Annotated in this window: 52 protein-coding genes and 1 pseudogene (1 of these 53 running past the window's edge); 44 read left to right on the top strand and 9 right to left on the bottom strand. The window is 66.9% G+C overall.

Annotated elements, in window-relative coordinates; all coding sequences use genetic code 11:
• Together PHR85_RS08730 and PHR85_RS08725 are read left to right on the top strand one after the other, a co-directional pair.
• On the top strand, positions 1-205 hold the final stretch of the coding sequence (locus PHR85_RS08730; RefSeq protein WP_300053127.1) for an HlyD family type I secretion periplasmic adaptor subunit. 1,133 nt of this gene lie to the left of the window's left edge; only the last 205 of its 1,338 coding nucleotides appear in the window; the start codon falls outside the window, past its left edge; the stop codon is at positions 203-205.
• Position 206: 1 nt separating this feature from the next.
• Complete coding sequence (locus PHR85_RS08725) at positions 207-1,586, top strand: TolC family outer membrane protein (protein WP_300053124.1); 1,380 nt, start codon at positions 207-209, stop codon at positions 1,584-1,586.
• A gap of 34 nt (positions 1,587-1,620) precedes the next feature.
• On the opposite strand, the gene metK is transcribed toward PHR85_RS08725, so the two are convergent.
• On the bottom strand, positions 1,621-2,811 hold the full coding sequence (gene metK / locus PHR85_RS08720; RefSeq protein WP_300053121.1) for a methionine adenosyltransferase: 1,191 nt from the start codon (positions 2,809-2,811) through the stop codon (positions 1,621-1,623).
• A gap of 157 nt (positions 2,812-2,968) precedes the next feature.
• Here metK and PHR85_RS08715 point away from each other — a divergent pair, with 157 nt between their 5' ends.
• Positions 2,969-3,817 (top strand): lysophospholipid acyltransferase family protein, encoded by an 849-nt coding sequence (locus tag PHR85_RS08715; protein ID WP_300053118.1) that lies wholly within the window; start codon positions 2,969-2,971, stop codon positions 3,815-3,817.
• A gap of 36 nt (positions 3,818-3,853) precedes the next feature.
• Here PHR85_RS08715 and yihA read toward each other — a convergent pair whose 3' ends face one another.
• Positions 3,854-4,579 carry a ribosome biogenesis GTP-binding protein YihA/YsxC gene (yihA, locus tag PHR85_RS08710; protein ID WP_300053115.1) on the bottom strand — a complete coding sequence of 242 codons (726 nt, stop codon included), beginning with the start codon at positions 4,577-4,579 and terminating at the stop codon, positions 3,854-3,856.
• Positions 4,580-4,687: 108 nt separating this feature from the next.
• On the opposite strand from yihA, the gene PHR85_RS08705 reads away from it, so the two are divergent.
• From PHR85_RS08705 to PHR85_RS08665, 9 genes are all read left to right on the top strand, one after another.
• Complete coding sequence (locus tag PHR85_RS08705; RefSeq protein WP_300053112.1) at positions 4,688-5,302, top strand: c-type cytochrome; 615 nt, start codon at positions 4,688-4,690, stop codon at positions 5,300-5,302.
• A gap of 171 nt (positions 5,303-5,473) precedes the next feature.
• A complete protein-coding gene (locus tag PHR85_RS08700; protein WP_300053109.1) occupies positions 5,474-7,609 on the top strand; it encodes a cytochrome c biogenesis protein ResB in 2,136 nt (711 codons plus the stop codon).
• A complete protein-coding gene (gene ccsB / locus PHR85_RS08695; RefSeq protein ID WP_300053106.1) occupies positions 7,606-8,943 on the top strand; it encodes a c-type cytochrome biogenesis protein CcsB in 1,338 nt (445 codons plus the stop codon). Before PHR85_RS08700 ends, ccsB begins: the two co-directional genes overlap by 4 nt.
• 111 nt (positions 8,944-9,054) lie before the next feature.
• The gene (gene msrP / locus PHR85_RS08690; RefSeq protein WP_300053103.1) at positions 9,055-10,044 is read left to right on the top strand and encodes a protein-methionine-sulfoxide reductase catalytic subunit MsrP; all 990 of its coding nucleotides are present in this window, start codon (positions 9,055-9,057) and stop codon (positions 10,042-10,044) included.
• Positions 10,045-10,307: 263 nt separating this feature from the next.
• Entirely contained in the window at positions 10,308-10,862 is a 555-nt protein-coding gene (locus PHR85_RS08685) for a GspH/FimT family protein (protein WP_300053100.1), read from the top strand.
• A 56-nt stretch (positions 10,863-10,918) separates the two neighbouring features.
• Complete coding sequence (gene pilV, locus PHR85_RS08680) at positions 10,919-11,443, top strand: type IV pilus modification protein PilV (protein ID WP_300053096.1); 525 nt, start codon at positions 10,919-10,921, stop codon at positions 11,441-11,443.
• Positions 11,440-12,297, top strand: coding sequence for a PilW family protein (locus PHR85_RS08675; protein WP_300053093.1), 858 nt, complete (start codon positions 11,440-11,442; stop codon positions 12,295-12,297). The genes pilV and PHR85_RS08675 overlap by 4 nt, the downstream gene beginning before the upstream one ends.
• 27 nt (positions 12,298-12,324) lie before the next feature.
• On the top strand, positions 12,325-13,050 hold the full coding sequence (locus PHR85_RS08670) for a hypothetical protein (RefSeq protein WP_300053091.1): 726 nt from the start codon (positions 12,325-12,327) through the stop codon (positions 13,048-13,050).
• 9 nt (positions 13,051-13,059) lie between these two features.
• Entirely contained in the window at positions 13,060-13,482 is a 423-nt protein-coding gene (locus PHR85_RS08665; protein ID WP_300053089.1) for a type IV pilin protein, read from the top strand.
• A gap of 43 nt (positions 13,483-13,525) precedes the next feature.
• Here PHR85_RS08665 and lysA read toward each other — a convergent pair whose 3' ends face one another.
• Together lysA and PHR85_RS08655 are read right to left on the bottom strand one after the other, a co-directional pair.
• Positions 13,526-14,812, bottom strand: a complete 1,287-nt coding sequence (lysA, locus tag PHR85_RS08660; protein WP_300053087.1) for a diaminopimelate decarboxylase — start codon at positions 14,810-14,812, stop codon at positions 13,526-13,528.
• 9 nt (positions 14,813-14,821) lie between these two features.
• On the bottom strand, positions 14,822-14,959 hold the full coding sequence (locus PHR85_RS08655; RefSeq protein WP_300053085.1) for a lipoprotein: 138 nt from the start codon (positions 14,957-14,959) through the stop codon (positions 14,822-14,824).
• A gap of 80 nt (positions 14,960-15,039) precedes the next feature.
• On the opposite strand from PHR85_RS08655, the gene cyaY reads away from it, so the two are divergent.
• Positions 15,040-15,369 carry an iron donor protein CyaY gene (cyaY, locus tag PHR85_RS08650; protein ID WP_300053082.1) on the top strand — a complete coding sequence of 110 codons (330 nt, stop codon included), beginning with the start codon at positions 15,040-15,042 and terminating at the stop codon, positions 15,367-15,369.
• On the opposite strand, the gene PHR85_RS08645 is transcribed toward cyaY, so the two are convergent.
• The gene (locus tag PHR85_RS08645; protein WP_300053079.1) at positions 15,359-17,746 is read right to left on the bottom strand and encodes a penicillin-binding protein 1A; all 2,388 of its coding nucleotides are present in this window, start codon (positions 17,744-17,746) and stop codon (positions 15,359-15,361) included. The two genes, cyaY and PHR85_RS08645, sit on opposite strands and share 11 nt — an antisense overlap.
• A gap of 225 nt (positions 17,747-17,971) precedes the next feature.
• Here PHR85_RS08645 and PHR85_RS08640 point away from each other — a divergent pair, with 225 nt between their 5' ends.
• The 25 genes from PHR85_RS08640 to PHR85_RS08520 all read left to right on the top strand — a co-directional run bounded on the left by PHR85_RS08640 (position 17,972) and on the right by PHR85_RS08520 (position 46,495).
• Positions 17,972-19,030: a pilus assembly protein PilM gene (locus PHR85_RS08640; RefSeq protein ID WP_300053077.1), complete on the top strand. Its 1,059-nt coding sequence runs from the start codon at positions 17,972-17,974 to the stop codon at positions 19,028-19,030.
• The gene (locus PHR85_RS08635; protein ID WP_300053074.1) at positions 19,027-19,659 is read left to right on the top strand and encodes a PilN domain-containing protein; all 633 of its coding nucleotides are present in this window, start codon (positions 19,027-19,029) and stop codon (positions 19,657-19,659) included. The genes PHR85_RS08640 and PHR85_RS08635 overlap by 4 nt, the downstream gene beginning before the upstream one ends.
• A 13-nt stretch (positions 19,660-19,672) precedes the next feature.
• The gene (locus PHR85_RS08630) at positions 19,673-20,374 is read left to right on the top strand and encodes a type 4a pilus biogenesis protein PilO (RefSeq protein ID WP_300053071.1); all 702 of its coding nucleotides are present in this window, start codon (positions 19,673-19,675) and stop codon (positions 20,372-20,374) included.
• A complete protein-coding gene (locus PHR85_RS08625) occupies positions 20,371-20,922 on the top strand; it encodes a pilus assembly protein PilP (RefSeq protein ID WP_300053068.1) in 552 nt (183 codons plus the stop codon). Before PHR85_RS08630 ends, PHR85_RS08625 begins: the two co-directional genes overlap by 4 nt.
• On the top strand, positions 20,919-23,132 hold the full coding sequence (gene pilQ, locus PHR85_RS08620) for a type IV pilus secretin PilQ (protein WP_300053066.1): 2,214 nt from the start codon (positions 20,919-20,921) through the stop codon (positions 23,130-23,132). The genes PHR85_RS08625 and pilQ overlap by 4 nt, the downstream gene beginning before the upstream one ends.
• Positions 23,133-23,165: 33 nt before the next feature.
• Positions 23,166-25,223 carry an Ig-like domain-containing protein gene (locus tag PHR85_RS08615; protein WP_300053064.1) on the top strand — a complete coding sequence of 686 codons (2,058 nt, stop codon included), beginning with the start codon at positions 23,166-23,168 and terminating at the stop codon, positions 25,221-25,223.
• A gap of 8 nt (positions 25,224-25,231) precedes the next feature.
• The gene (locus PHR85_RS08610) at positions 25,232-25,762 is read left to right on the top strand and encodes a shikimate kinase (protein WP_300053061.1); all 531 of its coding nucleotides are present in this window, start codon (positions 25,232-25,234) and stop codon (positions 25,760-25,762) included.
• A 9-nt stretch (positions 25,763-25,771) separates the two neighbouring features.
• The gene (gene aroB / locus PHR85_RS08605; RefSeq protein WP_300053058.1) at positions 25,772-26,929 is read left to right on the top strand and encodes a 3-dehydroquinate synthase; all 1,158 of its coding nucleotides are present in this window, start codon (positions 25,772-25,774) and stop codon (positions 26,927-26,929) included.
• A complete protein-coding gene (locus PHR85_RS08600) occupies positions 26,913-28,106 on the top strand; it encodes a CynX/NimT family MFS transporter (protein ID WP_300053055.1) in 1,194 nt (397 codons plus the stop codon). The genes aroB and PHR85_RS08600 overlap by 17 nt, the downstream gene beginning before the upstream one ends.
• Positions 28,107-28,116: 10 nt before the next feature.
• Positions 28,117-28,827, top strand: coding sequence for a transposase (locus tag PHR85_RS08595; RefSeq protein ID WP_300053052.1), 711 nt, complete (start codon positions 28,117-28,119; stop codon positions 28,825-28,827).
• Between the two features lie 175 nt (positions 28,828-29,002).
• Positions 29,003-33,751, top strand: coding sequence for a glutamate synthase-related protein (locus tag PHR85_RS08590; protein WP_300053049.1), 4,749 nt, complete (start codon positions 29,003-29,005; stop codon positions 33,749-33,751).
• A 57-nt stretch (positions 33,752-33,808) separates the two neighbouring features.
• Positions 33,809-35,290 (top strand): glutamate synthase subunit beta, encoded by a 1,482-nt coding sequence (locus PHR85_RS08585; RefSeq protein WP_300053046.1) that lies wholly within the window; start codon positions 33,809-33,811, stop codon positions 35,288-35,290.
• Between the two features lie 105 nt (positions 35,291-35,395).
• Positions 35,396-36,214, top strand: coding sequence for an ABC transporter ATP-binding protein (locus PHR85_RS08580; RefSeq protein ID WP_300053044.1), 819 nt, complete (start codon positions 35,396-35,398; stop codon positions 36,212-36,214).
• The gene (gene mlaE, locus PHR85_RS08575) at positions 36,211-36,993 is read left to right on the top strand and encodes a lipid asymmetry maintenance ABC transporter permease subunit MlaE (protein WP_300053041.1); all 783 of its coding nucleotides are present in this window, start codon (positions 36,211-36,213) and stop codon (positions 36,991-36,993) included. The genes PHR85_RS08580 and mlaE overlap by 4 nt, the downstream gene beginning before the upstream one ends.
• A gap of 16 nt (positions 36,994-37,009) precedes the next feature.
• Positions 37,010-37,492 (top strand): outer membrane lipid asymmetry maintenance protein MlaD, encoded by a 483-nt coding sequence (gene mlaD, locus PHR85_RS08570; protein ID WP_300053038.1) that lies wholly within the window; start codon positions 37,010-37,012, stop codon positions 37,490-37,492.
• Positions 37,493-37,518: 26 nt separating this feature from the next.
• Entirely contained in the window at positions 37,519-38,241 is a 723-nt protein-coding gene (locus tag PHR85_RS08565) for a VacJ family lipoprotein (RefSeq protein WP_300053035.1), read from the top strand.
• 35 nt (positions 38,242-38,276) lie between these two features.
• Entirely contained in the window at positions 38,277-38,945 is a 669-nt protein-coding gene (locus tag PHR85_RS08560) for a phospholipid-binding protein MlaC (protein WP_300053033.1), read from the top strand.
• A gap of 4 nt (positions 38,946-38,949) precedes the next feature.
• Entirely contained in the window at positions 38,950-39,228 is a 279-nt protein-coding gene (locus PHR85_RS08555) for an STAS domain-containing protein (RefSeq protein ID WP_300053031.1), read from the top strand.
• Between the two features lie 12 nt (positions 39,229-39,240).
• Positions 39,241-40,158 (top strand): ABC transporter ATP-binding protein, encoded by a 918-nt coding sequence (locus tag PHR85_RS08550; RefSeq protein WP_300053028.1) that lies wholly within the window; start codon positions 39,241-39,243, stop codon positions 40,156-40,158.
• Positions 40,155-40,910, top strand: a complete 756-nt coding sequence (locus PHR85_RS08545) for an ABC transporter permease (protein ID WP_300053025.1) — start codon at positions 40,155-40,157, stop codon at positions 40,908-40,910. The genes PHR85_RS08550 and PHR85_RS08545 overlap by 4 nt, the downstream gene beginning before the upstream one ends.
• Position 40,911: 1 nt before the next feature.
• Positions 40,912-41,154 (top strand): BolA family protein, encoded by a 243-nt coding sequence (locus PHR85_RS08540; protein WP_300053023.1) that lies wholly within the window; start codon positions 40,912-40,914, stop codon positions 41,152-41,154.
• Positions 41,155-41,159: 5 nt separating this feature from the next.
• Positions 41,160-42,446 (top strand): UDP-N-acetylglucosamine 1-carboxyvinyltransferase, encoded by a 1,287-nt coding sequence (gene murA / locus PHR85_RS08535; protein ID WP_300053021.1) that lies wholly within the window; start codon positions 41,160-41,162, stop codon positions 42,444-42,446.
• Positions 42,443-43,111: an ATP phosphoribosyltransferase gene (gene hisG, locus PHR85_RS08530; RefSeq protein WP_300053018.1), complete on the top strand. Its 669-nt coding sequence runs from the start codon at positions 42,443-42,445 to the stop codon at positions 43,109-43,111. Before murA ends, hisG begins: the two co-directional genes overlap by 4 nt.
• 19 nt (positions 43,112-43,130) lie before the next feature.
• A complete protein-coding gene (hisD, locus tag PHR85_RS08525; RefSeq protein WP_300053015.1) occupies positions 43,131-44,444 on the top strand; it encodes a histidinol dehydrogenase in 1,314 nt (437 codons plus the stop codon).
• A 35-nt stretch (positions 44,445-44,479) separates the two neighbouring features.
• Positions 44,480-46,495: a PAS domain-containing hybrid sensor histidine kinase/response regulator gene (locus PHR85_RS08520; RefSeq protein ID WP_300053012.1), complete on the top strand. Its 2,016-nt coding sequence runs from the start codon at positions 44,480-44,482 to the stop codon at positions 46,493-46,495.
• Between the two features lie 220 nt (positions 46,496-46,715).
• On the opposite strand, the pseudogene PHR85_RS08515 reads toward PHR85_RS08520, so the two are convergent.
• Positions 46,716-47,078 (bottom strand): annotated as a pseudogene (locus PHR85_RS08515) (response regulator); the annotation flags it as partial.
• A 191-nt stretch (positions 47,079-47,269) separates the two neighbouring features.
• Here PHR85_RS08515 and PHR85_RS08510 point away from each other — a divergent pair.
• On the top strand, positions 47,270-48,766 hold the full coding sequence (locus PHR85_RS08510) for a PAS domain-containing methyl-accepting chemotaxis protein (protein WP_300053009.1): 1,497 nt from the start codon (positions 47,270-47,272) through the stop codon (positions 48,764-48,766).
• Between the two features lie 7 nt (positions 48,767-48,773).
• On the opposite strand, the gene PHR85_RS08505 is transcribed toward PHR85_RS08510, so the two are convergent.
• Together PHR85_RS08505 and PHR85_RS08500 are read right to left on the bottom strand one after the other, a co-directional pair.
• Positions 48,774-49,502 carry an SDR family NAD(P)-dependent oxidoreductase gene (locus PHR85_RS08505; RefSeq protein WP_300053006.1) on the bottom strand — a complete coding sequence of 243 codons (729 nt, stop codon included), beginning with the start codon at positions 49,500-49,502 and terminating at the stop codon, positions 48,774-48,776.
• Between the two features lie 19 nt (positions 49,503-49,521).
• Positions 49,522-50,460, bottom strand: a complete 939-nt coding sequence (locus PHR85_RS08500; protein WP_300053003.1) for a MerR family transcriptional regulator — start codon at positions 50,458-50,460, stop codon at positions 49,522-49,524.
• 117 nt (positions 50,461-50,577) lie between these two features.
• On the opposite strand from PHR85_RS08500, the gene PHR85_RS08495 reads away from it, so the two are divergent.
• From PHR85_RS08495 to PHR85_RS08475, 5 genes are read left to right on the top strand one after another with little or no spacing between them, the layout of a single operon-like run.
• A complete protein-coding gene (locus tag PHR85_RS08495; protein WP_300053000.1) occupies positions 50,578-51,162 on the top strand; it encodes a glutathione peroxidase in 585 nt (194 codons plus the stop codon).
• Between the two features lie 12 nt (positions 51,163-51,174).
• Positions 51,175-51,333 carry a DUF2256 domain-containing protein gene (locus tag PHR85_RS08490; protein ID WP_300052997.1) on the top strand — a complete coding sequence of 53 codons (159 nt, stop codon included), beginning with the start codon at positions 51,175-51,177 and terminating at the stop codon, positions 51,331-51,333.
• On the top strand, positions 51,333-51,608 hold the full coding sequence (locus PHR85_RS08485) for a hypothetical protein (RefSeq protein ID WP_300052995.1): 276 nt from the start codon (positions 51,333-51,335) through the stop codon (positions 51,606-51,608). Before PHR85_RS08490 ends, PHR85_RS08485 begins: the two co-directional genes overlap by 1 nt.
• Entirely contained in the window at positions 51,605-52,702 is a 1,098-nt protein-coding gene (locus PHR85_RS08480) for a DASH family cryptochrome (protein ID WP_300052992.1), read from the top strand. Before PHR85_RS08485 ends, PHR85_RS08480 begins: the two co-directional genes overlap by 4 nt.
• Positions 52,702-54,240, top strand: coding sequence for a cryptochrome/photolyase family protein (locus PHR85_RS08475; protein ID WP_300052989.1), 1,539 nt, complete (start codon positions 52,702-52,704; stop codon positions 54,238-54,240). The genes PHR85_RS08480 and PHR85_RS08475 overlap by 1 nt, the downstream gene beginning before the upstream one ends.
• Here the strand turns inward: PHR85_RS08475 and PHR85_RS08470 are convergent, their stop codons facing one another.
• Positions 54,241-55,932 (bottom strand): methyl-accepting chemotaxis protein, encoded by a 1,692-nt coding sequence (locus tag PHR85_RS08470; RefSeq protein WP_300052986.1) that lies wholly within the window; start codon positions 55,930-55,932, stop codon positions 54,241-54,243.
• Positions 55,933-56,357 lie beyond the last annotated feature (425 nt).

Raw genomic sequence — 56,357 nt, 5'->3', positions numbered from 1 at the left:
CACCGAGCAGCAGGGCGGCATGATGGTGTCCTATTACCTGGCACGAGTCAGGGTCACGCCCGAGGGCATGAAGGCGCTCGGCAAGCACCAGTTGCAGCCCGGCATGCCGGCCGAGGTCATCATCCGCACCGGCGAGCGCTCGCTGCTGACCTATCTGCTCCATCCGCTGACCAAGCGCCTGGCCGCGTCGATGAAGGAGGAATGAAATGGCGCCATCGATGCAAGGACAAGCTGCTGCTGCCCACCGTGGCAGGGCGCTGACCCTGCGCGCGCTGGCGGCTGCCGCCGCGCTGTTCGCCGGGTCGGCCTGGAGCATGGACCTGCTGCAGGCCTACCAGGCGGCGCTGCGGGAGGACGCCACCGTGCGGGCGGCGCGCGCCGCCGCCGACGCCGCGCGCGAGCGCCTGCCGCAGGCGCGGGCCCAGTTGCTGCCCAACCTCGTCTTCAGCGCCGGGCGCAACCGCAACGACCTGAGCCGCACGCAGGAAGACCTGCGGCGGCAGCCAGTCACGACCGACGAGCAGTACTACAGCTTCAACCAGACCTTGCAGCTGCGCCAGCCCCTGTTCCGCAAGCCGCTGTGGGCCGGTCTGGAGCAGGCCGGCCACCTCGTGCAGGATGCCGACGCCACCTTCGAGCGCGAACTGCAGAATCTGGGCGTGCGCGTGACGGGGGCCTACCTTGAGGCCTTGCTCGCGCAGGACCAGCTCGATCTCGTGTTGAGCCAGCAGACCTTTACCCTGACCCAGCTCGATGCGGCGCGCAAGGCGTTTGTCGCGGGTTCGGGGACCCGGACCGACATCGACGAGGCACAGGCCCGGCTGGATCTGAATCGGGCGCAGGAGCTCGAAGCGCGCCAGAACCTGGAGTACACGCGCCGCCAGCTCGAGGTGCTGACGCGCCATCCGGTCGGTGAACTCGCCAGGCTCGACGCCGGCAAGCTGCCGCTGCAGCAGCCCGAGCCGCAAGGCCTCGATGCCTGGCTGGCCATGGCCGAAGCCAGCAGCCCCGAGCTGCAGGCGCTCAAGGCCAGGCTGGAGGCGGCCAGCTCCGAAGTGGCCAAGGCCCAGGGCGGGCATTACCCCACGCTCGATGCCGTGGCGCAGGTCACGCGCAGCGCGAGCGAAAACGTCACCACGCCGAGTTCTAGCTACCTCAACCGGACCATCGGCCTGCAGCTGAACGTGCCGCTCTACGCCGGCGGCCATGCCAGTTCGGTGGTGCGCCAGGCGCTGGCCGAGCAGACGCGCGCCGAGGAGACGCTGGAGGCCACCCGGCGCGATCTGGGGCTGCGCCTGCACCGCGAATACCGCGGTGTCACCGAGGGCGTGGCCAAGGTCGGCGCGCTGGAGCAGGCCGTGCGCTCGGCCGAGCAGCTCGTCAAGTCGACCCGGCGCTCCTTCGAGGCCGGCAGCCGGACCCTGGTCGACATCCTGAACGCCGAGCAGCAACTGCAATCGACGCGGCGCGATCTGGCACAGGCCCGCTATCTGTACCTGGTCTCGCGCGTGCGCCTGCAGGCGCTGGCGGGCGGCGACAAGGAGGCCGCGATCGCCGAGCTCAATGGCTGGCTCAACGGCGGTTGAGCCATGAAGAAGGGGTCGTGATCCCCTTCGGTTTTCAGGCCACCGACAGGCCGGCCAGCTCGCGCAGCAGCTGCACCTTGTCGGTCTTCTCCCAGGTGAACTCGGGCTCGTCGCGGCCGAAGTGGCCGTAGGCGGCGGTCTTGCCGTAGATCGGGCGCAGCAGGTCCAGCATCTGGATGATGCCGCGCGGGCGCAGGTCGAACACCTCGCGCACGATCTCTGCGATGCGCTCGTCGGCGACCACGCCGGTGCCCTCGGTGTAGACCGTGATGTTCATCGGCTGCGCCACGCCGATCGCGTACGCGACCTGGATCTGGCACTGCTTGGCCAGACCGGCGGCGACGATGTTCTTGGCCACGTAGCGGGCGGCGTAGGCGGCCGAGCGGTCGACCTTGGTCGGGTCCTTGCCGCTGAACGCACCGCCGCCGTGCGGGCAGGCGCCGCCGTAGGTGTCGACGATGATCTTGCGTCCGGTCAGGCCGCAGTCACCCTGCGGGCCGCCGATGACGAAACGGCCGGTCGGGTTGATCAGGTACTTGGTGTCCTGCAGCCACTCCTTGGGCAGCACCGGCTTGATGATCTCCTCGATGATCGCCTCGGTGAAGGACGCCTTCATCTTGTGCTGGGTCTCGGACTGGTCCGGGCTGTGCTGGGTCGACAGCACCACGGTGTCGATGCTGTGCGGCTTGCCGTCGACATAGCGCATCGTGACCTGGCTCTTGGCGTCCGGGCGCAGGAAGGGCAGGCGGCCGTCCTTGCGCAGCTGGGCCTGGCGCTCGACCAGGCGGTGCGCGTAGTAGATCGGTGCCGGCATCAGGTCCGGCGTCTCGTCGCAGGCATAGCCGAACATCAGGCCTTGGTCACCGGCACCGATGTTGAGGTAGTCGTCGCTCGCGTGGTCCACGCCCTGGGCGATGTCGTTGCTCTGCTTGTCGTAGGCCACCAGCACCGCGCAGCCCTTGTAGTCGATGCCGTACTCGGTGTTGTCGTAGCCGATGCGCTTGATCGTGTCGCGCGCGACCTGGATGTAGTCGACATGCGCGTTGGTGGTGATCTCGCCGGCCAGCACCACGAGGCCGGTGTTGGTCAGGGTCTCGGCGGCGACGCGGCTGCGCGGGTCCTGTTCGAAGATCGCGTCGAGGATGGCATCCGAGATCTGGTCCGCCACCTTGTCGGGGTGGCCTTCGGAAACCGATTCGGAGGTGAAGAGGTAGTCGCTGGACATTGAATTAGCTCCGTTGGGGTTGGCGCGTTGCCAACCCCTCGCGGAGCCTGGCGAACGCTTTAGCAGGATTTGTGAATCGCCCTGCAAGTAGTTCAAGTAACTCGGCGATGCGGTAATTCTACGCTTCGGCGGCCCACGCGTCGATAATCTCCCCGTGATGCCTACTGTTTTTCGATCGCTGGCGGCCTGGCCGCTGCCCCTGCTGCACGCGCTGGGCTGGCTGGGCGGCTGGCTGGCCTGGCTGGCCTCGCCGTCCTACCGGCGCCGCTGGGCGCACAACACCCGCCTGGCCGGCCTGCGCGGCGCGGCGCGCTGGGCCTCGGTCGGCGAGGCCGGCAAGCTCAGCGCCGAGCTGCCCCGGCTCTGGCTGGGCCGGCCGCTGCCCTGGCGCTGGGACGGCATCGAACATATAGAGGCCGCGCGCGCGGCCGGGCAGGGCATGCTGTTCCTGACGCCGCACCTGGGCTGCTTCGAGATCGCGGCCCAGGCCTATGCCGCGCGGTTCGGCACCGGCGCGGATCCGAAGCCGATGACGGTGCTCTACCGGCCGCCGCGCCAGGCCTGGCTGCGCGCGCTGGTCGAAGCCAGCCGCGCCCGGCCGGGTCTCGCGACGGCGCCGACCACGCTGGCCGGCGTGCGCCAGCTGATCCAGGCGCTCAGAAGCGGCGAGGCCGTCGGCCTGCTGCCCGACCAGGTCCCGCCCGAGGGGCAGGGCGTGTGGGCCCCCTTCTTCGGCCAGCCGGCCTATACCATGACGCTGTCGGCGCGCTTCGCCCGCCTGGCCAACACCCGCGTGCTGCTGGCCTGGGGCGAGCGCCTGTCCTGGGGCCGTGGCTATGTCGTCCATGTGCTGCCGCTTGAGGAGTTGCTGGCCGAGCCGCTGGCCGACGACGCGGCCGCCATCGCAGCCCAGTTCAATCGCGCCATGGAGCGGGTGATCCTGCGCTGTCCGCAGCAATACCTCTGGGGCTATGCGCGCTACAAGCAGCCGCGCGCGCCTGCCTGACGCGCTCGGCCGAAAGGCTACTCCGGTCGCGTGATTTCAGGCGTCGGATTCAGGCGCCGCCGCTGCGTCCGGCGGGCCTGCCACGTCCACCGGATGGGTCCAGTCCCAGAGCAGGGTCGCGACATCGTCGAGTCCCTGCTTCTTGAGCGCCGAGAACAGCCTGACCTCGCCGCCGCCAGCCTGCAGTCGGGTGATCTGCAGCACCTTGGACGCCTCGCTGCGGGTCAGCTTGTCGGCCTTGGTCAGCAGCACCAGGAACTTGAGGCCCTGCTCGACGCGCGGCCGGATGATCTCCAGCAGCGCCTCGTCGAGCTCGGTCAGGCCCAGGCGCGGGTCGCACAGCAGCACGATGCCGCGCAGATTGGGCCGGCTGACCAGGTAGTTGGCCATCACCTGCTGCCAGCGCCGCTTGGCTTCCTGTGGCACGGCGGCGTAGCCATAGCCCGGCAGGTCGGCCAGCACCGCGTCGGTCACGCCCTGCTTGCCGAGCGCGAACAGGTTGATGCTCTGCGTGCGGCCCGGCGTCTTGGAGGCGAAGGCCAGGCGCTTCTGTTGCGTCAGCGTATTGATGCTGGTCGACTTGCCGGCGTTGGAGCGGCCGACGAAGGCGATCTCGGGCACGTCGAGTGCCGGCAGGTGGTGCAACTGGGGCGCTTCGGTCAGGAAGCGCGCCGTGTGCAGCCAGCCGTGGGCCGTCTTGACGTCGGGCGCGGGGCGGTCGGCGGGCCGGATTTTGCGGTCGGATGCGGGTTCTGGGCTCATGTGCGGTTCTGCGGTCATCGTCCATTGTAAAATCATCTCGTTTTGCGTCTTGCGTGCCCCTGGTTGCGCAGGTCGCTCCCTTGCAACCCGACGCCATCTGCCCTCTACATGAAACTGATCGCATCCCTCATCGGCGCCGCTGCGCTCGCAGCCCTGTCGTTGTCCGCCCACGCGCAGGCCGCCAAGCCCGATCTGGGTAAGGGCGCTGCATCCTTTGGCCAGGTGTGCGCGGCCTGCCACGCAGCCGACGGCAACTCGGTCATCGCCGCCAACCCCAAGCTGGCCGGCCAGCACCCCGAGTACCTGGTCAAGCAGCTGACCGAATTCAAGTCCGGCAAGCGTGCCAACGCCGTGATGTCCGGCATGGCCGCCGTGCTGTCCGACGACGACATGCGCAATGTCGGTTTCTGGCTCGCGAGCCAGAAACCGACCCCCGGCGCCGCCAAGGACAAGGATCTGGTGGCCCTGGGCGAGCGCATCTACCGCGGTGGCATCGCCGACCGTCAGATCGCCGCCTGCGCGGGCTGCCATTCGCCCAATGGCGCTGGCATGCCGGCACAGTACCCGCGCCTGTCGGGTCAGCACGCCGAGTACACCGCCACCCAGCTCAAGTCCTTCCGCAGCGGCGAGCGCAAGAACAGCGCGCAGATGACCGGCGTCGCCGTCTACCTGACCGACAAGGAAATCACGGCGGTTTCCGATTACATCGCCGGTCTGCGCTGAGCGGCCGCGCACGGTCGGGTCAGACCCTGAGTCCATCAGGGTCAATTGGCTGCGCTAAACTTGTCGGACAATTTCCTGTTTTTTGGCAGGCGATCTCCGGCAGTTCCCACCATTCCCAACAAGGCAGCGCTGGTCTTCCCGCTCTGCCTTGCTTGCTTTTCAGCCTGACAGATGAGCGCTTCCACCACCGGTCTTGAACTCGAACGCGGCTCGCGCCGCCTGCGCGACGCGGTGGAATTGCTCTCGTCGATGCGCTTCGCGATCGCGCTGCTGACCGTCATCTGCATCGCCTCGGTCATCGGTACCGTGCTCAAGCAGCACGAGCCCGTCAACAACTACATCAACCAGTTCGGCCCCTTCTGGTCCGAGCTGTTCGGCGCCTTCCAGCTCTACTCGGTCTACAGTGCCTGGTGGTTCCTGCTGATCCTGGCCTTCCTGGTCGCCAGCACCAGCCTGTGCATCGCGCGCAACACGCCCAAGATCTTCAAGGACCTCAAGTCCTACAAGGAAAACCTGCGCGAGCAGAGCCTGAAAGCCTTCGGCCATCGCGCCGAGGCCGATCTCGCGCAGCTCCCCGAGGTAGCGGCTCGAAACATGGGCCAGGCCCTGGCCGGGGCTGGCTGGAAGGTCAAGCTGCAGCGCCGTGAAACCGAAGCCGGACCCGGCTTCATGGTGGCGGCCAAGGCCGGCGCCGCCAACAAGCTCGGCTACCTGGCCGCGCACAGCGCGATCGTGCTGATCTGCCTGGGTGGCCTGTTCGACGGCGACCTGGTCGTCAAGGCCCAGACCTGGTTCCAGGGCAAGAGCTCTTTCACCGGCGGCGGCATGATCGCCGACGTGCCCGAGCGTCACCGCCTGTCCGACCGCAACCCGACCTTCCGTGGCAGCCTGCTGGTGGGCGAAGGGCAGCGCGCCGGTGTCGCGATCCTGACCCAGCCCGACGGCGTGCTGCTGCAGGACCTGCCCTTCGAGATCGAGCTCAAGAAGTTCAGCGTCGATTACTACTCGACCGGTATGCCCAAGCTGTTCGCCAGCGACATCGTGATCCACGACCGCTATACCGGCGAGACGAAAGAGGCGAGGGTCGAGGTCAACCATCCGGTCAACTACCGTGGTGTCGAGATCTACCAGTCCAGCTTCGATGACGGCGGCTCCAGGCTCAAGCTCAAGGGCATCGCGATCGACGGCCGGCCCAGGTCGCTGGAACTCGATGCCCGTATCGGCGACTCGGCCCGCCTCGACATCGGCGGCCAGCCCATGACGGTCGAGTTCACCGGCCTGCGCGTGATCAACGTCGAGAACCTCGGCGACACGGCCGCCAGCGGCGCCGATGTGCGCAAGGTCGATCTGCGCCAGGCCATCGAGGGCCGCCTCGGTGCCGGCCACAAGACCATGAACCATCAGGTGCGGCGCAACGTCGGCCCGAGCGTGAGCTACAAGCTGCGCGATGCCTCCGGCCAGGCGCGCGAGTTCAACAACTACATGCTGCCGTTCGATATCGACGGTCGCCGCGTCTTCCTGCTCGGCGTGCGCGACACGCCGGCCGAGCCCTTCCGCTACCTGCGCCTGCCGGCCGACGACCAGGACAGCATGGATGGCTTCCTGAACCTGCGCGCCGCGCTGGCCGATCCCGCCTTGCGGCGTGCCGCAGTGCGCCGCTACGCCGCCGGCGCCACCGAGGGCCAGCGCCGCGATCTGACCCAGGCGCTCGAAGCCTCGGCGGGCCGCGCGCTCGACCTGTTCGCGGGCGTGCAGCAGTCCGCGCCTGCCGGCACCGAACCCCTGCCAGGCGGTCTGCCCGCGCTGTCCCGGTTCATCGAGTCCAACGTCCCGCAAGCCGAACGCGAACGCGCCAGCGAGATGCTGCTGCGCATCCTCAACGGCACGCTGTTCGAGCTGGCGCAGCTCGCGCGTGAGCGTGCCGGTCTGGCGGCGTTGCCACGCGACGAACGCAGCGTGTCCTTCATGACGCTGGCGCTGATGGCGCTGAGCGACGCCTTCTATTACCCGGTGCCGATGGCGCTGCGCCTTGAGAGCTTCGAGCAGGTCCAGGCCAGCGTGTTCCAGGTCGCGCGGGCGCCGGGCAAGACCGTGGTCTACCTCGGCTGCCTGTTCCTGATCCTGGGCGTGTTCGCGATGCTCTACGTGCGCGAGCGCCGGCTCTGGGTCTGGCTCGCGCCGCGCGCCGAGGGCGGCCTGCGCGCCACGCTGGCGCTGTCGAGCAACCGCAAGACCATGGACGCCGACCGTGAATTCGAGACCCTCAAGACCCTGCTGCTGCAGACCCCCACCGAGGTGAAAGCATGAATACCGCTACCCAGACCGTCGCCCTGCAATTGCCCCCCGGCTACTTCGGCCGCAGAAACCTGGGGGACTGGCTGTTCGCCGCCCTCGTCACGGCGGGTGCCGGCATCGCCTTCGCGCTCTACGGCGCCTACATGAACGGCTACGAGCAGGCCATCCTGGTCGGCACGGTGCCCTCGCTGGTCGCGCTGGCCTGGTTCTGGCGTCCGGTGCGCCAGCTGACGCTGGCGGTGGCCGCGCTGGCCTTGCTGGCGATCTGGCTCTACCAGACCGGCAGCGGACCCGATCTCGCGCGCGCCGAGCAGGCTTTCCTGCTCAAGTATTTCCTCTCCAGTCAGTCGGCCATCCTCTGGATGTGCATGCTGTTCTTCATCGCGACCTCCTTCTACTGGGTCGGCCTGCTGTCGCGCGCGGGTGATGCCTTCGAGAAGCTGGGCTCGCGCCTGACCTGGGTCGCGGTCGTGCTCGCGCTGGTCGGCACCCTGGTGCGCTGGTACGAGAGCTACCTGATCGGCGCCGACGTCGGCCATATCCCGGTCAGCAACCTCTACGAGGTCTTCGTGCTGTTCTCCTGGCTGACCGCGGCCTACTACCTCTACTACGAGGACATCTACCAGACCCGCCGCATGGGTGCCTTCGTGATGCTGGTGGTCAGCGCAGCCGTCGGCTTCCTGCTCTGGTACACCGTGGTGCGCGAGGCGCACCAGATCCAACCCCTGGTACCGGCGCTGCAGAGCTGGTGGATGAAGCTGCATGTGCCGGCCAACTTCATCGGCTACGGCACCTTCGCGCTCTCGGCCATGCTGGCCTTTGCCTACCTGATCAAGCATGGCGCCGGTGAGACCCGCTGGTTCAAGCTGGCGCCGCTGTGGCTGCTCGGCATCGTGCTGTGCTTCGAGCCGCTGGTGTTCCGCCGTGGCGCCGCGCAGGCCGGCAGTGGCTACTGGTTCGTCTACTTCGGCCTTTCGGCCTTGATCGTGGGCGGCATCCTGTTCGCGCGCCGGCGCATCGCCGAGCGGCTGCCCGCGCTCGAGGTGCTCGATGACGTGATGTACAAGGCGATCGCGGTGGGCTTTGCCTTCTTCACCATCGCGACCGTGCTCGGCGCGCTGTGGGCGGCCGAAGCCTGGGGTGGCTACTGGAGCTGGGACCCCAAGGAAACCTGGGCCCTGATCGTCTGGCTCAACTACGCGGCCTGGCTGCACATGCGCCTGATGAAGGGCCTGCGCGGCACGGTGGCGGCCTGGTGGGCGCTGACCGGCCTGGTCGTGACCACCTTCGCCTTCATCGGCGTCAACATGTTCCTCAGCGGCCTGCACAGCTACGGCGAACTCTGATCGCCGCTGGACCGCGAAACCCGGAAAGTCCCGACCCAGGGGCGTTCCGGGTTTTTCGTTTCTGTTACCTTGCACGAACGCCATTGCTGCTGTCGTGAAAGTGCCGTCACCATGCTGATTCGCTCCCAAGATACTGATTGCCTGTCGCCTTCCGCGAGCGAGATCACGCCCCGCGCGGTCTGGCAGCAGCGGCGCCAGCTGCTGCGACTGGCGGCCCTGGCCGGTGGTGCGTCTCTGGCGCCCTGGGCTGGGGCCAGCCAGACCGGCGATCGTCCCGGCAAGCTGACCGCCTTGCCCGGCTCACCCTCGACCTTGCCGGGTGCCCTCGCGATGGAGCCGCTCACCCCCCACGCCGACGTCACCGGCTACAACAACTTCTACGAGTTCGGCACCGACAAGTCCGACCCGGCCCGCCACGCCCATCGCATGAAGACCCGGCCCTGGACGCTGCGCATCGAAGGCCTGGTCGGCAAGCCGCGCAGCTTCGGCATCGAGGAGCTGCTCAAGCTCGGTGCCATGGAGGAGCGCATCTACCGCCTGCGCTGCGTCGAGGGCTGGTCGATGGTGATTCCCTGGGTCGGCTATTCCCTGGCCGGGCTGCTCCGGCAAGTCGAGCCGCTGGGCAGCGCGAAATACGTCGAATTCACCACCCTGTCCGATCCGGCGATCATGCCCGGCCTGCGCGCTGGCGTGCTCGACTGGCCCTACGTCGAGGGGCTGCGGCTCGACGAAGCCATGCATCCGCTCACGCTGCTGGCCTTCGGCCTCTATGGCGAGGTGTTGCCCAACCAGAACGGCGCCCCGCTGCGGCTGGTGGTGCCGTGGAAATACGGCTTCAAGAGCGCCAAGTCGATCGTCAGGATCCGCCTGGTCGAGCAGCAGCCCCGCACCTCCTGGAGCCTGGCCGCTCCGCGCGAGTACGGCTTTTATTCCAACGTCAACCCGGAGGTGCCGCATCCGCGCTGGAGCCAGTCCAGCGAGCGCCGGCTCGGCGAGTCGGGCGGCCTGTTCGCCAAGCGGCGTCCGACGCTGCCGTTCAACGGCTATGCCGCGCAGGTCGCGCAGCTTTACGCCGGGATGGACCTGCAGCGCCACTACTAGCCGGAGTACCTGGACGGTCTCCGATTTGCTGGCCGGCTGGCTGATCGTCAGCCGGTGCAGTCATGGGTACAGGCCGCCTCGCAGCACGAAGTCCTGCTGACCTTGCGGGATCAGCATGAGGCTTTTAATATGTCATGTGCCAAATGACATATCTTGCTTTTCGTTATTTATTTTGACATAATTAATTTGCCATCCCGCATGGCAATCGTTGAATGCTGTCCTTTTTGTGAAGGTGGGCTCGCCTGCATGACCCGCACAGTCGAATGATGAGAACATCCGCGCAAGGCCTGACGCTGGTCGAACTCGTGGTCACGGTTGCCGTTGTAACCGTGCTCCTGGCCGTCACGGTGCCGGGCTTCCGCACCTTCATCGACAGTCAGAGTGTCAAGGCGGCGTCGCAGTCCCTGCTGGAAGATTTCAGGCTGGCGCGCTCCGAAGCCATCAAGCGCTCGGCTCCTGTGGTCTTGTGCGCTTCTTCTACTGGTACCGCCTGTGGTGGCTCGGGCCTCTGGAAGGATGGCTGGATGGTTTACCAGCCCTCGAACACCATCAATCGCGAATACACGACGGGCGACGAAATCATCCGGGTTCAGGGGCCGCTCAGGAACATTGAATCGATCAAGTCGCCCTCGGGATCGACCAAGCCACGCTTCGTTTTCGAGGCCACTGGCTGGGCCAAGGCGGCGACCCAGACTTTCGAGGTCGCTCCCGCCGGCGCCGAGGCCGGGGCCAAGATGGCCCTGATGGCCAAGCGCCTGATCTGCGTCTCTAACAATGGCCGTGCCAGCCTGCAGGCCAGGGAGGCGACAGCATGTTGAGGGCAGCCGGTTCACGCAGGAGTGGGTCTACTCGGCGTTCCATCAAGGGATCCTCCATGATCGAGGTCGCGGTTTCCATCGTGATCGTTTCCGTGGGACTGCTGGCGCTGGCCGCCGTGAATGCGGCTTCGGTACGCTACGCCAAGATGTCCCAGTACCGCGCGACGGCCACCCAGCTTTCAGTCGACATTGGCGAGCGCATTCGCGCCAACAAGGGCGACCCGTCGTCGCCGTCCGGTTTTTACGCGGGAGCTTATGATTTCACGCTCGATCTTGCCGCTCAGGCAGCGAATGCCACCTTGCCTGCAGAACTCTGCAACACGGCTGCGGCGAGCTGCTCGCCGGCCCAGATCGCCGCGCTGGATCTGGCTCAGTGGCGCCTGTGGGTGCGCAGCCAGTTGCCCCAGGGCTCCGTCTTCTTGCAAAGGGATGAGGACGCCGCGGCCATGGACGTCTGGATCGCCTGGCGCGAACCCCTGAGAGCGTCAGATGATTCGCCATCTGCCCAGCGCGAATGTCCGTCCGGTTTGAACCAGGATCCAACCAGCATCCGCTGCCAGTATTTCCGGATCAAGCCATGAGGCCACTTCAGTCGCTCAAGCGCTCCGCCGGCTTTTCCCTGGTCGAGGTCATGGTGGCGCTCGTCATCGGGATGGTCGTCATCGCCGCCGTGCTGGCGACTTACCTGGGTTCGAGCCAGGCGGGCCGCGAGCAGGCCGCCTACGCCGAGCTCAACGAAAACGCCCAGCTGGCCTTCGACATCCTGACACGCGATCTGCTGATGGCAGGCTACGTCTGGCCGACCGGGTTGGGTAGCACCGGCAAGCTGGTTCGTCCCGTGCTGGACCGGCCCATCTTTGGCTGCGATCAGGGCTTCATCTCAGTCACGCAGTCCACCCCGACCTGCTCGACGGCTCCGGGCAAGCCAGCCTTGCGGGTTATCTACCAGGCCGATCTTGTCAATACGGTGCCCACCTCTGACGGCGAGCCGTCAGATTGCCTGGGCAACGGAATCAATGCGGCGGGTGGCACGGCGCTGGCCGACAACCGGTATTACCTCAAGGAGAAGGTGGATGGCAGCGGGCGCTTTGAACTCTACTGTGCCGCCTACGCGACTGGCAGCGGCGCGTCTGGTGGTCAGCCCCTGGTCGACAATGTTGCCGAGATGCATATTCACTATGGCCAGGCGGCGACCGCCAATCCGGGGTCGGTGGTGCGTTACGTCAGCGCCTCTGATCTCCATACTGAGAATGATTGGAGCCTGGTCGTCAACGTCAGGATCTGCCTCCTGATGCGCAGCAACGAGCCTGTCCTGAGTGGCGACGGCATGCTGAGCTATCGCGACTGCGCCTCGAATCCGCAGACCTCGACCGACCGCCATGTGCGACGGGCCTACGCCACCACCGTGACGCTGCGCAACCGGATGGCGCTCTGAACCCAGATGAAAGCCAAGGCCCCACCCATGATCACCCCAGGGCGCCAGCGCGGCGCTGCGCTGATCGTTGTTCTCCCACTGATGGTGATCATCGGCATGATGTCGGTTGCCTCCCTGAGGGGCGCTGTCTCGGGTGAAAAGCTCACCAACAACATCAGGCTGAACAAGCTGGCGCAACAATACGCCGAACTGGCGCTGAGCTACTGCGAGGCGGAACTCGTCAAGGTCTCAGCCGATCGAGTCCAGACTCTGCGCGACGCCAATATCGTCGACACCGCCATCAATCCCGTCGACGACGCCTGGGAGCTGGCCGCGACCTGGACCGGAACCGGCGGTGCTTCCGCTTCCAGAACCGTGGTGCCTGAGGTCATCGCGCAGTCGACCGACAGCTCAGTGCGGCCGGGTCGTCGCCCCGAATGCGCGGTCGAACGCAAGACCATAACTAACGGCAACGGCAACGGCAACGGCAACGGCAACGGCAACGGCAACGGCAACGGCAACGGCAACGGCAACGGCAACGGCAACGGCAACACCCAGGCCAATGCTCAGGCCTATGTCGTCACCGCGCGCGGCTTCAGTCCGGACTACGTTGCTGACGCCAATGGCAAAACCAAGCGGGGATCGGTGGTCTGGCTGCAATCCATCCTGCCCGATGCTGCTGCGGCCCCATCCCAGTCCCAGTCCTCGCAAAACCCGCAAACCATGGAAACCAACCGCATCTGGCGCCGCATCATCAATCCTCCGATTCCTTGAGAGCCGCTCATGAAACGCAACAGAAGCCGAGGCGTGTCACTGCTGGAGCTGATGGTGACACTGGTCATTGTCGGCATAATAACCTCCATCGCCTGGCCCAGTTATGTCGCATACATGCGCCGGGGCGACCGCGTCACCGCAACCTCGGCGCTGCTTGAAGCGCAGCAATTCATGGAGCGCTACTACGCGGCCAATGACGGCTATGCCAGCGGTTCGCCCCTGGCCTATCCCCGCTTGCCTGAACGGTTGCTGCAGGTGCCGCCCGATTCTCCGCGCTACAGACTCAGCCTGGGCGCAACGGTGTCGGCAAGCTCCTATACGCTGAAGGCCAGTCCGACTGGTACAGACCGTTGCGGTGACCTCACGCTGACCAGTACCGGCGTCAAGGGCGTGAGTGGAGAAGGCGTGACGGTCGCCGATTGCTGGAAGTGAGCAACTGGGGTGTCTTTTTCGGGGCGGGACCGCCAGCCAGGTTTCAAAGGCTTTCGAGTCGCAGCTGGTCGTCGATCGACTCGCGCGCGCGCACCAGGCGCGCCTGGTCGCCCTGGACCAGCACCTCGGCCGCGCGACCGCGCGTGTTGTAGTTGCTCGACATGCTCATGCAGTAGGCACCGGCCGAGCAGACCGCCAGCAGATCGCCAGCTTGCACGGCGAGCGCGCGGTCGCGGCCCAGCCAGTCGCCGCTCTCGCAGACCGGGCCGACCACGTCCCAGGTCTGCGCCTCGGCCTCGCGCGGCCGCACCGGCACGATGGCGTGGTAGGCCTCGTACATCGCCGGGCGCGGCAGGTCGTTCATCGCCGCGTCGACGATCAGGAAGTTCTTCTGCTCGCCGGGTTTCAGGAACACCGCCTCGGTCAGGCAGACGCCGGCATTGCCGACCAGCGAGCGGCCCGGCTCGATCACGAGCTTGTGCTGGCCGTAGCCGCGCGCATCGAGCTTGGCCAGCAGCAGCTGCCACAGCGCGTCGGCCGCCGGCGGAATTTCGCCGTGGTAGTTGATGCCCAGGCCGCCGCCGAAGTCGATGTGCTCCAGACGGATGCCGGCGGCTTCGATCGCGTCGACCAGGTCGAGCACCCGGTCCATCGCGTCGAGGTAGGGCGAGGTCTCGGTGATCTGCGAGCCGATATGGCAGTCGATGCCGGTGACTTTCAGGCCCGGCAGGGCGGCGGCATGGCGGTAGGCCACCAGCGCGTCGGTATGGGCGATGCCGAACTTGTTGCCCTTGAGGCCGGTCGAGATATAGGGATGGGTCTTGGCGTCGACGTCGGGGTTGACGCGCAGGCTGACCGGCGCGCGCAGACCCATTTCATGGGCGACCGCGCTCAGCACATCGAGCTCGGGCAGGCTCTCGACGTTGAAGCAGCCGATGCCAGCCTCCAGCGCGCGGCGCATCTCGGCGCGGGTCTTGCCCACGCCCGAGAAGATCACCTTGGCCGGATCGACGCCCACGCGCAGCGCGCGCTCAAGCTCGCCGCCCGAGACGATGTCGAGGCCGCAGCCGGCCTCGACGAAGGTGCGCAGCACGGCCAGCGTCGAATTGGCCTTCATCGCGTAGCAGATCAGCGCGTCGCGGCCCGTGAAGCCGTGCTGATAGGCCGCCAGCGCGTCCAGCATCACCGCCTGCGAATAGACGAACAGCGGCGTGCCGTGCTCGCGCGCCAGTTGGGTGGCGGACATGCCCTCGACCATCAGCTGGCCGTCACGGTAGTCGATGTGGGGGCGTGCCGGCAGGTCGGCGCGGGCTTGTTCGAGTTGGGACATGGGGTCTTTTCAGCGTGAGGTGGCGGGTGCCGGTTGGGCGGCGGCCGGGTCCGGCAGATAGAGCGGACCCTTCTGGCCGCAACCGGCCAGGGTCAGCAGGGCGGCGGCGCACAGTCCTGCCAGCGCCTTGCGGCCGGCGCAGGCCAAGGCCCCGCCAGCCGTGGGGCCAAGGGCGGGGGGACGGGTCGGGCCTAGAATTTGCCTGATTTCAAACATCCGGGAATTGTATGACCGACCTCGAATACATGGACCATGCTGAAGCCGTGCTCAAGGCCATCGAGCTGGCCTGCGACCGCATCAGTGACGAGAGCGATGCCGACATCGACAACCAGCGCAATGGTGGCGTGATCACGCTGAGCTTCGCCAACCGCAGCCAGATCGTGATCAACCTGCAGAAACCCTTGCACGAGATCTGGCTGGCCGCGCGCTCGGGTGGCTATCACTACCGGTTCGATGGCAGTCACTGGCAGGACACCAAGGGGGCGGGCGAGTTCTTCACCCACCTCTCGCGCGAGGCCAGCGCGCAGGCTGGCCAGCCACTGGTCTTCAGTTCTTGAACAGGTCCAGGATGCCGCGTTTCTCCTCCGACTCGGCTGGCGGCGGTGCCTCCTCGCTCGTGCTCTCGCCCTCGCCCTCGCCGCCGCCCAGTCGGGCCACGCCGCTGCCGGGCGCGTAGTTGTCGTAGTACCACTCGCCCTGGACGTTGACCACGCCGGGCGGGACCGCAAGTTCGGCCACTGGCGTGTCGCGCAGCGCCTCCTGCATGAAGTTGATCCAGATCGGCAGCGACAGGCCGCCGCCAGTCTCGCGGCTGCCCAGGTTGCGCGGGTTGTCATAGCCGACCCAGACCGCGCCGACCAGGGTGGGCTGGTAGCCCACGAACCAGGCATCCACCGCATCGTTGGTGGTGCCGGTCTTGCCGTAGAGGTCGGGCCGCTTGAGCGTGGCCTGGGCGCGTGCGGCGGTACCGGAGCGAGCGACCTCGTTGAGCAACTGGTTCATGATGAAGGCGTTGCGCGGCTCGATCACCTGTGGCATGTCTTCCGGTGCCGGCGGCTTGAACTCTTGCAGCACGCGGCCCCGGTGGTCGTCAATGCGGCTGATGAAGCGCGGCGCGGCATAGTGCCCGCCGTTGGCGAACACGCCGTAGCCGGCCGCCATCTGCAGCGGCGTGACCGAGCCCGCGCCCAGCGCCATCGTCAGGTAGGGCGGGTGCTTGTCGGCGTCGAAGCCGAAGCGCGTGACCCACCGTTGTACCTCGGCCGCCCCCACGGTCTGCAGGATGCGGATCGACACCATGTTCTTGGACTTGGCCAGCGCGGTACGCACGGTCATCGGACCTTCGAACTTGCCGTCATAGTTCTTGGGTTCCCAGGGCTGGCCGCCCGTGACGCCGGCGTTGAAGTAGAGCGGCCCGTCGTTGACCACGGTCGCCGGCGAGATGCCCTTCTCGAGCGCGGCCGAATAGATGAAGGGCTTGAAGCTCGAACCCGGCTGACGCCAGGCCTGGGTCACGTGGTTGAACTTGTTCTTTTCGAAGTCGAAGCCGCCGACCAGTGCGCGGATTTCGCCGCTGCGGGGATCAAGCGCGACGAAGGCCGACTCGACCTCGGGCAGCTGCGTCAGCTCCCAGCCCGTCGCGTTCCTGACCACCCGCACCACCGCGCCCGGACGCAGCCTGAGGTTGGGCGGCGCCTTGTCCGACAGGCCCGACTGCACCGGTTTCAGTCCGTCGCCCGTGATCGCGATCAGTTCGTCATCGCCGCGTACCACGAGCACCCTGCGCGGTCCGGCCTCCAACACCACCGCCGTGCGCAGCTCGCCGTTGTCGGGGCGGCTGGTGATGACCTCGTCGATCGCCTCGGTACGTGCCCTGGGGTCGGCCGGCAGCTCGATGAACTTCTCGGGGCCACGGTAATGCTGTCGGCGCTCGAAGTCGAGCACGCCACGGCGCAGCGCGTTGTAGGCGGCGCGCTGTGCCTGTGCGTCCAGCGTCGTGTGTACCGTCAGGCCTCGGGTGTAAGTCTCGGGGCCGTACTGCTGGTAGACCACCTGGCGCACCATCTCGGCCAGGTACTCGGCGTGCAGCGGCTGCTTGCCGCTGTCGCGCTTCAGCACCAGCTCTTCCTCCTTGGCCGCGCGCGCTTGCTCCGCGGTGATGAAGCCGTTTTCCTGCATGCGCTCGATGATGTAGAGCTGGCGAATGCGGGCCCGCTTGGGGTTGGTGATCGGGTTGTAGGCCGAAGGCGCCTTGGGCAGGCCGGCGAGCATGGCGGCCTCGGCGATCGTGAGTTCCTTGAGCGGCTTGCCGAAATAGACCTGGGACGCGGCGGCGAAGCCGTAGGCGCGGTGGCCCAGGAAGATCTGGTTCATGTAGATCCCGAGGATCTGGTCCTTGCTCAGCAAGGCCTCCAGCTTGAAGGTCAGCAGCACCTCGTAGATCTTGCGCTGGTAGCTCTTCTCGCTCGACAGGTAGACGTTGCGCGCGACCTGCATCGTGATGGTCGAGGCGCCTTGGCTCTTGGCGCGGCCCAGGTTGGCCAGCGCCGCGCGCAGCATGCCGATGTAGTCGATGCCGCTGTGCTCGTAGAAGCGCGCGTCCTCGATCGCCAGCACGGCATTGATCATGACCGGCGGGATGTCCTCGATGGGCGTCAGGTTGCGCCGCTCCTCGCCGAATTCGGCGATGGTCTCGCCGTCGGCGCTCAGCACGCGCAGCGGCAGCTTGGGTCGGTAGTCAGCCAGCGCGGTGACGTCGGGCAGATTGGGAAATGCCACCGCGAGCGCGATGCCCAGCGCCAGCAGCAGCGCCAGCCCGCTGGCGATGGCTGCGCCGAGCAGCCACTTGAGCCAGCGCCAGCCCGTGGACGGGCGTTGGCCGCGGGCAGAGGGCCGGCCCTCTGGTGAGTTCGGATGGGGGGTGCGAGCAGGCATGCGTGTGCGTCTGGAAGTGGTGCGCGATTATAGAAATCTGCTCGCCCGACTGCCTGGCCTCGAATGGTGCCCGTGGTTGGAAATGGTAACTGTGGCAATTCATTTGCCGGGCATTAGCCTTGTTAACTAGGCTATCTTGCTGCTAGTATGTAAGCAAAGCAAGAAAAGACGTCATGCAGGCGCCTTTTTAACGGGGGGAAGGAAGTGGTCTCTTCTGGGATACTCATGGGGCGGGGGCCTGCGCCCCTGCTCGGCATCGATATCAGTTCCTCCACTGTCAAGCTGGTCGAGCTGGGTCGCGGCCGGGACGGCCAGCTGGTGCTGGAGCACTGCGGCATGGAGCCGCTCGAGCGCGGCTGGGTCAACGAGGGCAACGTCGAGAAGTTCGACGAGGTGGCCGAGGCCCTGCGCCGCCTGTTGCGCAAATGTGGCAGCAAGACCCGGAACGTGGCGCTGGCCTTGCCGGGTTCGGCGGTCATCACCAAGAAAATCGTGCTGGCGGCCGGCCTCAGCGACCTTGAACTGGAAGCCCAGGTCGAGGCGGATGCCTCCCAGTACATCCCCTTTCCCCTGGCCGAGGTCAGTCTGGACTTTTGCGTGATCGGGCCAACGGCCGGCTCGCCCGAGATGGTCGACGTGCTGCTGGCCGCCTCGCGCAAGGAGAAGGTCTCGGACCGCCAGGCCGTGGCCGAGGCGGTCGGACTGGTGCCCGTCGTGATGGACGTCGAGTCCTATGCCACGCGCCTGGCTGCCAGTCGCGTCATCGATGCGCTGCCCAACCACGGCCTTGACGCGTTGATCGCATTGTTCGAGGTCGGATCGTACAGCACCGGCCTGCAGGTCATCCGCAACGACGACGTGATCTACGAGCGCGATCAGGTCTTTGGTGGCGCCATGCTGACGCAGCAGATCGCGCGCCAGTACGGTCTGAGCTTCGAGGAAGCCGACGCCAAGAAGAAGGCTGGCGACCTGCCGGCGGATTATGCCGACAAGGTGCTGCGCCCCTTCATGGACAGCCTGGGCCAGGAGATCGGGCGGGCGCTGCAGTTCTTCTTCACCAGCACCCCGCACAACAAGGTCGATCACCTCCTGCTGTCGGGCGGTTGCGCCGCCTTGCCCGGCGTGGTCGAGGCCGTCGCGGCCCAGACCGCCTTTCCGTGCAAGGTCATCAACCCCTTCGACGGCATGGTGCTCGGACCCGGAGTCAAGGCGGGCGCGCTGACCTCCGAATCGACCTCCTACCTCGTCGCGACCGGGCTGGCATTGCGGAGGTTCCACCCATGATCCTGATCAACCTGCTGCCGCACCGCGAGGCGGCGCGCAAGCGCAGGCGCGAGATCTTCCTGGTCCAGCTCGGGCTGGCCGCGCTGGTGGGAGGGCTGCTGTCTGGCGCGGTCATGCTGGCGTTCCAGACCCGCATCGACGCCCAGCGCGACCGCAATGACCTGTTCCGGGCCGAGATCGCGGTGCTCGACGCGCAGATCAAGGAGGTCGCCGGCCTCAAGTCCCAGGTCGAGGCGCTCAAGGCGCGCCAGCAGGCCGTGGAGAGCCTGCAGGCCGACCGTAACCTGCCGGTGCATCTGCTGGAGGAAATGGTCAAGCAACTGCCGGATGGCGTTTACCTGAGCTCGCTCAAGCAGGAGGGGGACGGCATCGTGATCGCGGGCATGGCCCAGTCGCAGGAACGCGTCTCCGAGCTGCTGCGCAACCTGGCCAACCACAGTGCCTGGCTGCGCCAGCCGCAGCTGGTCGAGATCGTGGCGGGCGAAGTCAACGTGCCCCAGCGTGGGCACAGGCGTGTCTCCAATTTCTCTATCCGGGTCGCGCTCTTGCGCGGCCAGGAGGCGAGTCCTGGCTCGCCTGACGCCAAGCCAGGCACCCAGCCGGGCGCACAGCCGGCCGGCAAGGTCTGAGGAGAACCCCAGCATGGCCAGATTCAAGCAAGCCTCCGCCATCGACTTCGCCGCCCTGCGCGGCCAGATACGCAACGATTTCACCGGGCTCGATCGCAACGACCCCTCGCGCTGGCCTGCGTTGCCGCGCTACCTGCTGCTGTTCGCGCTGGCGGTGGTGGTGGTGGTGGCGCTCTGGTATGCCTGGCTCAGCGGCCTGTCCGACGAGCTCGAGGCCGAACGCCAGCAGGAAATCGAGCTACGCCAGACCTACCAGACCAAGCTCGCCCAGGCGGTCAACCTGGCGGCCCTCAAGCTGCAGCTTGAGCAGGTTCAGGTCTACGTCAACCAGATCGAGAAGCAGCTGCCCAGCAAGGCCGAGATGGACGCGCTCCTGTCCGACATCAACCAGGCCGGTCTGGGCCGCAGCCTGCAGTTCGAGCTGTTCCGCCCCGGCGGCGTCAACGTGCAGGAGTACTACGCCGAGCAGCCCATTGCCTTGCGCGTGACCGGCAGCTACCACGACATCGCGCTGTTCGCGGCCGACATCGCGGCGCTGTCGCGCATCGTCACGCTCAACAACCTCACGATCGCCCCGGCGGCTGGCCAGTCCGCACAGCCCGGCCAGTTGACGCTGGATGCCACGGCCAAGACCTTCCGCTACCTCGATCCCGACGAGATCCTGTCCCAGAAGGAGGCCCGCAAGGCCTCGCAGCAGAAGGGGGGCAAGAAATGAGGTCCGTCCGTATCACCCGCCAAGCCGCCGCCCTGGGCCTGGCCCTGCTGCTGACGGCTTGCAGCCAGGGCTCGCATGACGAGATCCGCCAGTGGATGACCGAGCAGCGCAACGCCGTCTCGCCGCAGGTCGAACCGATCGCCGAGCCCAAGCGCTTCGTGCCGCAGGCCTATGGCAGCGAGTCGGCCGTGCCGCCCTTCAGTTCCGAGAAACTTTTCATCGCACTGCGCACCGATAAGGCATCGGGTGCCGGGAATGCCCTGATCCGTGCCGAGACCGATCGGCGCAAGGAGCCGCTGGAGCTGGTCCCGCTCGACAGCATGACCATGGTCGGCCTGATGGACCGGGCCGGCCGCAAGGTGGCGCTGGTCCGGGTGGACAAGCTGCTGTACCAGGTCGGCGTCGGCCAGTACCTGGGACAGAACTTCGGGCGCATCACGCAGATCGACGAGCAGCAGATCGCGCTGCGCGAGATCGTTCAGGACGCGGCCGGCGACTGGGTCGAACGACCGGCCGCGCTGCAGCTACAGGAGGAGACCCGCAAATGAAGAAGAACACGAAATCGACGGCGGGCCAGACGGGCTGGCACCAGTTGTCCCTGCTGGTGCTGGGTCTGTTGTCGGCCGGACTGGCGCAGGCGCAACTCGCGATCCAGTCCATCTCTGCCGCGACGCAGGGGGGCACCGAGATCTTGCGCATCCAGGCCAGCGAGCCGATCCGGCAGCCGCCGACTGGCTTCGCGATCCAGTCGCCGGCGCGCATCGCGCTGGATTTTGCGGGTGCGAGCAACGCCACCGGGCGCAAGCTGTTCGAGCTCAACCAGGGCAATCTGCGCTCGGCCAATGTGGTCCAGGCGGGCGACCGTACCCGGGTCGTGCTCAACCTCAACCACGCGACCGGCTACCAGACCAGGATCGAGGGCAATACCCTGCTGGTGCTGCTGGCGCCCGACACCAGCGCGGCGCCAGTCGCCACGCCGGCCTTCGCGCAGGGCGGTGGCAACGAGATGCTGCCGCTGCAGGATGTGGACTTCCGTCGCGGCCCCGAAGGGGCGGGGCGCCTGGTGGTGAACCTGGCCAGCAATCAGGTCGGCGTCGACATTCGCCAGCAGGGCAAGAACCTGGTGGTCGATTTTCTCAAGACCTCGCTGCCGCAAGGCCTGCGCCGCCGCCTCGACGTCACCGATTTCGGCACCCCGGTGCAGACCGTCACCACGACCCAGGTCGGCGACCGCGTGCGCATGGTGGTCGAGGCCCGTGGCAACTGGGAGCACAGCGCCTACCAGAGCGACCGCCAGTTCGTGCTGGAGATGCGCGAACTCAAGGTCGATCCCAACAAGCTGACCCAGGGGCCGGGCTACGCCGGCGAGAAGCTGACGCTGAACTTCCAGAACATCGAGGTGCGTTCGCTGCTCCAGGTGATCGCCGACTTCACCAACTTCAACATCGTGACCTCGGACTCGGTGGTGGGCAACGTCACGCTGCGGCTCAAGGACGTGCCATGGGACCAGGCGCTCGACATCATCCTGCAGGCCAAGGGCCTGGGCATGCGCAAGTCTGGCAACGTGATCTGGATCGCGCCCAAGGACGAGATCACCGCGCGCGAGAAGCAGGAGGCACAGGCCAGGGCGGAGATGCAAAGCATCGAGCCGTTGAAAACCCAATCTTTTCAGTTGAACTATGCCAAGGCAGTCGATATCTCGGCACAGTTGCTTGGCACAACCACTACAACCTCAACTTCACAAGTTTCAGCTAGCAGCATTACCAGACCGGTAGCAAGAACCTATTCAAACAATACCACCACGGTTGAGGGCGGCCGCACGTTGTCGCCGTACGGTGCGGTATTTGCTGAACCTCGCACCAACCAACTGTTCGTGACCGACATTCCGTCGCGGCTCGAGGCGGTGCAGGAAATGATCAAGAAGCTCGACATCCCCGTGCGTCAGGTCATGATCGAGGCGCGCATCGTCGAGGCGAGCGACACCTTCGGCCGCTCGCTCGGCGTCAAGTTCGGTGGCAGCGACCTGCGCGGCATCCGCGGTGGCGATGCGGGCTATTCGATCGGGGGAAGCAATCGGGCGGCCTTCGGCGGCAGCTACGATGCCGTGTCGGCGACCACGCTGGAGCGGACAACGGCGCTGACCTCGGCCAACACCAGCTTCGTCAACCTGCCAGCGATGGCACAAGGCACGACCAATCCGGCCACGCTGGCCTTGTCGCTGTTCAGTCCGACCGCCAACCGCTTCCTCGATCTCGAAATCTCGGCGCTGCAGGCCGACGGCAAAGGCAAGGTGGTGGCCAGCCCGCGCGTGATCACGGGCGATCAGACGCAGGCCGAGATCGAGCAGGGCGTGGAGATTCCCTATCCGGCGGCTGCCGGTGTGACCGGCGCGACGACGGTGAGCTTCAAGAAAGCCAGCCTCAGGTTGCTGGTGACGCCGCAGATCACGCCCGATGGCGGGATCATCATGGAAGTCGAGGTCAGCAAGGACACGCCCGGCACCATTTACCCCGGCGGCGTGGCGGTCAACACCAAGCGCGTCAAGACCAATGTGCTGGTCGAGAACGGTGGCACCGTGGTGATTGGCGGCATCTTCACCTCCAGCGAGCAGGAAGACGTCAACAAGGTGCCCTTGCTCGGCGACATTCCGTTCGCCGGCAACCTGTTCAAGAGCCGCTCGGTCAAGACCGAGAAGACCGAATTGCTGGTGTTCCTGACGCCGCGCACGCTGTCGGACGTCCTCACCACCGCGCGCTGAGCCCGGATCTACACAACGAGAGGGAAACCAAGCATGAAGATCTTCAAATGGCTCGTGGCGCTGTGGGTGGCGCTGGCGCTGGTGGCTTGCGGTGGGGGTGGGGGGAGTGCGGGGACGCCTGCTGGGGGCTCCAATGCAGGAACGGGTGGGGGCGGTTCGACATCCAAGGCATCCATTTCAGTCGAAATTTATGACCAGTCAAATGCTGTCACGACCTCCTTGGGGGCAGCTGGGCTGGCAACGGTCAAAGCAACCTTGAAGGATGCCAAGGGGGCGGTTGTAGCCGGGAAGAAGGTTTCCTTCGTTGGCGATGCCAAGCTGATTCGGATCAGCCCTGCGTCCGATGTCCTGACTGACTCGACAGGTACTGCTACGGTTCAGATTAGTTCGGCCTCCATAACGGCGGCAGGGGCAGGTACCGTGAGCGTCACGGCCCTGATCGATGGCGAAGCTATTGTTGCGACCAAGGACTACCAGATAACTCCCTTGTCGCTGTCGCTCGACAATCTCGATGTCGGAACAACAACGGCGCTCGCTGCCTACGGCAATCGCCCTGTCGCCGTAATGGCGAAGATCAACGGCGTAGCAGCGACCAGCACGCCGGTTCAGGTCACTTTTGCGGTCTCTTGTGGAACCGTGCTGCCCGCAGCGACAGCCACTGACTCAAGTGGCAAGGCATCCGTCACTTACACGGCCGACGCAGCTGCTTGCGCCAATTCGCAGGTGACCATCACTGCTTCGGCGGCTGGTGCGAGTCCTGTTCAAGGCACGATCTCAGTCTTACCGACCCAAGCCACCAACATCCAGTTCGCGAGTGCCACTCCGCAGATCATCTACCTGCAGGGTTCGGTCGGTGCGACTCAGTCGGATGTGGTGTTCAAGGTGGTCGACGTCAACGGAACCGCCTTGGGTAACCACAGCGTTAGCCTTTCCCTTGTCAACCCTGCGGCGGGCGGTAGCGCTGGTCTGATCACGACCGGGGTGTCGCTAGGCACCAAAGGCAACACGAGTGTGGTGACGGTGACCAGCGACTCCGCTGGCCTTGTAAAGGTGCCGGTGTATTCCGGTACTGTGCCTACTTCGGTGCTGGTCAAGGCAGTGTCCACTGTCAATGCAGCCGTCCAGGCCTATTCCAATGTCCTTACCGTGGCTCGCGGCGTCGCCGTCCAGAGCCGGTTGAGCTTGAGCCTGGAGAAGTTCAGCATCGAGGGCTTAAACCTGGATGGTGTGAAAACCGATGTCATCGTCCGTCTGGCCGACAGGGTCGGCAACCCCGTGCCCGCAGGCACCCAGGTGAACTTCGTCAGCTCAGCGGGCGTCATGATCCCGCCCACCTGCTATGTCACCGATGGAGTGCCGGGCGAGACCTCTGTCTGCAAATCGACACTCTTCAGTCAAAACCCTCGCCCTGCTGGTGGACGTGCAGTGGTCATGGCCTATGTGCCAGGCGAGGAGGACTTCGTCGATGCTAATGGAAACAATGTCTACGATCTCGGCGAGGCGTTCACGGACATGGGCAATGCTCTGATGGATGCCGACCAGCACGAAGCATACGACACAGGCGAGTTCTCAGTGCCACGTGCTGGGAGTCTGGCTTGTCCAACACTGCCGGGTAGTATCAAACGCCCTATCCTTCTCGATGGGCGGCCTAATACTTGTGACGGGGTCTGGGGTGCTGCTGACGTGCGGCGGCAGGCGCAGGTGGTGTTCGCAAGCTCGGCGCCAGTCTTTGCATCCTCGACGCTTACCACGCGCACTGTCACTATCAATAACAACAACTTCCAAGAGGTGACATCGGTATCCGTGGTCGTCCAGGATGTTAACGGGAACAGCATGCCGACGGGCACTCAGGTTTATGCTGCTCCTTATACGGGGTCAAGGCTCAACCTTGGTATTTCTATTTGTGAGGTCGTTACAGACATTCCTTGGAGCATCCAAACTTTGGTTGACACCGTCCCGAATATGGTCAGCCCGAGAACGGTTACGGTTGCGCTCTCAGACTGTTATGCCGCAGTGGGTGATCGTTTGATCTTCACGACCAAGTCGCCAAGTGGCGTCGTATCATCGCCCCTCACCGTTTCATTGGACTGAGAGACAGATTGATCGTACTGGTAGGCCTGCCCGGTTCAGGCAAATCCACTGTCGGGCGCCAGCTCGCCCGCCGGCTGGCTGTGCCCTTCATCGACTCCGATCACGTGATCGAGGAGCGCATCGGCTGCTCGATCCGCGAGTTCTTCGAGCGCGAGGGCGAGGCGCGCTTCCGCGACATCGAGCAGGACACGCTCGACGACCTGACCCGGGGTCCGAACGTGGTGCTGTCGACTGGCGGCGGCTCCTGCATGCGCGAGGCGACCCGGGGTTTCCTGAAGGCGCGCGGCCAGGTGATCTACCTGCGCTCGACGCCCGAGGACATCTATCGCCGCATCAAGCATGACCGAGGTCGGCCGCTGCTGCTGGTGGCTGATCCGCTGCAGCGGCTGCGCGACCTCTACGAGGCGCGCGATCCGCAGTACCGCGACTGCGCGCATTACGTGGTCGAGACCGGCCGGCCCTCGGTCGCCACCCTGGTCAACATGATCGTGATGCAGCTGGAGCTCGCCGGCGCCTTGCCGGAGTCCATGCCCCGCTAAACTAGCGGGATGACCCAAGCCACCTTCCAGCCGCCCGTGGGCGGCCAAGTCCATGCCCGCGTCGAGATCGAACTGGGCGAGCGCAGCTATCCCATCCTGATCGGTTCCTCGCTGCTGGACGATCCGGCCACTTGGGCGGGCCTGCCCAAGGCCGCGTCGGCGCTGATCGTGACCAACACGACGGTCGGCCCGCTCTATGCTGCCCGGCTGCAGCAGGCCTTGAGCAGCCACTATCCGCAGATCCATCTTGTGACCCTGCCCGACGGCGAGGCGTACAAGAGCTGGGACTCGCTGAACCTGATCTTCGACGCGCTGCTGTCGCGCGGCTGTGACCGCAAGACGGTGCTGTTCGCGCTCGGCGGTGGCGTGGTGGGCGACATGACCGGCTTTGCCGCCGCCTGCTACATGCGCGGCGTGCCCTTCGTGCAGGTGCCGACCACGCTGCTGGCGCAGGTGGATTCGTCGGTGGGCGGCAAGACCGCGATCAATCACCCGCTGGGCAAGAACATGATCGGCGCCTTCTACCAGCCGGCGCGTGTGGTCTGCGATCTCGACACGCTGCAGACGCTGCCCGAGCGCGAGCTCAGCGCGGGCCTGGCCGAGGTGATCAAGTACGGCCCGATCCACGATCTGGCCTTCCTGGACTGGATCGAGGCGAACCTGCCGGCGCTGCGCGCGCGCGACCCCAAGGCGCTGGCGCACGCGGTGCAGCGCAGCTGCGAGATCAAGGCCGAGGTCGTCGGCCAGGACGAGCGCGAGGCGGGCCTGCGCGCGATCCTGAACTTCGGTCATACCTTCGGTCACGCGATCGAGGCCGGCCTGGGCTACGGCGAGTGGCTGCACGGCGAGGGCGTGGGTTGCGGCATGGTGATGGCCGCGCGCCTGTCCCAGCGCCTGGGCCTGCTGTCGGCGGACAAGGTCGAGCGGCTGGTGCGGCTGGTCGAGGCCGCTGGCCTGCCGGTGCGCGGGCCGCAACTCAAGCATGGCCATGGCGAAGGTTGCGAGGGCTTGAGCAACGCGCAGCGCTATCTGCGGCTGATGCGGGTCGACAAGAAGGCCGAGGCCGGCGAGATCAAGTTCGTGCTGGTGGAGGACGCCGGCCGGGCCGTGGTGCGCGGCGCGCCCGACGCGCTGGTGGCCGAGGTCATCGATGCCTGCTGCGCCTGAGGCGCTGAACGGCCGGGCCGCCTGGCTGGTGATCGCCGCCGGCGTGGTGGCGGCCCTGCATGTGGGGAAGTTGCCGCCGGGAATCCCGATCCTGCGCGCCGAGCTGGGCCTGACCCTGGTTCAGGCGGGCTTTCTGCTGTCGGTGATGCAGGTGGCCGGGATGCTGCTGGGGGCCTTGGCCGGGCTGCTGGCGGACCGGGCGGGACTGCGCCGCACCATGCTGCTGGGGCTTTGCCTGCTGGCGCTGGGCTGTGCGCTGGGCGCCATGGCGTCCCGGGTGCCGCTGCTGCTGGTCGCGCGCATGCTGGAGGGGGTCGGCCTGTTGCTGACCGTCCTGCCGGCGCCTGGCCTGATCCGGCGCCTGGTGCAGGATCCGCCGTCGCTGAATCGGTTGTTGGGCACCTGGGGCGGCTACATGCCGACGGGGGTCGCCCTGGCCATGCTGCTGGGGCCTGGACTCTATGCCGCGCTGGGGTGGCGCTGGGCCTGGCTGCTGCTGTCCGGGCTGACCCTGTGCTGGGCCGTTGTGGTCTGGCTGCGGGTGCCGCCGGACCCCGGGCACTCGACGGCGGCGCCGGGACCGGGCTGGGGCCGGCGGCTGCGCCAGACCTTGTCCTCCTCGGGACCCTGGCTGGTGGCGCTGGCCTTCTTCGTGTATTCGGGGCAGTGGCTGGCGGTGGTCGGCTTCCTGCCCACCATCCAGACCCAGGCCGGCTGGTCGCTCGGCGTCTCGGGGGTGTTGAGCGCCGCCGCAGCCGGGGCCAATGCGATCGGCAACGTGGCCGCCGGCCGCCTGCTGGCGCGTCACTGGCGGCCCGGTCATCTGCTGGCCATCGGTTATGGCGTCATGGGTCTGGCCTGCTGGGTCGCTTTTTCGGGCGTGGTGGGGCCGGCCGGGCAGTTCGTGGCGGTGCTGGTCTTTTCCTCGGTGGGTGGCTTGATACCCGGCACCCTGTTCAGCCTGGCGGTGCGGCTGGCGCCCAGCGGGCACACGGTGTCGACCACGGTCGGCTGGATGCAGCAGTTGTCTTCGCTGGGACAGTTTGCCGGGCCGCCGGCGGTGGCCTGGCTGGTCGCCCGCCAGGGGGGTGACTGGTCGCCGGCCTGGTGGTTCACGGTCTGCTGTTGTGCTGCCGGGCTCGGTCTGGCGGTGCTGTTGCAGCGCCGCCTCCACTGAAGGAATCGTCATGGCCCGCTTGCCCCGATTGGCCGTCACCGGTGTGCCCCATCATGTGATCCTGCGCGGCAACAACCGGCAGGCCGTCTTCATCGATCGCGAGGACCGCGAATTCTTCCTGTCCCAGCTGGCCGAGCTGGCGCAGCGCGAGAAGGTGCAGGTCCACGCCTATGTGCTGATGGACAACCACCTGCACCTGCTGCTGACGCCGCAGCAAGACGGTGCGCTGTCGCGCCTGATGCAGTCGCTGGGGCGCGGCTATGTGCGGCGCTTCAACCTGCGTCACGGCCGCAGCGGCACGCTCTGGGAGGGGCGCTACCGCTCGACCGTGATCGACAGCGAGCGCTATCTGCTGGTGTGCATGGCCTATATCGATCTCAATCCGGTGCGGGCTGGCATGGTTCCTGCTGCGGAACTCTACCCCTGGTCCAGTCACGGCCATTACATCGGATTGCGCCACGATAAATGGCTGACGCCGCATCCGCTGGTGTGGTCCTTGGGCAACACGCCGTTTGCGCGCGAGGCCGCCTACGCCGAACTGGTGCACCAGGGCCTGAGTGCGGTGCAGCAGCGGGACTTGTCCGAGTCCGTCGTGCAGGGCTGGCCGCTGGGGGGGGCGGGTTTCCTGGCGCAGTTGCGCGAGCAGACCGGCCGTCGCCTCGAAAAGGGTAGGGCTGGTCGCCCGCGTGCGGTGCAGCCAGCGCCCGAGCCGGTTGCTTGATAAGCCGATGGCGACTGGACACTCGGTGCCACCGAGGGTCTTTACTCTGTCCCCAATTTATTTCCTCTCTGTTTCAAGTCCAATTAAATTGGTCTCTGACCCCAATTTTTTTGCTTGCTTGTGGGGGGGGAATCGTCTATCCTCTTCGGGTTAACGCTTATTTGAGGAGTTTGGCTTGACCCGTCCTACCGAAATCGCTCAGCTGCAGCAGCAAGGTCTGTACAGCTCCGCCCAAGAACATGACGCCTGCGGCGTCGGTTTCGTGGCCCATATCAAGGGCCAGAAGAGCCATGCCATCGTCGGCCAGGCCCTCAAGATTCTCGAGAACCTGGATCACCGGGGTGCCGTCGGTGCCGATCCGCTGATGGGCGACGGCGCCGGTCTGCTGATCCAGATCCCCGATCAGCTCTACCGCGAAGAGATGGCCAAGCAGGGCGTGACCCTGCCGCCCGCTGGCGAGTACGGCGTCGGCTTCGTCTTCCTGCCCAAGGAACACGCATCCCGCCTGGCTTGCGAGCAGGAAATGGAGCGCGCGATCAAGGCCGAGGGCCAGGTCTTGCTGGGCTGGCGCGATGTGCCGGTCAACCTCGACATGCCGATGTCTCCCGCCGTGCGCGAAAAGGAGCCGGTCATGCGCCAGATCTTCATCGGCCGTGGCGCCGATGTGATCGTGCAGGACGCGCTCGAGCGCAAGCTCTACGTGATCCGCAAGACCGCCAGCGCCCATATCCAGGCGCTCAAGCTCAAGCACAGCAACGAGTACTACATGCCCTCGATGTCGAGCCGCACGGTGGTCTACAAGGGGCTGCTGCTGGCGAACCAGGTCGGCGAGTACTACCTCGACCTGCAGGACCCGCGTTGCGTCTCGGCCATCGGCCTGGTGCACCAGCGCTTCTCGACCAACACCTTCCCCGAGTGGCCGCTGGCCCACCCCTACCGTTATGTCGCCCACAACGGCGAGATCAACACGGTCAAGGGCAACTACAACTGGATGAAGGCGCGCGAAGGCGTGATGTCGTCGCCGGTGCTGGGCGAGGACCTGCAGAAGCTGTACCCGATCAGCTTTGCCAACCAGTCCGACACCGCGACCTTCGACAACTGCCTCGAGCTGTTGACCATGGCCGGCTACCCGATCAGCCAGGCCGTGATGATGATGATCCCCGAGCCGTGGGAGCAGCACAGCACGATGGACCCGCGCCGTCGCGCCTTCTACGAATACCACGCCGCCATGCTCGAGCCGTGGGACGGCCCGGCTTCGGTCGTGTTCACCGACGGTCGCCAGATCGGCGCCACGCTTGACCGCAACGGCCTGCGTCCGGCCCGCTACTGCGTGACCGATGACGACTTCGTCATCATGGGTTCCGAGGCCGGCGTGCTGCCGGTGCCCGACAGCAAGATCGTGCGCAAGTGGCGCCTGCAGCCGGGCAAGATGTTCCTGATCGACCTCGAACAGGGCCGCATGATCGACGACGAGGAGCTGAAAGCCAACCTCGCCAACTCCAAGCCCTACGCGCAGTGGATCGAGAACCTGCGCATCCGCCTCGATGACGTGGTGCAGCCGGTCGCCGGCGAGATCGACGCCCAGCCGATGGTCGAGGAGTCTTCGGTCGCCGCCCTGGATAGCGTCTCGCCCTCGCTGCTGGACCGCCAGCAGGCCTTCGGCATGACCCAGGAAGACATCAAGTTCCTGATGGCGCCGATGGCCAGGAACGGCGAGGAAAGCATCGGCTCGATGGGTAACGACAGCCCGCTGGCCGTGTTGTCGTCCAAGAACAAGCCGCTCTACAACTACTTCAAGCAGTTGTTCGCGCAGGTGACCAACCCGCCGATCGATCCGATCCGCGAAGCGATCGTGATGTCGCTGGTGTCCTTCATCGGCCCCAAGCCCAACCTGCTCGACATCAACCAGGTCAATCCGCCGATGCGCCTCGAAGTGTCCCAGCCGGTGCTGGACTTCAAGGACATGGCCAAGCTGCGCAACATCGAGCAGACCACCCAGGGCAAGTTCAAGAGCGCCACCATCGACATCACCTACCCGGTCAGCTGGGGCAGGGAAGGCGTCGAGGCCAAGCTCGCTTCGTTGTGCGCCGAGGCCGTCGATGCGATCAAGGGTGGCAAGAACATCCTGATCATCAGCGACCGCAACGTCAGCGCGACCCAGGTCGCGATCCCCGCGCTGCTGGCCCTGTCGGCCATCCACCAGCATCTGGTGCGCGAGGGCCTGCGCACGACCGCCGGCCTGGTGGTCGAGACCGGCTCCGCCCGCGAGATCCACCATTTCGCCGTGCTGGCTGGCTACGGTGCCGAGGCCGTCCATCCCTACCTGGCGATGGAAACCCTGCAGGCGATCAGCAAGGATCTGCCGGGCGAGCTGTCGACCGACAAGGCGATCTACAACTACGTCAAGGCGATCGGCAAGGGCCTGTCCAAGATCATGTCCAAGATGGGCGTGAGCACCTACATGTCCTACTGCGGCGCCCAGCTGTTCGAAGCCATCGGCCTCGACACCGAGACCGTGGCCAAGTACTTCACCGGCACCCCGACCCGCGTCGAGGGCATCGGCGTGTTCGACATCGCCGAGGAAGCGATCCGCACCCACAAGGCCGCCTTCGGTGACGATCCGTTGCTGGTCAACATGCTGGACGCCGGCGGCGAATACGCCTGGCGCGCCCGTGGCGAGGAGCACCTCTGGACGCCGGACGCGATCGCCAAGCTGCAGCACTCGACCCGTGCCAACAACTGGAACACCTACAAGGAATACGCCCAGATCATCAACGACCAGAGCAAGCGCCACCTGACGCTGCGCGGTCTGTTCGAGTTCAAGGTCGATCCGGCCAAGGCGATCGCGGTCGAGGAAGTCGAGTCGGCCAAGGAGATCGTCAAGCGCTTCGCCACCGGCGCGATGTCGCTCGGCTCGATCTCGACCGAGGCCCACGCCACCCTGGCCGTCGCGATGAACCGCATCGGCGGCAAGTCCAACACCGGCGAAGGCGGCGAGGATCCGGCACGCTACCGCAACGAGCTCAAGGGCATCCCGATCAAGCAGGGCGAGACCCTGGCTTCGGTGATCGGCGCCGAGCAGGTCGAGGTCGACATTCCGCTGCTGGCCGGTGACAGCCTGCGCTCGCGCATCAAGCAGGTCGCTTCGGGCCGCTTCGGCGTCACCGCCGAGTACCTGGCCTCCGCCGACCAGATCCAGATCAAGATGGCCCAGGGCGCCAAGCCGGGCGAGGGCGGCCAGCTGCCGGGCGGCAAGGTGTCCGAGTACATCGGTTTCCTGCGCCACTCGGTGCCGGGCGTCGGCCTGATCTCGCCGCCGCCGCACCACGACATCTACTCGATCGAGGATCTGGCCCAGCTGATCCATGACCTCAAGAACGTCGGCACCAGCGCCAGCATCTCGGTCAAGCTGGTGTCCGAAGTCGGCGTCGGCACCATCGCCGCTGGCGTGGCCAAGTGCAAGGCCGATCACCTCGTGATCGCCGGTCATGATGGCGGCACCGGTGCTTCGCCGCTGTCCTCGATCAAGCATTGCGGCGGCCCGTGGGAAATCGGCCTGGCCGAGACCCAGCAGACCCTGGTGCTGAACCGCCTGCGTGGCCGCATCCGCGTCCAGGCCGACGGCCAGATGAAGACCGGCCGCGACGTCGTGATCGGCGCGCTGCTGGGCGCCGACGAGTTCGGCTTCGCGACCGCTCCGCTGGTCGTCGAGGGCTGCATCATGATGCGCAAGTGCCACCTGAATACCTGCCCGGTCGGCGTCGCGACCCAGGATCCCGAACTGCGCAAGAAGTTCAGCGGCAAGCCCGAGCATGTCGTGAACTATTTCTTCTTCATCGCCGAGGAAGTGCGTCAGATCATGGCCCAGCTGGGTATCCGCAAGTTCGACCAGTTGATCGGCCGCTCCGACCTGCTCGACACCCGCAAGGGCCTGGAGCACTGGAAGGCCCAGGGCCTGGACTTCAGCCGCCTGTTCGCCCAGCCGCAGGTGCCGGCCGACGTGCCGCGTCTGCACGCTTCCGAGCAGGACCACTGCCTGGAGAAGGCGCTCGACAACGTGCTGATCGCCAAGTCCAAGGCGGCCATCGAACAGGGCGAGAAGGTCCAGTTCATGGAAGTGGCGCGCAACGTCAACCGTTCCGTCGGCGCGATGCTGTCGGGCGCGGTGACCAAGGTGCACCCGGAAGGTCTGCCGGACGACACGATCCGCATCCAGCTCGAAGGCACGGGCGGCCAGTCCTTCGGCGCCTTCCTGTGCAAGGGCGTGACCCTGTACCTGATCGGTGAAGCCAACGACTACACCGGCAAGGGCCTGTCGGGCGGTCGCATCGTGGTGCGTCCGAGCCTGGACTTCCGCGGCGTCGCGCAGCAGAACATCATCGTCGGCAACACCGTGATGTACGGCGCGACCACCGGCGAGGCCTTCTTCAGCGGCGTCGGCGGCGAGCGCTTCGCGGTCCGCCTGTCGGGCGCCACGGCCGTGGTCGAGGGCGTGGGCGACCACGGCTGCGAATACATGACCGGCGGCACCGTGGCCGTGCTGGGCAAGACCGGCCGCAACTTCGCGGCCGGCATGAGCGGTGGCATCGCCTATGTCTACGACGAGGATGGCCAGTTCGCCTCGCGCTGCAACACCGCCCAGGTGACCCTGGAACAGGTGCTGCCGGCGGCCGACCAGCAGGCGATCGGCAACGTCGCGACCTGGCACCGTGGCCAGACCGACGAGGAGCAGCTCAGGAAGCTGCTGGAAGACCAGCTGCGCTGGACCGGCAGCAAGCGCGCCCGCGACCTGCTCGACAACTGGAGCGAGTCCCGCGCCAAGTTCGTCAAGGTCTTCCCGACCGAGTACAAGCGCGCGCTGGGCGAGATCCACGCCCGCAAGCAGGCCAAGGCTGCGACCCAAGAAGCCGTCGCCGCCAAGTAATCCGTCAAACTCGATTCAGGGGGCAGGGCGCGAGTCCTGCCCCGCAAAGGAAAGCAAATGGGAAAAGTCACCGGCTTCATGGAATATGAGCGCATCGAAGAGGGCTACAAGCCCGTCGCCGAGCGCGTCAAGCACTACAAGGAATTCGTGATCGGCCTGAGCGACGAGCAGGCCAAGATCCAGGGCGCGCGCTGCATGGATTGCGGCACCCCGTTCTGCAACAACGGCTGCCCGGTCAACAACATCATTCCGGACTTCAACGACCTGGTCTACCACCAGGACTGGCAGAACGCGAGCGCGGTGCTGCACAGCACCAACAACTTCCCCGAGTTCACCGGCCGCATCTGCCCGGCGCCCTGCGAGGCGGCTTGCGTGATCAACGTCAACGGCAACCCGGTCGGCATCAAGTCGATCGAGCACGCGATCATCGACAAGGCCTGGGAAAACGGCTGGGTCAAGCCCCAGCTGGCCAAGGTCCGGACCGGCAAGAAGGTCGCCGTCGTCGGCGCTGGTCCGGCTGGCCTGGCCGCTGCCCAGCAGCTGGCGCGCGCCGGTCACGACGTGACCCTGTTCGAGAAGAACGACCGCGTCGGCGGCCTGCTGCGCTACGGCATCCCCGACTTCAAGTTCGACAAGTCGCACATCGACCGTCGCATGACACAGCTCGAAGCCGAAGGCGTCAAGGTCCGCACCGGCGTGCTGATCGGCCAGCTGCCCGAGGGCTCCAAGGTCACCAACTGGGCCAAGGAAAGCATCAGCCCCGAGCAGCTCAAGCAGGACTTCGACGCCGTGCTGCTGACCGGCGGCTCCGAGCAGTCGCGCGACCTGCCGGTGCCGGGCCGCGAGCTCGACGGCGTCCATTTCGCGATGGAGTTCCTGCCGCAGCAGAACAAGGTCAACGCCGACGGCAAGTTCAAGGGCCAGCTGCGCGCCGACGGCAAGCATGTGATCGTGATCGGCGGTGGCGACACCGGCAGCGACTGCGTGGGCACCTCGACCCGTCACGGTGCCGCCAGCGTGACCCAGTTCGAAGTGATGCCGATGCCGCCCGAGCAGGAGAACAAGCCGCTGGTCTGGCCTTACTGGCCGCTCAAGCTGCGCACCAGCTCCAGCCACGACGAGAGCGCCGAGAAGGGCATCCTCAAGCGCGAGTTCGCGGTCTCGACCAAGGAATTCATCGGCAAGAACGGCAAGGTCACCAGCCTCAAGACCGTCCAGGTCGAGCTGAAGGACGGCAAGCTGGTCGAGATCCCCGGCACCGAGAAGGAATACCAGGCCGACCTGGTGCTGCTGGCGATGGGCTTCGTCCATCCGGTGGCGACCATCCTCGACGGCTTCGGCGTCGAGAAGGACGCGCGCGGCAACGCCAAGGCCAGCGAGTCGCTGGTCGGTGGCTACGCGACCAGCGTGCCCAAGGTCTTCGCCGCCGGCGACATCCGTCGCGGCCAGTCGTTGGTGGTGTGGGCGATCCGCGAAGGCCGTCAGGCCGCGCGCGCGGTCGACGAGTTCCTGATGGGCTCGACCCAGCTGCCGCGTTGATACGCAGGGGGGTATGGTCTGATCCGATCTAGGGTTTTCCTGTATCCCTTATCATGTGAAGGCCGGCCAGACCGGCCTTCGTCATTTTCAAGCCTTCCCCCTCCCATGTCCACACCGCACCTGGTTGAAATCCGCGACCTCACCTTCGGGTATGGGGATGGCCGCGTCGTGCTCGAAGGCATCAACCTGCATGTGCCGCGCGGCAAGGTCACGGTGCTGATTGGCGCCTCGGGCGGCGGCAAGACCACGCTGCTGCGCCTGATCGGCGGCCAGAACAAGGCGACCCAGGGCCAGGTGCTGTTTGACGGTCAGGATGTCGGAAAGCTCGACCGTGACGGCCTCTACGCCATGCGCCGCCGCATGGGCATGCTGTACCAGTTCGGCGCCCTGTTCACCGACCAGGACGTCTACGACAACGTGGCTTTTCCGCTGCGCGAGCACAGCGGCCTGCCCGAGTCGATGATCCGCGACATCGTGCTGATGAAGCTGCAGGCGGTCGGCCTGCGCGGCGCGCGGCACCTGATGCCGAGCGAGCTGTCGGGCGGCATGGCGCGGCGCGTGGCGCTGGCGCGCGCGATCGCGCTCGACCCCGAGCTGGTCATGTACGACGAACCCTTCTCGGGCCTGGACCCGATCTCGCTTGGCACCGCCGCGCGGCTGATCCGCCAGCTCAACGACACGCTGGGCCTGACCAGCCTGATGGTCTCGCACGAGCTCGACGCGACCTTCGCGGTCTGCGACCATGTGATCGTGCTGGCCAACGGCAAGGTGGCGCAGCAGGGCACGCCGCAGCAAATCCGCGAAAGCGAGAATCCCTTGATCCAGCAATACGTGACCGCGTCGCCCGAAGGGCCGGTGCGTTTCCATTACCCCGGCCCCTCGGTCGAGGAGGATTTCGGCCTGGCCGCCGGGAGGTCGGCATGAAGCGCCTGTCGCCGGCCGATATCGGCCTTGCGGTGCGCGGCTGGCTGGCCGACCTCGGTCATGGCGCGCGGCTGTTCTTTCGCCTGCTGCTGGGCACCTTCGGCAGCTGGCGCCGCTTTGGCCTTATCCGCGACCAGATCCACTTCCTGGGCAATTATTCGCTCGCGATCATCGGGGTGTCGGGCCTGTTCGTCGGCTTCGTCTTCGCGCTGCAGGGCTACAACATCCTGGAGAAGTTCGGCTCCACCGACGCGCTGGGCCTGATGGTCACGCTGAGCCTGATCCGCGAGCTCGGGCCGGTGGTGACCGCGCTGCTGTTCGCGGGCCGCGCCGGCACCTCGCTGACGGCCGAGATCGGCCTGATGAAGGCTGGCGAGCAGATCAGCGTGATGGAGATGATGGCGGTCGACCCGATCGACCGCGTGCTGGCGCCGCGCTTCTGGGCCGGCGTCATCACGATGCCGCTGCTGGGCGCGGTGTTCAGCGCCATGGGCATCATCGGCGGCTGGGTCGTTGGCGTGCTGATGATCGGTGTCGATGGCGGCTCGTTCTGGAGCCAGATCCAGGGCGGGGTCGATGTCTGGGCCGACGTCGGCAACAGCCTGATCAAGAGCCTGGTGTTCGGCATCGCGGTGACCTTCATCGCGCTGCAGCAGGGTTTCGAGGCCAGCCCGACGCCCGAGGGCGTCTCGCGCGCGACCACTCGCACCGTGGTGATGGCCTCGCTCACCGTCCTCGGTCTGGATTTCATCCTGACCGCCATGATGTTTGCTGTTTGATTCAAGGGAGAGCCAATTGCAACGCTCCAAAGTCGATGTCTGGGTAGGCCTGTTCGTGCTGATCGGCGCGGCCGCCATCCTGTTCCTGGCCCTGCAGTCGGCCAACCTGCTCAACCTGAGCTTCGAGAAGACCTATCGCGTCACCGCCAAGTTCGACAACGCTGGCGGCCTGAAGCCGAAGGCGGCGGTCAAGAGCGCCGGCGTGGTGGTCGGTCGCATCGAGTCGATCAGCTTCGACGACAAGCGCTACCAGGCCGACGTGGTGCTGGCGCTCGAGTCGCGCTACGCCTTCCCGAAGGACAGTTCGCTCAAGGTCTTGACCAGCGGCCTGCTGGGCGAGCAGTATGTCGGCATCGAGCCGGGCGGCGACGAGAAGAACCTGGCCCAGGGCGACGTGATCAGTCAGACCCAGTCGGCCGTGGTGCTGGAGAACCTGATCGGGCAGTTCCTCTACAGCAAGTCCGCCGACGCGGGCAGCGCGCCGGCGGGCGCCCAGTGAGCCGTGGCAGCGGACAAGGAGAGTCAATGAAGCATCGTGATCGCATCTCCAGGCTACTGCTGGGCGCGGGGCTGGCCGTCCTGCTCGCGCTGGCGGGCTGCGCGAGCGGCCCCAATGCGGATCCGCGCGATCCGCTGGAGCCCATGAACCGCAGCATCCTGCGCTTCAACGAAAACGTGGACCGCGCGCTGCTCAAGCCCGTGGCCAGTGCCTATGTCGATATCGCTCCCGGCCCTGTGCGTGCTGGCGTCAACAACTTCTTCGGCAACCTGCGCGATGCCTGGTCGGCGCTCAACGCCCTGCTGCAGGCGCGCCCGCGCGAGGCGGCCGAGAACGGAATGCGCTTTGCCGTCAACAGCACGCTCGGCCTGGCCGGTGTGCTCGACATCGCCTCCGAGATGGGGCTGGAGCGCACCACGCTGGACTTCGGCCTGACGCTGGGCCGCTGGGGCGTGCCCGACGGCCCTTACCTGATGCTGCCGCTGCTCGGGCCGTCGACGCTGCGCGACACGGCCGCCTTGCCGGTGGATGGGCAGGGCGATGCGCTGGCTTCGGTCGGACATATCCCGTCCCGCAACGAGATGCAGGCGCTGCGCATCGTCGACAAGCGCGCCGGCCTGTTGCGCGCCGGCGAGATGCTGCAGGACGCCGCGCTCGACCCCTACAGCTTCGTGCGCGACTCCTATCTGCAGCGCCGCCATAGCCAGATTGGCGTGACATCGCCCGAGGAACGCTACGACCTCGAATGAAACCCTTGCAAGCATGGGTAACCAGGAAAACGAACATGAGTATTGTCATCGACCGCCGCGCGGCCCTGGGCTGGGTGGCCGCCTTCTCCCTGGTCAGTCTGGCCGGCACCACGGCGGCGCAGGCCAGCGAGGGCCCCGAGGTCCTGATCCAGCGCGTCGCCGCCGAACTGATCGAGGCGGTCAAGTCGGACGCGGCATTGCGTAACGGCGACACGGGCCGGGTGATCGCGCTGGTCGACTCCCGGCTCATGCCGCATGTGAATTTCAGGCGCATGACCGCCTCGGCGGTGGGCCGTTTCTGGCGCCAGGCTAGCCTTGAGCAGAAGCAGAAGCTGCAGGACGAGTTCAAGACCCTGCTGGTGCGGACCTACTCGGGCGCGCTGAGCCAGGTCAAGGACCAGACCCTGGTCGTCAAGCCGCTGCGCGCCAACCCCGGCGACACCGAGGTCATCGTGCGCTCCGAGTTGCGCACTCCGGGCAAGGACCCGGTGCAGCTCGACTACCGGGTCGAGAAGACCGATGCCGGCTGGAAGGTCTACGACCTCAACGTGCTGGGCATCTGGCTGGTCGAGACCTACCGTGGCCAGTTCTCGCAGGAGATCAATGCCAAGGGCATCGACGGCCTGATCGCTTCGCTGGCGCAGCGCAACCGCAGCAACGCGGCCGAGAAGCCGCCGGCTGCGCTGGCTGGCGGCAAGGGCTGAGGCCGTGGTCAGCCTGCCCGCCTTGCCCGCGCGCCTGACGCACGCCGAGTCGCCGTCCTGTCTGGCCGCCTGCGAGGCGGCGCTGCGCCGGGGCGCCGCTGGCGAGCCCGCTGAGCTCGACGCCGCCGCGCTACAGGACTTCGATTCCTCCGCCGTCGCGTTGCTGCTGGCGCTGGTGCGCGTGGCCCGCGAGCGCGGTGTCGAGCTGCGCCTGCGCGCCTTGCCCCAGCGCCTGCGCGAGCTGGCCGTGCTCTACGGGGTCGGCGAGCTGCTGCCCGGCTAAAATCCCGGGTACATGTCTGCCGTCTCATTCCAGAACGTTTCCAAATCCTTTGCCACCGCCCGCGGCGAGCTGCAGGCCCTCAAGGGCGTCAGCTTCGACATCGAGCCGGGCGAGTTCTTCGGCCTGCTCGGTCCCAACGGCGCGGGCAAGACCACGCTGATCAGCATCCTGGCCGGCCTGTCGCGCGCCAGCGGCGGGCGCGTGCTGGTGCAGGGGGCCGATGTCCAGTCCGATTATGCCCAGGCCAGGCGCCAGCTCGGCGTGGTGCCGCAGGAGCTGGTGTTCGACCCCTTCTTCAACGTGCGCGAGGCGCTGCGCTTCCAGTCGGGCTATTTCGGCATCAAGCGCAACGACGACTGGATCGACGAGCTGCTCGACGGCCTCGGCCTGGCCGACAAGGCCAGCGCCAACATGCGCCAGCTCTCGGGCGGCATGAAGCGGCGCGTGCTGGTGGCGCAGGCGCTGGTGCACAAGCCGCCGGTGATCGTGCTCGACGAGCCGACCGCCGGCGTCGACGTCGAGCTGCGCCAGACGCTGTGGGCCTTCGTCTCCAGGCTCAACAAGCAGGGCAGCACCGTGCTGCTGACGACGCACTACCTGGAGGAAGCCGAGGCCCTGTGCCACCGCATCGCGATGCTCAAGCTCGGCCAGGTGGTGGCGCTGGACAAGACCTCGGAGCTGCTCAAGACGGCGGTGGCGACCCAGCTCTGCTTCAAGACCGACCAGCCGCTGCCGCCCGCGCTCGCCGCGCAGGCGCGCGTGACCGGCCGCGTGGTGCGCCTGCCGGCGCAGGACGCGACGGCGGTCGAGCGCCTGCTGGCCCAGCTGCGCGAGCAGGGCATCGCGATCGAGGACATCGAAATCCGCAAGGCTGATCTCGAGGATGTGTTCCTCGACCTCATGTCCGGCCACCAGGAGACACGAGCATGAGCGGCTGGACCACCCTGTTCTACAAGGAAGTGCTGCGCTTCTGGAAGGTCGGCTTCCAGACCGTGGCGGCGCCGGTCATGACGGCCATCCTGTATCTGCTGATCTTCGGCCATGTGCTCGAAAACCGGGTCCAGGTCTACGACGGCGTGGGCTACACCGCCTTCCTGCTGCCGGGCCTGATCATGATGAGCGTGCTGCAGAACGCCTTCGCCAACAGCTCGTCCAGCCTGATCCAGAGCAAGATCATGGGCAACCTGGTGTTCCTGCTGCTGACGCCGCTGTCGCACCGGGCCTGGTTCGTGGCCTATGTCGGCTCGTCGATGGTGCGCGGCCTGGTGGTCGGCGCCGGCGTGCTGCTGTGCACCTTCTGGGCGGCCGATCTGCGGTTCGCCGCGCCGGGCTGGATCCTGGCCTTCGCCCTGCTGGGCTCGGGCCTGCTGGGGGCGCTGGGCGTGGTCGCCGGCCTGTGGGCCGAGAAGTTCGACCAGATGGCCGCCTTCCAGAACTTCGTCATCGTGCCGATGACCTTCCTGAGCGGCGTGTTCTACTCCATCCACTCGCTGCCGCCCTTCTGGCAGCAGCTCAGCCACTTCAACCCCTTCTTCTACATGATCGACGGTTTCCGCCACGGCTTCTTCGGCCAGGGCGACGTCTCGCCCTGGTTCAGCCTGGGCGTGGTGGGAGGGGCGTTCGCCCTGGTCGCGGGCCTGGCCCTGCACCTGCTCAAGACCGGCTACAAGATCCGACACTGACATGACTTCCGACGAACTGCAATCCATCATCGCCGCCGGCCTGGCCTGCGATCACCTCGAGGTCTCGGGCGACGGCCGCCACTGGGCCGCCGTCGTGGTCTCCAGCGCCTTCGAGGGCAAGCGCGCGATCGCGCGTCACCAGCAGGTCTACGCGACGCTGGGCGCGCGCATCCACAACGACGAGGTGCATGCGCTGTCGATCAAGGCCTACACCCCGGCCGAGTGGGCCGCGGCCCAGGGCTGAACGGCATGGACAAACTCCTGATCCGCGGCGGCCGCCGCCTGAACGGCGAAGTGAGCGTCTCGGGCGCCAAGAACGCGGCGCTGCCCGAGCTTTGCGCCGCCTTGCTGACCGCCCAGCCCGTGATGCTGCGCAACGTGCCGCGCCTGCGCGATGTCGCGACCATGCGCCAGCTGCTCGAACACATGGGCGTGCAGACCCAGTCCCACGGCGAGCGCGGCGGTTTCACGCTGCAGGCGGCCGACCCGATCGAGCCGGAGGCGCCCTACGAGCTGGTCAAGACCATGCGCGCCTCGGTGCTGGTGCTGGGGCCGCTGCTGGCGCGCTTTGGCCGCGCCAAGGTCTCGCTGCCGGGCGGCTGCGCGATCGGCTCGCGTCCGGTCGACCAGCATATCAAGGGCCTGCAGGCCATGGGCGCCGAGATCGTGGTCGAGCATGGCTACATGGTGGCCAGCCTGCCCGAGGGCCGCACGCGCCTGAAGGGCGCCCGCATCACGACCGACATGGTGACGGTCACCGGGACCGAGAACTTCCTGATGGCCGCGACGCTGGCCGAGGGCGAGACCATCCTCGAGAACGCGGCGCAGGAGCCCGAGATCACCGATCTGGCCGAGATGCTGATCAAGATGGGCGCCAGGATCGAGGGTCACGGCAGCAGCCGGATCCGGATCCAAGGCGTCGAAAAACTCGACGGTTGCGACCACGCGGTGGTGGCCGACCGGATCGAGGCCGGCACCTTCCTGTGCGCGGTCGCCGCGACCGGCGGCGAGGCGCTGCTGCGGCACGCGCGCGGCGAGCACCTCGACGCGGTGATCGACAAGCTGCGCGACGCGGGCGTCACGGTCAAGGCCGTCGAGGGTGGCGGCCTGCGCGTGGCCTCCGCTGGCGCCGCCGCGCTGAAGGCACAGACCTTCCGCACCACCGAGCACCCGGGCTTCCCGACCGACATGCAGGCCCAGTTCATGGCGCTCAATGCCGTGGCGCAGGGCAGCTGCAGCGTGACCGAGACCATCTTCGAGAACCGCTTCATGCATGTGCAGGAGCTGCAGCGCCTGGGTGCGCGCATCCATACCGACGGTCGGGTCGCGCTGGTCGAGGGCCTGGGCGAGTCCGGCCGCCTGTCGGGCGCGACCGTGATGGCGACCGACCTGCGTGCTTCCGCCAGCCTGGTGATCGCCGGCCTGGTGGCCGAGGGCGAGACCGTGGTCGACCGCATCTACCACCTGGATCGCGGCTACGACCAGATGGAAGTCAAACTGCGCGCCCTGGGCGCCGACATCGAAAGAATCCAATGAGCCAGGTCAAACTGACCCTGGCCCTGTCCAAGGGCCGCATCTTCGAGGAAACCCTGCCGCTGCTGCGTGCCGCCGGCATCGAGGTGCTGGAAGACCCCGAGAAGTCGCGCAAGCTGATCTTGCCGACCAACCGCCCCGATGTGCAGGTGGTGCTGGTGCGCGCCAGCGACGTGCCGACCTATGTCCAGTACGGCGGCGCCGACCTGGGCGTCTGCGGCAAGGACACGCTGATCGAGCACGAGGCCGAGTGGGGCGGTGCCGGCAGCGTCGGCCTCTACCAGCCGCTGGACCTCAAGATCGCCAAATGCCGCATGAGCGTCGCGGTGCGCGCCGACTTCGATTACGCCAGCGCCGTGCGCCAGGGCGCGCGCCTGAAGGTCGCGACCAAGTACGTGGCGATCGCGCGCGAGTTCTTCGCCAGCAAGGGCGTGCACGTCGACCTGATCAAGCTCTACGGCAGCATGGAGCTGGCGCCGCTGACCGGCATGGCCGACGCCATCGTCGACCTGGTCTCGACCGGCAACACGCTCAAGGCCAACCACCTGGTCGAGGTCGAGCCGATCATGGACATTTCCTCGCGGCTGGTGGTCAACCCGACCGCGCTCAAGGTCAAGCGCGAGCTGCTGCGTCCCATCCTCGACGCCTTCGCGCGGGCCACCGCCTGAAACCTGGAACTGTGAAAAGATGAAAGCCACCCCGCTCGTCCTGCGCACCACCGACGTCGATTTCGAGGCCCGCTTCCAGCAGCGCCTGCACTGGTCGGCCGACACCGATGCCGCCATCGAGCAGCGCGTGGCCGAGATCCTGGCCGATGTGCGCGCCCGTGGCGATGTGGCGGTGATCGAGTACACCCAGCGCTTCGACGGCCTGCAGGTCGAGGCCATGGCCGGGCTCGAACTGACTCAGACCGAGCTCAAGTCGGCCTTCGACGGCCTGCCCGAGCTCCAGCGCGAGGCGCTGCAGGCGGCCGCCGCGCGCGTGCGCCGCTACCACGAGGCACAGAAGCGGGCCAGCGGCGAGAGCTGGAGCTACCGTGACGAGGACGGCACGCTGCTGGGCCAGAAGGTCACGCCGCTGGACCGGGTCGGCATCTATGTGCCGGGTGGCAAGGCGGCCTATCCGTCGAGCGTGCTGATGAACGCGATTCCCGCCCATGTGGCAGGTGTCGGCGAGATCATCATGGTGGTGCCGACGCCCAGGGGCGAGCGCAATGCGCTGGTGCTGGCTGCTGCCTATGTGGCCGGCGTCACGCGCGCCTTCACGGTCGGCGGCGCACAGGCCGTGGCCGCGCTGGCCTACGGCACCGCGACCGTGTCGAAGGTCGACAAGATCACCGGCCCCGGTAACGCCTATGTCGCCAGCGCCAAGAAGCATGTGTTCGGTACCGTCGGCATCGACATGATCGCCGGCCCGAGCGAGATCCTGGTGCTGGCCGACGGCAGCACGCCGCCTGACTGGGTCGCGATGGACCTGTTCAGCCAGGCCGAGCACGATGAGTTGGCGCAGAGCATCCTGCTGTGCCCGGACGCCGCCTACATCGAGGCGGTGCAGGCCTCGATCGACCGGATGCTGCCCGAGATGCCGCGCGCCGAGATCATCGCCAAGAGCCTGAACGGGCGCGGCGCGCTGATCCTGACGCGCAGCATGGAGGAGGCCTGCGCCATCAGCAACCGGATCGCGCCCGAGCACCTGGAAGTGTCGTCGAGCGAGCCGATGCGCTGGGAGCCGCTGCTCAGGCACGCGGGCGCCATCTTCCTGGGCGCCTACACCAGCGAGAGCCTGGGCGACTACTGCGCCGGTCCCAACCATGTGCTGCCGACCAGCGGCACCGCGCGCTTCAGTTCCCCGCTGGGCGTCTACGATTTCCAGAAGCGCAGCAGCCTGATCGAGGTCAGCCAGGTCGGCGCGCAGACGCTGGGCCGCATCGCCTCGGTGCTCGCGCACGGCGAGGGCCTGCAGGCGCACGCGCGCGCGGCCGAGCTGCGGCTCGCGCCCTGACCGGGTTGCCCTCAACCATCCCAATCATCCCGTCGATGCAGACGAATCTCGATTTCGATGCCTGCGACGGGACGCGCTCCCCGCCGGCGGTCCCGCTCGACGAACTGCTTTCGGTCGCGGGGCAGGCCGCCGGTGTCGCCGCCTGGGACTGGGATCTGGTCAGCGGTGTGCTGCACTGGTCGCCGGAGATCTGGCCACTTTTTGGCTTCGATGCCACGGTGCGCCCCAGCCTGGAGCATTGGCGCGCGGTCCTGCATCCGGATGATGTGCAGGGCGCCAGCCAGTTGATCGCGCACTCGATCCAGCAGCGCCAGCCTTTCGTGACCAGCTACCGCGTCATCCTGCCCTCCGGCGCGACGCGCTGGCTCGATGCCTATGGCAGGCCTTTCCATGACGAGGCGGGCCGGCCGATCCGTTTTGCCGGCATCAACGTCGACGCCACGGCCCGCGTCCAGGCGGAGCAATACCGGCACCAGGCCGAACTGCGCGACGTCGCGCGTCAAGCCGAACAGCGCCAGTTCGACCAGCGCCAGCGCTACCAGGCCTTCATGAACCACGAGATCCGCACGCCTGTCCATGCGATGCTCTTGCTGGCCGAGACGCTGGTCAGGCAGGACATCCCGGCGGCGGCCGCCGATCTGGTCAGGCAGATGCGTGATGTCGCCCAGGTCCTGCAGGGCTTGCTCGACCGGTCGCTCGATTTTTCCCGGCTCGAAGCGAGGCGACTCGAGCCCGAGCGTCTCGCCTTCGACCTGGGGGAGATGTTCGACCTGCTGGAATCGATCTTTTCCGTCAAGTCCGAGCAAAGGGGACTGGAATTCCGCATCACGCCGCCGGCGGCGGGTTGGCGCGCGCTGATCGGCGATCGCTACCGGCTCGGTCAGATATTGGGTAACCTGATTGGCAATGCGCTCAAGTTCACGGCCAGCGGTCAGGTCGCGCTGAGCGTCGAGCTGCTCGAACAATCGCCGCGGCAGGTCAGGCTGCGCTTCGTGGTGCAGGACACAGGCAGCGGCATCGATCCGGTGTTGCAGCAGCAATTGTTCCAGCCCTTCGTCCAGTCCGACTCATCGATCGGCCGGCAGTTCGGTGGCGCCGGTCTGGGGCTGGCCATCTGTCGCGAACTGGTCGAGCTCATGGGCGGCGAGATCGGCTGCGACAGCGTGCCCGGCATGGGTAGCCGGTTCTGGTTCACCTTGTCTTTTGCCCGCCAGGCCAGCCCGGCGCTGGCCGTGCCCGAACCGCATCCCGCCGCGCCGCTGCCCCAGCGCACCGATGCCGAGCCGCTCGCGGAGGTGCGAGTCCTGCTGGTGGAAGACGAGCCCGTCGGGCGCGAGCTGTTCGCGCGTCTGCTGGCGGCCGAGGGGGCGCGGGTGCACCAGGTCGAGCATGGGCGTGCCGCGCTCGACTGGCTGGAGCTTCATCCCGCCGCGGTCGATGTCGTGCTGATGGACCTGAACATGCCGGTGATGGGCGGTCTGGTCGCCGTGAGTCGCCTGCGCGAGTCGCCTGTCTGGTCGCGACTCCCCGTGCTGGCCATGAGCGCCGACTCGCAGCTTCAAGCGCGCGACGCCGCGCTGGCGGCGGGCATGAATGACTTCTTTATCAAGCCGTTTCGGGTCGACGATGTCGTGGCCTCGATCCAGCAGCAGCTCAATCTTCGGCAGGGTGTCCCGCACTCCGCCGCGACCGCAGCGGCGGCATCCGCGCCGCTCGTCGAGCCGGCGGGAGTCGTCATGAATCCGGCCCATGGCCTGGCGGTTTGCGCCGGCGAGGAGGCCTACCGGCATTACCTCGGCCGTTTCCTTGAGCGTTACCAGTCGAGCGCCGCCGAATTGCAGTCGCCGCTCGCGGATCGGAACGGCCTCCAGGATCTGGCGCACCAGCTCAAGAGCACGGCCAGCTATCTGGGGCTGGAGCAAGTCGTCGCCGTGGCGCGCGAGGCGGATGGCGTCGCCCCTTCGCCGGACCAGCTGGACGTCTTGCGCTGGCGACTGCATGCCGCGCTGACCGAGGCCTTCGCCGCGATCGCCGCCCGGCGCAATGCTTGAACGCGTGGTTGAGTCGGCTGACATTGGTGCCCGCCGTGCGCGCCACCTGCTCCAGCTTGGGCGTGCGGCCCAGGCGGGCGAGCAGATGCGAGCGCGCGGCCTCGAAGACGAGGCTGTCCAAGGTGAACGGGGGCTGGGTCTGCTTGTCCCCGACGGGCTCCGGTCCCGGCTTGGGTTTCTTTTGCAGGTGTAGCGCCAGGCGCAAGCCCACTTCCTCGAAGTTGAACGGCTTGAGGATGTAGTCCGCCGCGCCCGCCAGCAGTCCCTGGACGCGGTCGTCGGGCGCCGTGTCTCCGGTCAGGAACATGATGTCGATCGCCCTGGTCCGGCTGCCCGTTTTCAGGATGCGGCAGGCGGTCAGCCCGTCGCAGACCGGCATGTTCACGTCCATCAACACCAGCTCGGGCTGCAGGCGCTGCGCCTGCGCGACCGCGTCCGCCCCATCGCTGGCGAGGTAGACATGACAGCCCTGCCGGCGCAGGTAGTTCGCCAGCAGTTCGCGCTGGATCTCCTCGTCCTCCGCGATCAGCAGGCGCCGCCCGCGCAGCCAGGACAAGCCGGCGCTCTGGATTTCGGCGCTCATCGATTCAGGCATGGCTGGAAGGGGGCACATGGAAACATTTGTCTGCAGCAATGGCCACACCTGTTTGGGCAATGCTGAACTGAGCATGGGCAAAATAAACTGACGCCAAAATGAACTTTATACACGAAAACATGAGCGTCAACAGGTCAGCCAACCAGGGGGAACTTGATTACGATCAAGGTTTGACGCTGATGTCGGTCACCGACACGCAGAGTTACATCACCTACGCGAACGAAGCTTTCGTGCGGATCAGCGGCTTCGAGTACGAAGAGCTCCACGGGCAGCCGCACAAGCTGGTCCGACATCCGGACATGCCGGCCGAGGCCTTTGCCGACATGTGGTCGACCATGAAGGCCGGCATGTCCTGGACCGCGTTGGTCAAGAACCAGCGCAAGAACGGCGGCCACTACTGGGTGCGCGCGAACGCGGCTCCGATGGTGCGTGGCGGGCAGGTCGCGGGCTATATCTCGGTGCGCACCAAGCCCCGGCGCGAGGAAGTCGCCGCCGCCGAGCGGCTGTATGGCGATTTCCGCGCGGGCCGCGCCGGATCGCGCCGGTTTCACCGGGGCTTGCTCGTGCGCACGGGGATCTGGTCTTTTCTTTCCCTGTTCCAGCTGATCTCGGTGGCGGCGCGCATCCATCTGGTGCTGGCATGCCTGGCCTTGGGCAATCTGGCGCTGCTGGCTTTGCTCGGGCTCGGTGCGGGTCCGCTGGCGGTCGCCGCGGCGGTCACGCTGCTGCTGACCGGCTTGGGCGATGTCTGGCTGCAAGCGCAGATCAGCCGCCCCCTGGTCAAGGTGGCCCAGCATGCCCAGTCCGTGGCGGCGGGCAACCCGGGCCGGACCCAGCACCTCAACCGGGTCGACGACATCGGCATGATCATGCGGTCGGTGAACCAGGCCGGGCTGAACCTGCGTTCGCTGGTGGACGATGTCGATGCCCAGGTCGATGGCCTCCAGGGTGTCGGTCAGCGGATCGAGCGGGCCGGCGGCGACCTGGCCGCGCGTACCGAGCAGTCGGCGTCCGGGCTCGAACAGGCTTCGGCTTCGATGGAGGAACTGACCTCCACCGTGACGCAGAATGCCGACAGCGCGCGCCAAGCCACCCAGCTGGCTCAAGGCGCCAGCCAGGCCGCCGTTCGCGGTGGCGAGGTGATGGGCCAGGTGGTCGATGTGATGCAGCGCATCACCACCAGTTCGCAGAAGATAGCCGACATCATCGGCATGATCGACGGCATCGCCTTCCAGACCAATATCCTCGCGCTCAACGCGGCCGTGGAGGCCGCCCGGGCCGGTGAGCAGGGGCGCGGCTTCGCGGTCGTGGCCAGCGAAGTGCGCAGCCTGGCGCAGCGCAGCGCCGGCGCGGCGCGCGAGATCAAGTCCCTGATCGGGGAAAGCGTCGCGCAGGTGAAGGGTGGTTCCACCCTGGTCCAGCAGGCCGGCGAGACCATGCAGGGCGTCGTGCGCGAGGTCCAGCGCGTCAGCCGGCTGATCAGCGAAATCACCACCGCCAGCAACGAGCAGGCCAATGGCGTGTCGCAGGTCAGCGTGGCGGTGGTCCAGCTCGATCGGGTGACGCAGGAGAACGCCACCATGGTGCAAGACAGCGTGGAGGCGGCCCAGGGATTGATGGCCCGGGCCGAGCGCCTGGGCAGTGCGGTCGCCGTCTACAAGAACACGCACGATTGAGCGGTTTTCACCAGGGAATGGCTTGCCCGGCGTGGTCGACGAACCGGGCCCGCCCGTCAGGTTCGAGCCCATCGAGCACGCGCAGCAGCCGGCCGGCCGAATCGAGCGGGTCCAGCGCCTGTTCGCCGACGAAGGGCCGGCTCAGGCCCGAGCGTACCGTGCCGGGCTGCAGCGCCGCGACCACGGCCAGCGGGCGCCGGCGCGTGATCTCGATCGCGGCGGTCTGCAGCAGCATGTTGAGCGCGGCCTTGGACGCGCGGTAGCCGTACCAGCCGCCCTTGCGGTTGTCCTCGATGCTGCCGACCCGGGCCGACAGCTTGGCCCAGATCACGCGCTCGCCGCTGGCGAGCCGGGGCAGTAGCTGCTGGAGCAGCAGCGCCGGGCCGATCGCGTTGACGCTCATGGCGTCGAGCAGCGCCTGGGCGTTCAGGTCGTCCAGCCGTTTTTCCGGGCCGCGTCCGTTCAGGGTCAGCGCGCCGGTGGCATCCAGCACCAGCTGGAACGGGCCTTGCTCGGCCAGCGCCGGCGCCAGGCGCTCGATGCTGGCCGGGTCCATCAGGTCGAACGCGGGCTGACTGCCGCGCGACAGCGCGGTCACGCCGGCACAGCGCGGATCGGACCGCAGCCGGGTCACGAAGGCCTGGCCGATGGCGCCGCTGGTGCCCAGCACCAGGGCCGAATAGCCTTCGCGCAGGCTGTGCATCGAGGCGAAGGGGGGGGTTGTGCTGTCTTGCATCTGGTTTCCTGCTGGGTGATCAGCCATGGGCCGCGCGCCAGCGCGCCAGGCCGGCGCTGACCTGCTCGTCATTGACGACGCACTGCACGCCGCCGGGCCGGTGGCGCCTGCCGATACCGGCCCAGCCGCCGCCGATCCAGAGTTCGACCTCGGGCGGCAGCTGCTCGCGCAGCAGGGCCAGTTGCTCCGCGATCTCGCGTGTCGAGGCATGCAGGCTGATGCTGAGCGCGACGATGTCGATCCGGAAATGCCCGACCGCTGCCAGGATCTCGCTCGCTGGCAATCTGGGGCCGAGCGCTATGCGCTCGCAGCGGCCGAGCGCGAAATAGCATTCGGCCATCAGCAGCCCCAGCTGGTGCTGCTCCTGTGGCAGCGTGGTCAGCAGCACGCGTGGCGGCTGGCTGGGCTCGGGGTGGCTGTCATCGAGGCGGGTGATGGCTTCGTGCAGCACGGACTGCAGGGTCTCGGTGAACAGATGCTCCTGGTGGATCGAGAGCTGGCCGGCCAGCCAGGCCTGGCCGATGCGCTGGCCCAGCGGGGCCAGCAGTTGTTCGATCGCCCGTGACAGGCCCAGTTGCCGCAGCTCCTGCTGCAAGGCCACCCGCAGTTCGGCCGGCTTGCCGTGCTTGAGCCGCTCCAGCCAGTCGTCCAGCGCGGCCGCGTCGGGCGGGTCCGCCGCCTGGCAGCTGGTCTGCAGCAGATGCTCCAGTGCCGGCAGCGCCAGCGGCACCACCTTGCCCGCTCGATGGCCCAGGTCGAGCAGGCGCTTGATGCGCAGCAGGCGTTCGAGCTGTGGCGGGTCGTACAGCCGGTCGCCGCGCGTGTCGCGCAGCGGCGTCGGAAAGCCGTAGCGGCGCTCCCAGACCCGCAAGGTGTCCTTGCCCAGGCCGGTGTCGCGCTCGATCTCGGCGATGTCCCACAGGGTGTGTGCTTGGCTACGGGCGGCGGTCTGGTTCATGGTCGCGGGGAGATGAGGCCGGGCAGGCGATTCGGATTTCGGGCTTATCGCGGACGGCGTGCGCGATCGGGTTAAATGGAGCATACTTCTATTTGTCCAAGACAAATAGAAGCCGTCATGAAATCCATGCATCTGGGTCTACCGTTCGCAGCGGCCTTGGCGGCTGTCCTCCATGGCGCACCCGCGCAGGCCGCCGAGCCGGCCAGCTGCCCGGCCACGCTGCAGCACAGCTTCCCACGCCTGCAGGACGAGAAGCCGCAGTCGCTGTGCCAGTACAGCGGCAAGGTGCTGCTGGTCGTCAACACCGCCAGCTACTGCGGCTTCACCGGCCAGTACGAGGGCCTGGAGCAGCTTCACGCGCGCTACCGCGACCAGGGCCTGGTCGTGCTGGGCTTTCCGTCCAATGACTTCGCGCAGGAGACTGGCAATAACCAGCAGATCGCCGAGTTCTGCGCCAACACCTACGGCGTCAAGTTTCCGATGTTCGCCAAGAGTTCGGTCGCCGGTGCCCAGGCTTCGCCCTTCTTCCGCCAGCTGGCCGATGCCACCGGCCAGAAGCCGCGCTGGAACTTCTACAAATACCTGATCGGTCGCGGCGGCAAGCCGGTCGCATCCTATTCGAGCATGACCAGCCCCGACAACAAGGGCCTGCTGCGCGAGATCGAACGCCAGCTGGCCCTGCCGGTGCCGGCCGCACGCTGAAATGCTCCGGCCATGAAGATGAAGAAGAAAACCGACCTGCCCAGCAAGACCTGTGCCTGCTGTGGCCTGCCCTTTGCCTGGCGCAAGAAATGGGAGCGCGACTGGGATCAGGTCAAGTATTGCTCCGAGCGTTGCCGCCGCAGCGCCCCCAAGGCGCAGGAGGCCCGCTGATGACCAGTTCACGAGCGCAAGCCCCGTCGTTCACGGCGGGGTCTAGCGAGTCTCTCTCTGCTAAAATCTCTGCTGTTGCCACGACGGTTCCGAATTCTTTTTTTGCCATCAGGCAGTCGGAGCCCAGCACAGAAATTTCCGGTAATTCGCCGTCCCACATGGGAGTCCGAGAGGTAGGCGTTTTGCTGAATGAGTCGGCGCAAGCCGACGCGGCCGGGCATGGCCGTCTCGCAGGAGGAATCACCGCCATTGATGGCGGCGAGGATGTCAATTGAAGCCGCGCCTGCGAGCGTTGGGCAGCGACCTGCTGGAGCTGTCGGGCCTGCCCGCTGAGCGGTTGCCCGAACTGATGCGCCAGCTCGGCGCCAGCCTTCTGGTCTGCGAGGAAATCGCCGCGCCCGAGGAACAGGATGCCGTGCAGGCGCTGCGCGCGGCCGGGCTGCGGGTCGAGACGGTCTGGCAGTCCAGCCTGATCGATCCGGCCGATCTGCCCTTCGCGCCCGAGGCCGTGCCCGACACCTTCACCACCTTCCGCCAGCAACTGGAGCGCGCCGGTGCGCGCGAGGCAGCGCCGCTGCCCGAGCCCGATGCGCTGCCGCCGCTGCCGGTCTTGCCGGCCGATCTCGCGGCCAGGGCGGCGCGGCCCGCAGCCGTGTCTGTTGCCGCCGATCCGCGCAGTTCCTTTCCCTATGCCGACCCCGCCTGCCACGGTGGCGATCGCGCCGCGCTGGCCCATCTGCGCCAGTATTGCGCGCGCGGCCTGCCACACAGCTACAAGGAGACCCGCAACGGCCTGGTCGGGTTGGACTATTCGAGCAAGTTCTCGCCCTGGCTCGCGACCGGCGCGCTGTCGCCACGCCCGGCCATGGCCGCGATCCGCGCCTTCGAGGCCGAGCGCGGTGCCAACGACGGCAGCTACTGGCTCTGGTTCGAGCTGCTCTGGCGCGACCATTTCCGCTGGATGGCGTTCAAGCATGGCCGCCGGCTCTACGGCGCGCGCGGCCTGTCCGAGCGGCCCTTGCCGGCCCACAACGCCCGCGGTTTCGAGCGCTGGACCCAGGGTCGCACCGGCGACGCGCTGGTCGACGCCGGCATGCGCGAGCTCATCTCCACCGGCTATCTGTCGAACCGGCTGCGCCAGAACGTGGCCAGCTACCTGGTGCATGACCTCGGCGGCGACTGGCGTGCCGGCGCCGCCTGGTTCGAGTCGCAACTGCTCGACTACGACGTCCACAGCAACCAGGGCAACTGGCTCTACATCGCCGGGCGTGGCACCGACCCGCGCGGTGGCCGCCGCTTCAACACCCACAAGCAGGCGCAGGACCACGACCGCGACGGCGCCTATCGCCGGCTCTGGGGGGCAGCCTGATGCAGCCCGGCCCCACGCTGCGCCTGATCCTGGGCGACCAGCTCAATCCGCAGCATGGCTGGTATCGCGAGTCCCGGCCCGACGTCGTCTACCTGTTGCTGGAGCTGCGCCAGGAGACCGACTACGTCGTGCACCACGCGCAGAAGGTCATCGCGATCTTCGCCGCGATGCGCGACTTCGCGCGCCAGCTCAAGGCCGCCGGCCACCGCGTGCGCCATGTCGCGATCGATGACGCCTCGAACCGCCAGAGCCTGAGCGCCAACCTCGACGCGCTGATCGCCCATTACGGCGCCAGCGTCTTCGAGTGGCAGCAGCCCGACGAATGGCGGCTCGACGCACAGCTGAATGAATGGGCCGCGCGCCAGACCATTGCCTGCCGCGCGGTCGACAGCGAGCATTTCTACACCGCGCGCGGCGAGGTGGCCGAACTGTTCGCCGACCGCAAGCAGTGGCTGCTTGAGCATTGCTACCGCATGCTGCGCCGCCGTCACGGCGTGCTGCTCGACCCCGACGGCAAGCCGGAGGGTGGCCAGTGGAACTTCGATGCCGACAATCGCAAGTCCTGGCCCGGCGATCCGCCCGAGCCGGCCGACTGCCGGCCGCGCCATGACCATTCCGCGCTCTGGCGCCAGATCCAGGCCGCTGGCGTCGTCACCATGGGCCAGCCGCAGGCGGCTGATTTCCGCTGGTCGCTCAACCGCGCCGAAGCGCTGCAGCAGCTCGACGACTTTATCGATTCCGGCCTGCCGCATTTCGGCGACTACCAGGATGCGCTCTCAGGAAAAAGCTGGCGCCTGTTCCACTCGCTGCTGTCGTTCGCGCTCAACACCAAGATGATCGGTCCGCGCGAGGTGGTGCAGCGCGCCGAGCAGGCCTGGCGCGAGGGCAGGGCGCCGCTGGCAGCGACCGAGGGCTTTATCCGCCAGATCCTGGGCTGGCGCGAATATGTGCGCGGCGTCTACTGGACCCGCATGCCGGGCTATGTCGAGTCCAACGCGCTGGGCCATCAGCGCCCGCTGCCGCGCTGGTTCTGGAGCGGCGATACCGGCATGGCTTGTCTGTCAGCTGCAATCGGCCAGTCGCTGCAGCAAGCCTACGCCCACCATATCCAGCGCCTGATGGTGATCGGCAACTTCGCGTTGCTGGCCGGGCTCGACCCGCAGCCGCTGCATCGCTGGTACCTGGGCATCTACATCGACGCCTTCGAATGGGTCGAGGCACCCAACACCCTGGGCATGAGCCAGTTCGCCGACGGTGGTCAGCTCGCGACCAAGCCCTATGTGTCAAGCGCCGCCTACCTGGACCGCATGGGCGACCACTGCAAGGGCTGCCGCTACGACAGGAAGGCCAGGACCGGCGCGCGCGCCTGTCCCTTCAACGCGCTCTACTGGGACTTCTTCGAGCGCCAGGCCGAGCGCCTGCGCGGCAACCACCGGCTGGCCATGGTCTACAGGAACCTGGACAAGATGACGCCCGAGGCGCGCCAGGCCTTGCGCGAGCAGGCGGCCGCCACGCTGGCGCGGATCGAGACGCTCTGATCAGAAAGTCTCCCAGTCGTCCTCTTCATGGCGCGCGGCCTTGGCGGGGGCGTTGCGGCGCTCGACCGGCACGGCCTGCGCCGGCTTGTGCTCGCTTCTGACCTGCAGCGGGCCGCCGAGCCCGGCGGGGTCGACGGCCTGGCCGGTTTCGCCCGGCCTGAGCTTGAACGCGGCGACCGCCTGCACCAGGCCTTGTGCCTGCTGGTTCAGGCTCGAAGCCGCCGCCGCCATCTGCTCGACCATCGCGGCGTTCTGCTGCGTCGAATGGTCCATCTGCATCACGGCTTCGCCGATCTGGGACACACCTTGGCTCTGCTCGGAGCTGGCCGCGCTGATCTCGCTCACGATGGCGGTCACCCGCTCGATGCTCGTGACCACATGGTCCATCGTCGCGCCGGCCCGATCGACCAGCGCCGAGCCCTGATCGACACGCTCGACGCTGTCGGTGATCAGCTGCTTGATCTCCCTGGCAGCCGCCGCGCTGCGCTGGGCCAGGCTGCGCACCTCGCTGGCGACGACGGCAAAGCCACGGCCCTGCTCGCCGGCGCGCGCGGCCTCGACCGCCGCGTTGAGCGCGAGGATGTTGGTCTGGAACGCGATGCCGTCGATCACCGTGATGATGTCGGCGATCTTCTTGCTCGACTCGCTGATGCCGTGCATGGTGTCGACCACCTGCGACACGACACGACCGCCCTGCGCGGCGACACTCGATGCGTCCTGTGCCAGCTGGTTGGCCTGGCGCGCGTTGTCGGCGTTCTGCCTCACGGTGCTGCTGAGCTGTTCCATCGAGGCCGAGGTTTCTTCCAGCGCGCTGGCTTCCTTCTCGGTGCGCGCGCTCAGGTCGTGGTTGCCCTGGGCGATCTGCGCGCTGGCCGTCGCCACCGCCTCGGAACCCGAGCGCACCTTGCTGACGACCTGAGCGAGACCGGCCTGCATCTCGCCGAGCGCCTGCAGCAGCTGCCCGGTTTCGCTGCGGTCGCCGGTCGCGATGGGATAGCTGAGGTCGCCGGCCGAAACCGCGCGCGCGACCGCCACGGCCTGTCCGATCGGGCGCGTGATCGCGCGGATGATCCAGACCGCCAGCAGCAGCGAGGCCAGCAGTGACAGGCCACCGATGATCCAGGTGCTGACCTTGATCGCCAGCACGGCGTCTTCGGCCTGCGCGACCGACTCGGCCTTCATTTCGTCCTGGATCCTGATCTCTTCCTGGATCGCATCGAAGAAGGTGATGTGCACCGGTATGATCTTTCCGGTCAGGAAGGCGATCGCCTCGTCCCGCCTGCCATCGGCGACAAGGGCCAGGAAGGCATCGATCTCGGAGTCGTACCTGTCGCGGCGCGCGACGATCTCGGCGAGCGCGGCACGGCCTTTCGTGCTCGTGACCAGCTGGTCGAGCTGGGCGCCGATCTCGGTGATCTGCTTGCGCGAGGCCAGGACGCGTCGGACCTCGTCCTGAATCGCATTGGCTTCCTTGAATATCACCATGTTGCGCAGCGCGCGCGCCTGCAGGTTGACCTCGTTGTTGTACTGGCCAAGCCCGGCCTGGATGACCATGCGCTGCTCGATCACCACGTCGAGCGTCTGCTGCATCGTGTGGGTCTTGTACAGGTTCATCGCGCCCATGAAGACGGTCATCAGCACCATCAGCCCGAATGCCAGCCTCAGCCTGGTGGCTATCGTCATGTTGTTCATCGCGAATCTCCTGGTGACTTTTCCTGGAAAGGCCCATTGCGGTCCGGTTCGATCCTGTTCGGTTGCTCAATGGCAATTGGCCTGCCGCCGCCGCTCTGCCTGGGCGGCAGGATGCGGCTCTCAGCTGGTCAGGATCTCGCCCAGCGCCTGTACCAGCTGGGCGCATTGTGCATCGGTGCCTATCGTCTGGGCAACCGCATTTGGCCGTAGCTTCCCAGGCTGGGATGGCTTCATGCGCCATGGCGCGTCGGCGCCAATGGTGATCGCAATAACCTTGTTCAAGTGATGGAATATGAGCCAGGGCGATTGCGCTATGTAGCCCGGGAATGATCTGAGACTGGGCTATTGAGCTGGCCGGGTGGATACTGAAGGCATGCTTGCCAACCCCCAGACCTACTTCGCCGAGTTGCCCGACCCCAGGAGGC

Origin of the sequence: Malikia sp., assembly GCF_028687635.1 — a bacterium.
Taxonomy (GTDB): domain Bacteria; phylum Pseudomonadota; class Gammaproteobacteria; order Burkholderiales; family Burkholderiaceae_C; genus Malikia.
The sequence above is the reverse complement of the archived record's forward strand: the minus strand, read 5'-3'. Positions and strand labels throughout refer to the sequence as shown.

What these genes read in the sequence shown, in the direction of transcription:
- PHR85_RS08725 (WP_300053124.1), top strand. Translation starts at nt 207, where the DNA reads ATGGCGCCATCGATGCAAGGACAAGCTGCTGCTGCCCACCGTGGCAGG.
- metK (WP_300053121.1), bottom strand. Translation starts at nt 2,811, where the DNA reads ATGTCCAGCGACTACCTCTTCACCTCCGAATCGGTTTCCGAAGGCCAC.
- PHR85_RS08715 (WP_300053118.1), top strand. Translation starts at nt 2,969, where the DNA reads ATGCCTACTGTTTTTCGATCGCTGGCGGCCTGGCCGCTGCCCCTGCTG.
- yihA (WP_300053115.1), bottom strand. Translation starts at nt 4,579, where the DNA reads ATGAGCCCAGAACCCGCATCCGACCGCAAAATCCGGCCCGCCGACCGC.
- PHR85_RS08705 (WP_300053112.1), top strand. Translation starts at nt 4,688, where the DNA reads ATGAAACTGATCGCATCCCTCATCGGCGCCGCTGCGCTCGCAGCCCTG.
- PHR85_RS08700 (WP_300053109.1), top strand. Translation starts at nt 5,474, where the DNA reads ATGAGCGCTTCCACCACCGGTCTTGAACTCGAACGCGGCTCGCGCCGC.
- ccsB (WP_300053106.1), top strand. Translation starts at nt 7,606, where the DNA reads ATGAATACCGCTACCCAGACCGTCGCCCTGCAATTGCCCCCCGGCTAC.
- msrP (WP_300053103.1), top strand. Translation starts at nt 9,055, where the DNA reads ATGCTGATTCGCTCCCAAGATACTGATTGCCTGTCGCCTTCCGCGAGC.
- PHR85_RS08685 (WP_300053100.1), top strand. Translation starts at nt 10,308, where the DNA reads ATGATGAGAACATCCGCGCAAGGCCTGACGCTGGTCGAACTCGTGGTC.
- pilV (WP_300053096.1), top strand. Translation starts at nt 10,919, where the DNA reads ATGATCGAGGTCGCGGTTTCCATCGTGATCGTTTCCGTGGGACTGCTG.
- PHR85_RS08675 (WP_300053093.1), top strand. Translation starts at nt 11,440, where the DNA reads ATGAGGCCACTTCAGTCGCTCAAGCGCTCCGCCGGCTTTTCCCTGGTC.
- PHR85_RS08670 (WP_300053091.1), top strand. Translation starts at nt 12,325, where the DNA reads ATGATCACCCCAGGGCGCCAGCGCGGCGCTGCGCTGATCGTTGTTCTC.
- PHR85_RS08665 (WP_300053089.1), top strand. Translation starts at nt 13,060, where the DNA reads ATGAAACGCAACAGAAGCCGAGGCGTGTCACTGCTGGAGCTGATGGTG.
- lysA (WP_300053087.1), bottom strand. Translation starts at nt 14,812, where the DNA reads ATGTCCCAACTCGAACAAGCCCGCGCCGACCTGCCGGCACGCCCCCAC.
- cyaY (WP_300053082.1), top strand. Translation starts at nt 15,040, where the DNA reads ATGACCGACCTCGAATACATGGACCATGCTGAAGCCGTGCTCAAGGCC.
- PHR85_RS08645 (WP_300053079.1), bottom strand. Translation starts at nt 17,746, where the DNA reads ATGCCTGCTCGCACCCCCCATCCGAACTCACCAGAGGGCCGGCCCTCT.
- PHR85_RS08640 (WP_300053077.1), top strand. Translation starts at nt 17,972, where the DNA reads ATGGGGCGGGGGCCTGCGCCCCTGCTCGGCATCGATATCAGTTCCTCC.
- PHR85_RS08635 (WP_300053074.1), top strand. Translation starts at nt 19,027, where the DNA reads ATGATCCTGATCAACCTGCTGCCGCACCGCGAGGCGGCGCGCAAGCGC.
- PHR85_RS08630 (WP_300053071.1), top strand. Translation starts at nt 19,673, where the DNA reads ATGGCCAGATTCAAGCAAGCCTCCGCCATCGACTTCGCCGCCCTGCGC.
- PHR85_RS08625 (WP_300053068.1), top strand. Translation starts at nt 20,371, where the DNA reads ATGAGGTCCGTCCGTATCACCCGCCAAGCCGCCGCCCTGGGCCTGGCC.
- pilQ (WP_300053066.1), top strand. Translation starts at nt 20,919, where the DNA reads ATGAAGAAGAACACGAAATCGACGGCGGGCCAGACGGGCTGGCACCAG.
- PHR85_RS08615 (WP_300053064.1), top strand. Translation starts at nt 23,166, where the DNA reads ATGAAGATCTTCAAATGGCTCGTGGCGCTGTGGGTGGCGCTGGCGCTG.
- aroB (WP_300053058.1), top strand. Translation starts at nt 25,772, where the DNA reads ATGACCCAAGCCACCTTCCAGCCGCCCGTGGGCGGCCAAGTCCATGCC.
- PHR85_RS08600 (WP_300053055.1), top strand. Translation starts at nt 26,913, where the DNA reads ATGCCTGCTGCGCCTGAGGCGCTGAACGGCCGGGCCGCCTGGCTGGTG.
- PHR85_RS08595 (WP_300053052.1), top strand. Translation starts at nt 28,117, where the DNA reads ATGGCCCGCTTGCCCCGATTGGCCGTCACCGGTGTGCCCCATCATGTG.
- PHR85_RS08585 (WP_300053046.1), top strand. Translation starts at nt 33,809, where the DNA reads ATGGGAAAAGTCACCGGCTTCATGGAATATGAGCGCATCGAAGAGGGC.
- PHR85_RS08580 (WP_300053044.1), top strand. Translation starts at nt 35,396, where the DNA reads ATGTCCACACCGCACCTGGTTGAAATCCGCGACCTCACCTTCGGGTAT.
- mlaE (WP_300053041.1), top strand. Translation starts at nt 36,211, where the DNA reads ATGAAGCGCCTGTCGCCGGCCGATATCGGCCTTGCGGTGCGCGGCTGG.
- PHR85_RS08565 (WP_300053035.1), top strand. Translation starts at nt 37,519, where the DNA reads ATGAAGCATCGTGATCGCATCTCCAGGCTACTGCTGGGCGCGGGGCTG.
- PHR85_RS08560 (WP_300053033.1), top strand. Translation starts at nt 38,277, where the DNA reads ATGAGTATTGTCATCGACCGCCGCGCGGCCCTGGGCTGGGTGGCCGCC.
- PHR85_RS08550 (WP_300053028.1), top strand. Translation starts at nt 39,241, where the DNA reads ATGTCTGCCGTCTCATTCCAGAACGTTTCCAAATCCTTTGCCACCGCC.
- PHR85_RS08545 (WP_300053025.1), top strand. Translation starts at nt 40,155, where the DNA reads ATGAGCGGCTGGACCACCCTGTTCTACAAGGAAGTGCTGCGCTTCTGG.
- PHR85_RS08540 (WP_300053023.1), top strand. Translation starts at nt 40,912, where the DNA reads ATGACTTCCGACGAACTGCAATCCATCATCGCCGCCGGCCTGGCCTGC.
- murA (WP_300053021.1), top strand. Translation starts at nt 41,160, where the DNA reads ATGGACAAACTCCTGATCCGCGGCGGCCGCCGCCTGAACGGCGAAGTG.
- hisG (WP_300053018.1), top strand. Translation starts at nt 42,443, where the DNA reads ATGAGCCAGGTCAAACTGACCCTGGCCCTGTCCAAGGGCCGCATCTTC.
- hisD (WP_300053015.1), top strand. Translation starts at nt 43,131, where the DNA reads ATGAAAGCCACCCCGCTCGTCCTGCGCACCACCGACGTCGATTTCGAG.
- PHR85_RS08520 (WP_300053012.1), top strand. Translation starts at nt 44,480, where the DNA reads ATGCAGACGAATCTCGATTTCGATGCCTGCGACGGGACGCGCTCCCCG.
- PHR85_RS08510 (WP_300053009.1), top strand. Translation starts at nt 47,270, where the DNA reads ATGTCGGTCACCGACACGCAGAGTTACATCACCTACGCGAACGAAGCT.
- PHR85_RS08505 (WP_300053006.1), bottom strand. Translation starts at nt 49,502, where the DNA reads ATGCAAGACAGCACAACCCCCCCCTTCGCCTCGATGCACAGCCTGCGC.
- PHR85_RS08500 (WP_300053003.1), bottom strand. Translation starts at nt 50,460, where the DNA reads ATGAACCAGACCGCCGCCCGTAGCCAAGCACACACCCTGTGGGACATC.
- PHR85_RS08495 (WP_300053000.1), top strand. Translation starts at nt 50,578, where the DNA reads ATGAAATCCATGCATCTGGGTCTACCGTTCGCAGCGGCCTTGGCGGCT.
- PHR85_RS08490 (WP_300052997.1), top strand. Translation starts at nt 51,175, where the DNA reads ATGAAGATGAAGAAGAAAACCGACCTGCCCAGCAAGACCTGTGCCTGC.
- PHR85_RS08485 (WP_300052995.1), top strand. Translation starts at nt 51,333, where the DNA reads ATGACCAGTTCACGAGCGCAAGCCCCGTCGTTCACGGCGGGGTCTAGC.
- PHR85_RS08475 (WP_300052989.1), top strand. Translation starts at nt 52,702, where the DNA reads ATGCAGCCCGGCCCCACGCTGCGCCTGATCCTGGGCGACCAGCTCAAT.
- PHR85_RS08470 (WP_300052986.1), bottom strand. Translation starts at nt 55,932, where the DNA reads ATGAACAACATGACGATAGCCACCAGGCTGAGGCTGGCATTCGGGCTG.